This window comes from Xylanibacter sp. (genome assembly GCF_057607445.1).
The window spans coordinates 1-57,671 of sequence record NZ_DBLZAX010000005.1 but is presented as its reverse complement, the minus strand read 5'-3'; the positions used below and the strand labels follow the sequence as shown (position 1 = coordinate 57,671).

At 48.6% G+C, this 57,671-nt stretch carries 32 protein-coding genes and 1 tRNA gene (1 of these 33 running past the window's edge); 15 read left to right on the top strand and 18 right to left on the bottom strand.

Annotated features, from left to right (window positions below; translation table 11 throughout):
• Both ACZMIG_RS05635 and ACZMIG_RS05630 read left to right on the top strand, forming a co-directional pair.
• A protein-coding gene (locus ACZMIG_RS05635; protein ID WP_487889219.1) for an ATP-binding protein crosses the window boundary here: on the top strand, positions 1 to 796 show its 3' portion. It extends 770 nt beyond the left edge of the window; the window shows 796 of its 1,566 coding nt (coding positions 771-1,566); the start codon falls outside the window, past its left edge; the stop codon is at positions 794 to 796.
• Positions 797 to 1,034: 238 nt separating this feature from the next.
• Complete coding sequence (locus ACZMIG_RS05630) at positions 1,035 to 3,254, top strand: DUF5703 domain-containing protein (RefSeq protein WP_487889271.1); 2,220 nt, start codon at positions 1,035 to 1,037, stop codon at positions 3,252 to 3,254.
• A gap of 247 nt (positions 3,255 to 3,501) precedes the next feature.
• On the opposite strand, the gene ACZMIG_RS05625 is transcribed toward ACZMIG_RS05630, so the two are convergent.
• Positions 3,502 to 4,674 carry an iron-containing alcohol dehydrogenase gene (locus tag ACZMIG_RS05625; protein WP_053398867.1) on the bottom strand — a complete coding sequence of 391 codons (1,173 nt, stop codon included), beginning with the start codon at positions 4,672 to 4,674 and terminating at the stop codon, positions 3,502 to 3,504.
• 145 nt (positions 4,675 to 4,819) lie between these two features.
• Positions 4,820 to 6,052, bottom strand: a complete 1,233-nt coding sequence (locus ACZMIG_RS05620) for a Cof-type HAD-IIB family hydrolase (RefSeq protein WP_021855011.1) — start codon at positions 6,050 to 6,052, stop codon at positions 4,820 to 4,822.
• A gap of 372 nt (positions 6,053 to 6,424) precedes the next feature.
• On the opposite strand from ACZMIG_RS05620, the gene ACZMIG_RS05615 reads away from it, so the two are divergent.
• Entirely contained in the window at positions 6,425 to 9,133 is a 2,709-nt protein-coding gene (locus ACZMIG_RS05615; protein ID WP_487889218.1) for an alpha-L-rhamnosidase, read from the top strand.
• Between the two features lie 846 nt (positions 9,134 to 9,979).
• Here ACZMIG_RS05615 and ACZMIG_RS05610 read toward each other — a convergent pair.
• From ACZMIG_RS05610 to ACZMIG_RS05570, 9 genes are all read right to left on the bottom strand, one after another.
• Positions 9,980 to 12,811, bottom strand: coding sequence for a putative LPS assembly protein LptD (locus ACZMIG_RS05610; RefSeq protein ID WP_125104653.1), 2,832 nt, complete (start codon positions 12,809 to 12,811; stop codon positions 9,980 to 9,982).
• Between the two features lie 233 nt (positions 12,812 to 13,044).
• Complete coding sequence (locus ACZMIG_RS05605) at positions 13,045 to 15,321, bottom strand: cation:proton antiporter domain-containing protein (RefSeq protein ID WP_287601717.1); 2,277 nt, start codon at positions 15,319 to 15,321, stop codon at positions 13,045 to 13,047.
• Between the two features lie 287 nt (positions 15,322 to 15,608).
• Entirely contained in the window at positions 15,609 to 16,832 is a 1,224-nt protein-coding gene (gene pepT / locus ACZMIG_RS05600) for a peptidase T (RefSeq protein ID WP_053398870.1), read from the bottom strand.
• Between the two features lie 717 nt (positions 16,833 to 17,549).
• The gene (locus ACZMIG_RS05595; RefSeq protein ID WP_418874811.1) at positions 17,550 to 17,753 is read right to left on the bottom strand and encodes a cysteine peptidase family C39 domain-containing protein; all 204 of its coding nucleotides are present in this window, start codon (positions 17,751 to 17,753) and stop codon (positions 17,550 to 17,552) included.
• A 65-nt stretch (positions 17,754 to 17,818) separates the two neighbouring features.
• Positions 17,819 to 20,128, bottom strand: coding sequence for an outer membrane beta-barrel protein (locus tag ACZMIG_RS05590; protein WP_418874812.1), 2,310 nt, complete (start codon positions 20,126 to 20,128; stop codon positions 17,819 to 17,821).
• Between the two features lie 114 nt (positions 20,129 to 20,242).
• Entirely contained in the window at positions 20,243 to 20,590 is a 348-nt protein-coding gene (locus tag ACZMIG_RS05585) for a hypothetical protein (RefSeq protein ID WP_302023654.1), read from the bottom strand.
• A 707-nt stretch (positions 20,591 to 21,297) separates the two neighbouring features.
• Positions 21,298 to 21,371, bottom strand: a tRNA-Arg gene (locus tag ACZMIG_RS05580).
• Positions 21,372 to 21,743: 372 nt separating this feature from the next.
• A complete protein-coding gene (gene tnaA, locus ACZMIG_RS05575; protein ID WP_021855020.1) occupies positions 21,744 to 23,117 on the bottom strand; it encodes a tryptophanase TnaA in 1,374 nt (457 codons plus the stop codon).
• A gap of 954 nt (positions 23,118 to 24,071) precedes the next feature.
• Complete coding sequence (locus tag ACZMIG_RS05570) at positions 24,072 to 25,151, bottom strand: redoxin domain-containing protein (protein ID WP_487889217.1); 1,080 nt, start codon at positions 25,149 to 25,151, stop codon at positions 24,072 to 24,074.
• A gap of 203 nt (positions 25,152 to 25,354) precedes the next feature.
• On the opposite strand from ACZMIG_RS05570, the gene ACZMIG_RS05565 reads away from it, so the two are divergent.
• The 5 genes from ACZMIG_RS05565 (at position 25,355) to ACZMIG_RS05545 (ending at position 32,605) form a co-directional block, all read left to right on the top strand.
• Positions 25,355 to 26,047 carry a queuosine precursor transporter gene (locus tag ACZMIG_RS05565; RefSeq protein WP_302432557.1) on the top strand — a complete coding sequence of 231 codons (693 nt, stop codon included), beginning with the start codon at positions 25,355 to 25,357 and terminating at the stop codon, positions 26,045 to 26,047.
• Positions 26,044 to 26,520 (top strand): preQ(1) synthase, encoded by a 477-nt coding sequence (gene queF / locus ACZMIG_RS05560; RefSeq protein ID WP_021855023.1) that lies wholly within the window; start codon positions 26,044 to 26,046, stop codon positions 26,518 to 26,520. The genes ACZMIG_RS05565 and queF overlap by 4 nt, the downstream gene beginning before the upstream one ends.
• A 51-nt stretch (positions 26,521 to 26,571) precedes the next feature.
• A complete protein-coding gene (locus tag ACZMIG_RS05555) occupies positions 26,572 to 28,797 on the top strand; it encodes a patatin-like phospholipase family protein (RefSeq protein WP_487889216.1) in 2,226 nt (741 codons plus the stop codon).
• A gap of 1,077 nt (positions 28,798 to 29,874) precedes the next feature.
• On the top strand, positions 29,875 to 31,656 hold the full coding sequence (locus tag ACZMIG_RS05550; protein ID WP_021855025.1) for a pyruvate carboxylase subunit B: 1,782 nt from the start codon (positions 29,875 to 29,877) through the stop codon (positions 31,654 to 31,656).
• A gap of 412 nt (positions 31,657 to 32,068) precedes the next feature.
• Complete coding sequence (locus ACZMIG_RS05545; protein ID WP_302330540.1) at positions 32,069 to 32,605, top strand: HDIG domain-containing metalloprotein; 537 nt, start codon at positions 32,069 to 32,071, stop codon at positions 32,603 to 32,605.
• Between the two features lie 298 nt (positions 32,606 to 32,903).
• Here ACZMIG_RS05545 and ACZMIG_RS05540 read toward each other — a convergent pair whose 3' ends face one another.
• The 3 genes from ACZMIG_RS05540 to ACZMIG_RS05530 all read right to left on the bottom strand — a co-directional run bounded on the left by ACZMIG_RS05540 (position 32,904) and on the right by ACZMIG_RS05530 (position 36,759).
• Positions 32,904 to 33,329 carry an Hsp20/alpha crystallin family protein gene (locus tag ACZMIG_RS05540; RefSeq protein WP_021855028.1) on the bottom strand — a complete coding sequence of 142 codons (426 nt, stop codon included), beginning with the start codon at positions 33,327 to 33,329 and terminating at the stop codon, positions 32,904 to 32,906.
• A gap of 208 nt (positions 33,330 to 33,537) precedes the next feature.
• A complete protein-coding gene (locus ACZMIG_RS05535) occupies positions 33,538 to 34,479 on the bottom strand; it encodes a Ppx/GppA phosphatase family protein (protein WP_487889215.1) in 942 nt (313 codons plus the stop codon).
• A gap of 198 nt (positions 34,480 to 34,677) precedes the next feature.
• Positions 34,678 to 36,759 carry an RNA degradosome polyphosphate kinase gene (locus ACZMIG_RS05530; protein WP_482683256.1) on the bottom strand — a complete coding sequence of 694 codons (2,082 nt, stop codon included), beginning with the start codon at positions 36,757 to 36,759 and terminating at the stop codon, positions 34,678 to 34,680.
• 912 nt (positions 36,760 to 37,671) lie between these two features.
• Between ACZMIG_RS05530 and ACZMIG_RS05525 the strand changes: the two genes are divergently transcribed.
• From ACZMIG_RS05525 to ACZMIG_RS05495, 7 genes are all read left to right on the top strand, one after another.
• Complete coding sequence (locus tag ACZMIG_RS05525) at positions 37,672 to 38,700, top strand: lysylphosphatidylglycerol synthase transmembrane domain-containing protein (protein ID WP_021855031.1); 1,029 nt, start codon at positions 37,672 to 37,674, stop codon at positions 38,698 to 38,700.
• Between the two features lie 78 nt (positions 38,701 to 38,778).
• Positions 38,779 to 40,236 carry an aminoacyl-histidine dipeptidase gene (locus tag ACZMIG_RS05520; protein ID WP_303053665.1) on the top strand — a complete coding sequence of 486 codons (1,458 nt, stop codon included), beginning with the start codon at positions 38,779 to 38,781 and terminating at the stop codon, positions 40,234 to 40,236.
• A 513-nt stretch (positions 40,237 to 40,749) separates the two neighbouring features.
• Positions 40,750 to 42,285: a BACON domain-containing protein gene (locus ACZMIG_RS05515; protein WP_418874816.1), complete on the top strand. Its 1,536-nt coding sequence runs from the start codon at positions 40,750 to 40,752 to the stop codon at positions 42,283 to 42,285.
• Between the two features lie 546 nt (positions 42,286 to 42,831).
• Positions 42,832 to 43,758, top strand: a complete 927-nt coding sequence (locus ACZMIG_RS05510) for a magnesium transporter CorA family protein (protein WP_021855035.1) — start codon at positions 42,832 to 42,834, stop codon at positions 43,756 to 43,758.
• A gap of 160 nt (positions 43,759 to 43,918) precedes the next feature.
• Positions 43,919 to 45,763 carry a DUF349 domain-containing protein gene (locus ACZMIG_RS05505; RefSeq protein WP_418874839.1) on the top strand — a complete coding sequence of 615 codons (1,845 nt, stop codon included), beginning with the start codon at positions 43,919 to 43,921 and terminating at the stop codon, positions 45,761 to 45,763.
• Between the two features lie 42 nt (positions 45,764 to 45,805).
• Positions 45,806 to 46,480 carry a tetratricopeptide repeat protein gene (locus ACZMIG_RS05500; protein ID WP_418874817.1) on the top strand — a complete coding sequence of 225 codons (675 nt, stop codon included), beginning with the start codon at positions 45,806 to 45,808 and terminating at the stop codon, positions 46,478 to 46,480.
• Between the two features lie 18 nt (positions 46,481 to 46,498).
• Entirely contained in the window at positions 46,499 to 47,578 is a 1,080-nt protein-coding gene (locus ACZMIG_RS05495) for a nucleotidyltransferase domain-containing protein (protein WP_418874818.1), read from the top strand.
• 654 nt (positions 47,579 to 48,232) lie between these two features.
• Here the strand turns inward: ACZMIG_RS05495 and ACZMIG_RS05490 are convergent.
• From ACZMIG_RS05490 to ACZMIG_RS05475, 4 genes are all read right to left on the bottom strand, one after another.
• A complete protein-coding gene (locus ACZMIG_RS05490) occupies positions 48,233 to 49,837 on the bottom strand; it encodes a DUF5060 domain-containing protein (protein ID WP_487889214.1) in 1,605 nt (534 codons plus the stop codon).
• Positions 49,838 to 49,884: 47 nt separating this feature from the next.
• Positions 49,885 to 51,333 carry a family 43 glycosylhydrolase gene (locus ACZMIG_RS05485; RefSeq protein ID WP_487889270.1) on the bottom strand — a complete coding sequence of 483 codons (1,449 nt, stop codon included), beginning with the start codon at positions 51,331 to 51,333 and terminating at the stop codon, positions 49,885 to 49,887.
• A gap of 209 nt (positions 51,334 to 51,542) precedes the next feature.
• Entirely contained in the window at positions 51,543 to 53,585 is a 2,043-nt protein-coding gene (locus tag ACZMIG_RS05480; RefSeq protein ID WP_487889213.1) for a RagB/SusD family nutrient uptake outer membrane protein, read from the bottom strand.
• A 20-nt stretch (positions 53,586 to 53,605) separates the two neighbouring features.
• Positions 53,606 to 56,896, bottom strand: coding sequence for a SusC/RagA family TonB-linked outer membrane protein (locus ACZMIG_RS05475; protein WP_418874841.1), 3,291 nt, complete (start codon positions 56,894 to 56,896; stop codon positions 53,606 to 53,608).
• Between the last annotated feature and the right edge of the window lie 775 nt (positions 56,897 to 57,671).

Genomic DNA, 57,671 nt, shown 5'->3' with positions numbered 1-57,671 from the left:
CCAGTATGACGGCTATCACTTCAGCAAGCGTATGACGGGCGTCTACAATCCTTTCAGTCTGCTCAACGCTCTTGACAGTCTTAGCGTTGACGACTACTGGTTTCGCTCGGGCACTCCTACCTATCTAATCCGCCTGCTTGCACACTTCAACGAGAACATGAACGAGCTTACAGGCAAATATTACGCCATGGAGGAGTTTATCGACTATAAAGCCGACGTGGAGCGCCCGCTGCCCATGATATATCAGAGCGGCTACCTCACGATAAAGGACTACAACATGCGCCACAACACTTTCCTTCTCGACTTCCCCAACGACGAGGTAAAGAAGGGATTTCTCACGATGATAGCCTCTTCGTATCTTCAGCCGCGCGAGCGTCTCAACGGCTGGATATTCGATGTGATTGACGCCATGGAGGCCGGCGAGGCCGACAGTCTGCGCACGCTGTTCACTTCCTTCCTGTCGAGCATCCCCTACACCATGCGCCGCAAGGACAATGAGGCGGAGCGCGAACGCTACTTCCAGTACACGTTCTATCTCGTCATGCGTCTTATCAGCGTCTACACCGTTTACACAGAGAAGGTGCAGAGCCAGGGGCGTGTTGACTGCGTGGTTGAGACTCCGCAGTATGTCTATATCTTTGAGTTCAAACTCGACGGCACAGCAGACGAGGCTCTCAGTCAGATAGAAGACAAGGGCTATGCCCGCGAATATTCGTCCGATGCGCGCCGTGTGTTCAAGATTGGTGCCAGCTTCTCGTCGGAGACGGGAACTATATCCGACTGGATATGTGTCTGAAACAGAACGTTCAAAATGGCATTTCAACCGCAATAGCCTACCGAAAAAAGATAACAAACGATAATTTCCTATTTTTGATAAAAACAATATGAAAAAAACGTACTACAGAACGCTATCGAAAAAACAAGTCAAGAAAAAACATTTTGCCTTAAAAGCAAACCGGCACGGCCGTCTGTCACATTTCACTTACTATGCGATGTTGGTGCTTGCAGTTGTCTTAACAGCAGTGACAACAAGCATGCCGGCAGCTGCAGCCGGTAAAGCGTCAAGAGGAAAAGACTATGTTCCGGCAGACTACACATGGACGACACAGAGCAAAAATTCATCTGAATCAATGCCATGCGGCGGACACGACGTGGGCATGAACGTATGGGTGGAGAACGGCGACGTAATGATATACGTGGCACGTAGCGGAATGTTCGACGAGAACAATACGCTGCTGAAAGCCGGACGACTGAGACTGCGCCTTACGCCCAACCCGTTTAACGGTGCAGATGCAGGCTTCAGCCAGACTCTGAAGCTTGACGACGGCGCTGTTTACATAAAAGGAAAAGACACAGAAATACGCCTGTGGGCAGATGTCTCCACATCTGCCGTGTTTGCAGAGATAAATTCAAAGACAAAGACAGACGCCACCCTAAGCTATGAAAGCTGGCGATATAAAGACAGACCGGTTACAAAAGCCGAATGCCAGCAGTGCTCATACAAATGGAATTTGCCAAAGGACTGCACCACATATCAGGATTCTATACGTGCAAAGGGCAACACACTTGTGTTCTGGCACAAGAACCGCGAACAGACTGTGTTCGACTTTACAGTAAACAAAGAAAATCTCGACGGCATAAAAAACAATCTGTACAACCCCATCGGCGGCCTGCGCTTCGGCGGTGAACTCGTTGCCCCGGGCTTCACTTTCTGCGGCACTACCGACGGCACCTATGCTTCAACAGACTTCCGTGCATGGAACTTTAAGGCTGAAGGCATAAAGAAATCCACGATAACGCTAAACTTGTATGACGGCGACAAGGCCCCGAAAATGCCTACGGCGAAAGAGTCAAAAAGAAGAAGTGCTGCATGGTGGCATGCTTACTGGCAAAGAAGCTATATCATACCGGCCGACAGAAACGACAACACGGACAATCCGACGAGCAAATGGCAAGGAATACTGCGCAACTACGAACTGTTCCGCTATATGCTCGGATGCAACGCCTACGGAGAATGGCCCTCTAAATTCAACGGCGGACTGTTCACCTTCGACCCCGTATACGTAGACCCGAAGACGCCTTTCACACCAGACTACCGCAAATGGGGAGGCGGAACCATGACGGCTCAGAACCAGCGACTGGTTTACTGGCCGATGCTAAAGAGTGGCGATACGGACATGATGGCATCGCAGTTTGACACATATCTGCGACTGCTGCCCACGGCCGTTGCACGCACAAAACATTATTGGGGACACGGAGGGGCGTCGTTTACCGAACAGATAGAAAACTTCGGACTGCCTAATCCTGCCGAATACGGCAAGCACAAGCCCGGCGACGACTACGGTATGGAGCGAAACGCATGGCTTGAATATCAGTGGGACACATCATTGGAATTCTGCTCAATGATACTACAGGCGCACTTTTACACCGGAATGGACATCACGAAGTATGAACCGCTGATTGTGCAATGCCTGCAATTCTTTGACGAACATTATCAGTATCTTGCAAAACAGCGCGGAGTAAAGGCGCTCGACGGTGAAGGAAAGCTTATACTCTACCCTTCATCCGGATGCGAGACATACAAAATGGCATACAACCCGTCGAGCGTGGTGGCAGCATTGCGCACAGTGACAGAGCAGTTTGAAGCATACAAGGCAGCCAAAGGCATACAAGACACATCTGCTTATGCCCTTGACTCTACGTTCATAAGCCGCATACCCGACATGCCGCTGCGCACCATCGAGGGCGACACATGCATAGCCCCTGCCATTGTATGGGCCAGAATACAGAACGTTGAGACGCCGCAACTGTATCCAGTATTTCCTTGGAGAATATACGGCATGGGACGCCCCGGATTAAACACTGCACGCAACACTTATCTTAAAGATCCGCACGCACTAAAGATGCGCACACACATCGGCTGGAAACAGGACAACATCTGGGCTGCATGCCTCGGCCTTACCGACGATGCGGCACGCCTTAACCTTGAGAAATTTGCCGACGGGCCTTATCGCTTCCCAGCCTTCTGGGACCCTGGCTATGACTGGGCACCCGACTGCAACCGCGGTGGTGCTGCCATGATAGGCTTGCAGGAAATGCTGCTTCAGGAAACACCCGACGGTCAACTGCTGCTCTTCCAGGCATGGCCGCGCGAATGGAACGTGAAATTCAGACTTCATGCGACAGGCGGAAGAATAGTCAATGCGGAGATAAAGGACGGAAAGATAAAGGTTGAGACAGAGAAAACAAAATAAAAACCACTTGTCTGCCACAAGAAAAACAATAAAGGAAGAATGTATAATGATGCGTAAACTGCGGCAAGACAAACCATGAAGGCCGCAAATATGTCAGAGCACAAGCAACCTTACTGCAAAAAGAAACGGACAATACACGTTGACACGCTACGACATTATATATTCATAACCATATTGAGACAACAAACAAGGCCTTGCGCATCAGTATTGCGCAAGGCCTTGTTTCATATCATATCACCGCATCGGTTTAGCGATATGCCTTCTCATAAATAGCAAGTATTTCGTCTTCTGTCAGCATGCGCGGGTCAAGCTGGAACAAGCCTCCCATGGTTTCCTTTGCATTCTTAACCATTTCAGGAAGATCCTCTTTCTTAATGCCCCAGTCGCTCAACTTCAAGTCGTCAACCTTGCAGGCCTTCTGCATCTTGACGAGAGCATCGATAAAGTCAGACGGACGCTTACTCGGCTCCATAGTCATGGCCTCTGCCATCTTCATGTAGCGCTTCATGCTGTCATTGCGGAATGTCTCAAAATAAGACTGCGACAGACAAATCAGTCCTGCGCCGTGAGGCAGTTCAGGATAAAGGGCACTCATGGCATGCTCCATTGAATGTTCTGACGTACAGCTTGATGTAGACTCAACCATACCGGCCAGCGTACTTGCCCATGCAACCTTTGTCCTTGCCTTCAAGTTGCGTCCGTCAGCCACTGCCACAGGCAGATACTTATAGATAAGACGGATAGCCTCGAGAGCATAAAGGTCACTTATCGGAGTGGCACAGTTTGCTATGTAGCCCTCAGCTGCATGGAAGAATGCGTCAAAGCCCTGATAAGCCGTAAGTCTTGGCGGGATGCTGAGCATGAGTTCCGGGTCAACAATAGACATTGTCGGGAATGTCAGCTTGCAGCCAAAGCCAATCTTTTCGTGAGCTGTCTCATGGGTAATAACAGTCCAAGGGTCAACTTCTGTACCAGTACCGGCCGTTGTTGGGATAGCAATAATAGGCAGAGCCTTCTCAACGGGCTTGTTCTTGCCTGTACCTCCGGCAATATAGTCCCAGTAATCGCCCTCGTTGCATGCCATTATGGCGATGCTCTTTGCAGAGTCGATAGAGCTTCCGCCGCCAAGACCGATGACGAAGTCGCACTTCTCTTCACGGCACAGCGCAGCTGCCTCCATTACATGCTGCTTGATCGGGTTGGGAAGAATCTTATCAAAGACAACGCTCTCAACATTATTCTCCTTAAGATAGCCTACCACTTTATCTAAATAGCCATACTTCTTCATTGAAGTTCCGCCAGAAATAACAATCAACGCTTTCTTACCAGGCAAATTTTCTGTTGCCAGCCTTCTGAGTTCGCCGCATCCGAACAATAATTTTGTAGGAATGTGCAGATTAAATACAAGGTTCTTGTTCATGATCGTATTAATTTAAAGTTTTCAAAAGCAAATATAATAAATCTATTACAAACAAAAGAATAAATATGAATTTAATTTTAAATTAAAACCGACAAGCAGCTTTATGCTTATATAAAAACATTATACTCATGATTGCAATGTCTGCCTATTTACGCTTCATGACGCTGTTCACTACGCGCACCGACGAAACGAGCTTGCCGGTGGATGTGAACACATCGACATTCCACACATGAGACGAGCGGCCCTTATGCACAATGGTGCCCACGGCACGCACCGTATCGCCCTCATGGGCCGAAGATATATGGTTGCCGCTTACCTGCATGCCGACAACATACTCGTCGGGATTACATATTATCATAGAGCCAAACCCTGCCACTGTCTCTGCCAACGCAAGCGTGGCTCCGCCATGCAGGATGCCGAACGGCTGACGGTTGCGGTGGTCAACGGGCATAGTGGCCTCAACGCGGTCGTGAGAGGCATAGGTGTACTGTATGCCGAGGTTGCCCATAAGCGTAGACTTCGACTGGGCATTAAGCTCATCGAGCGGAATCTCGCTCGGACGCACCTCTGCCAAGAACGCCTTCTCAACAGCCACAGCCACGCCGTCTTCATTGTTAGACAGTGTGATATAGTCGGCACAACGCTTCACAGATCCTGGCGCATTGCCCATGGCTATTCCGAGACTTGCCAGCTGCAACATGGTAACATCTGCCACGCCGTCGCCGAATACTACGATGTCGTCAGTCTTTATGCCCTCCATCTCCATCACGGCAGCCAGCGTGTTGGCCTTGTTGACGCGGCAGCCTACCACCTCAAGGAAGAACGGCTCTGAGCGGAACACGTCGAGCACACCGTCGAGACGGCGCTTCCAGTGGTTCTCCAGTCCTACGAGAGCCTCCTCATCGTCGCTGACAAGCATGCACTTGCACGGAATGAAGTCGATGGCTATGGAGAAATGCTCCTCATAGACAATCTTCATGCCGTTGAGCTCGGCTTCGGCCTTGATGTGCGGATTGTCAGGCATGTTCGTAACAATACAGTCCTCATTATAAGTAAGGATGCCAAATCCGTTTTTGTCGGCCTTCTTCTCAAGATAAGGTATCAGTTCGGGATTAATGCGGCGCTCAAATATCACTTCGCCGTCAGCAGCCCTTATAACCTGTCCGCCGTTATACGCCATCACATATCCGTTGTAGGTGTCAAGCTCGAGCATCTTGGCAAGTCCGAGCAGTCCGTATGTCGGACGCCCTGACGCCAGCATTATTCGCACGCCCATCTGCTGAACCTTGCGCAGCGTTGCCAGCGTGCGCTTGCTTACCTCCTTGTTGTCGTTCAACAATGTTCCGTCAACGTCCAGAACAAGCATCTTATATTTCATAGCTCAATGTTTTAAGGGTTATGTCAAAACAAGACAAAGCTCATATCCTGCCGCCGTATGCTGCTTCAGCCGGCAGGCGGCACGGCCTTTATCTTTCTTACAAAAATACGTAAAAACATTTTCATATTCTCACTTATCAGGCTATTTTTGTAACGGCGTTTCAGTTTTTTAAGGAATGCCGCGCCTTTGCCTACACCTTTATAAATATATCTAAAAAAGGGTTGCCAAAGGTGCAGATGGCAAATTTACGTTCAAAAGTCGACAAAGCTGCAGCAAAAGAAGTTACAACCGACAACTGAAGGCGTCATCATATAAATAAGACAAATTCAACGCAGCCCTGCCGCAAAGGCAAGGGCACAAACACTGAAAGAGATGAGAAATTTTCTGTTATCTATCCTTCTGCTCGTATCGTGCAGCATGAGCGCGAAGCTCACCGTTACAAAACTTACGTGCAACTATCAGGACGGACTGGCCGTAACAGCCGGCGACATACGCGTGGGCTGGCAGATGAAGGCCGACACCAACGGCGACAGGCAGACTGCCTACCGCATAAGGATTTTTGAGAACATAACCGGCAAAAGTGTCTACGACTCGGGCAAGACGGCGTCGGCCGAAAGCCAGCTGATATCGCTGCCGCCGCTGAAAGGCAACCGCCACGGCTACTACTGGCAGGTGTGCGTGTGGGACGCCGCCGGCAAAAGGTCGGCATGGAGCCAGAAGCAATATGTGAGAGTGGTGCCCGAAGAGCTCGGGGCTAAATGGATTGGAGCCATAACCAAAGCGGACGCAAAGCTGCCCGAAGGACGATGGGCAAACTCAGTGTTCAAGAAAGACAGCTTCAAGGCAAAATGGCAAGACACCGACACGCTGTCGGCTAAAAGCATAATACTGAGAAAAGAGTTCAGCACCGGCAAGAGGAAGATTACAGATGCCGTGGTGTACATAAGCGGACTGGGACACTACGAGATGAAGATAAACGGACGTAAGGTCGGCGACAGCGAGTTTGCCCCGCTTTGGAGCGAATACAGCAAGACCGTCTACTACAACACCTACGACGTGACACAGCTGCTCGCAGAGGGGCGCAACGCCATAAGCGTGCTGCTGGGCAACGGATTCTTCAACGTGCAGCGCATGGGCCGCTACAGCAAGCTGCAGACCAGCTTCGGCCCGCCGCAGATGATTATGCGCATGGAAATAAACTTCAGCGACGGCAGCCGCCAGGTGATAAAGAGCGGCGAAGACTGGAAGTACACGCTGAGCCCGATAACGTTCAACAGCATCTACGGAGGCGAATCTTACGACGCAAGGTTCTGCCAGCCCGGCTGCGACATGCCCGGATTCGACGACAGCAGATGGCATGACGCCGTGCAGGTGGAGGGACCAGCGGGCACGCTGACGCCACAGACTGCACAGCCCGTGAAGATAATGGAGCGCTACGGTGTGAAGTCGTGGATGAAGATACATACAGATTCGCTGGCAGCAGCGTCAAAGGCCACAAAGCGAGAAATAGACCCGTCTGTGATTGTTGCCGACATGGGACAGAATCTTGCAGGATTTCCCGAGATAACAATCGAAGGCAAGCGCGGACAAAAGGTTACAATGCTCGTGGCCGAGAAGCTCACTCAGCAGGGAGCCTGCGACCAGAGGCAGACCGGACGCCAGCATTATTACGAATATACTCTGGGCAGCGACGGCACGGAGACATGGCATCCGCGCTTTTCCTACTACGGCTTCCGCTACATACAGGTGGAGGGGGCGGTGCGCGAGGGAGAGCCAAACCCGCAGGGACTGCCCGTACTGAAGAAACTCAGCAGCTGTTTCGTTTACAACTCTGCCAGAGAGGTGTCGTCGTTTGAATGTTCAAACGAACTGTTCACCAAGACTCACCGCCTCATAGAAAGGGCTGAGCGCAGCAACATGCAGTCCGTGCTGACCGACTGCCCTCACCGCGAAAAGCTGGGATGGCTAGAGCAAGACCATCTGTGCGGCCCCAGCCTTCTCTACAACTACGACATGACGCGCTTTGCACCAAAGGTGATACGCGACATAACCGACACACAGAAGTCAGACGGCATGGTGCCCACCACGGCGCCACAGTATGTGTCGTTCGGCAATCTGTTTGACGACTCGCCCGAATGGGGCAGCACGCTCATCATCATGCCGTTCATGTATTATGAGCAGTATGGCGACAGCACGCTCATCACCGCCAACTACGGAGCCATGAGCCGATATGTCGACTATCTGACGTCGCGCGCCGACAGCGGCATTGTGAGCCACGGACTTGGCGACTGGTACGACTATGGTCCATGGCGTGCAGGCTTCTCAAAGAACACTCCCGTACCACTTGTGGCAACGGCCCACTACATCTTCGACCTACAACTGATGACGCGCGCTGCACGCATGACTGGCAACACGGCCGACGCAGACAAATACTCCAAGCTGCTGGCATACGCCACGGATGCCTTCAACAGCCGCTTCTTCAAAGCCGACTCATGCACCTACGGCACGGGCAGCCAGACATCCAACGCCCTGCCGCTGTATCTCGGACTTACGGGCAACAACAAGCAGGGAGTGCTCAACAGTCTCGTGGCAGACATCAAGGCACACGGCACACGCCTGACAACGGGCGACGTGGGCAACCGCTACCTGTTTCAGACGCTTGCACAGAACGGACTCAACGACCTGCTCTACTCCATGCTGAACCATTATGAGACGCCGGGCTATGGCTTCCAGCTGCGCCATGGCGCCACGACGCTGACCGAGCAGTGGGACCCCAACCAAGGCTCGTCGCTCAACCACTTCATGATGGGACAGATAGACGAATGGCTCTTCAAGACTCTCGCAGGCATACAAAATCGCCCAGGCACCTACGGACTGCGCCACTTGCTGATAAAACCAACGCTCGTGGGCGACCTCAAATATGTCAATGCAAGCACAGAGTCGCTCTACGGCAAAATCAGCGTCAGCTGCACACGCAGTTCGCTCACAGTTGACATACCCGTAGGCTCAGACGCCACCATAGTGCTGCCCGACGGCACCGAAAAGCAGGTTGGATCGGGCAAACACACATTCAACTTCTGAATGCATATCCATACAGACGGCCCTGACGGCAACAACACCTGACGGGCATCTGAAGCCTATATGGCCAATAAGAAAATCTGAAACATAATAAAACCGGGCAAAACATTATCCACAACATGTTTTGCCCGGTTTGTTTTTTTACATGCGCAGGATTATTACGGCTTATCCTAACAGCCCTCTCACCACCCCACACCCAGCTCCACATTCCTGGCAAAATGAGGCGACACAGGCGCAAGAATAAATAATGAGTTTCAGTCATGCCCGCCTAAGTTGCCCAAAGGACACCGTACTTGCCACAAAAAGCCATTCATTTACGACAAAAAAAGCGGCCACTTTTGCATCAAAAACGGCCCACTTACGACCCGTAAACGATAGGTTAATGATTTGAAACCTAATCACGCCATTTTGCTTACAGTCCGTATAATGTAAACCGCCGTTCAGACCATCAGTTAACAACGAAGGCATATTTTACTTTCAGTTTTTTGCCCTAAAAAATTCTACTGCCATTTTCAGCCTGTATACATGGCACGGATTTGACAGAACAAAGGCAAATCATTGGCCTGCCCATGCTCTGCCAACATCTGTATCAACCGATGCCGGCAGGTTTGAAATAAAGCATCATATTTTGGATAAAATGACAGATAGAGACTAAAGCCGACAGCGGCATTACAGCTGTCTGATATATAGCCGGCAGCTATACAGAAAATAAAGAATAAAAAAAGCCAACTCGCTACATCCATCATCAGGAAATACTGACTATAAATAAGGATGTAACGAGCTGGCTTGTTTTTATAATACTGTTATGTTCAGCTCAATGTTAAAGTTTTAACGCGGTTGCGCCTCACATCAATACCACTGCACGGCGTTGCTGTAGCCGCTGCGCTTGTCGTATTTAAGTGCATCGGTAAGAGTGGCGGCATTACATCTGAACGAGAAGTTGTAAGATGTGTATGGAGCCAGCACCACAGAGCAGCTCATGTTGAAGCAGTGGAGGTCGCGGCTCAGCGATGCAGTGGTCATAGACAGGTCATGGTTTTCAAAGTCGTAACCGGAAGAGAAGCTGATGTTCCATCCGTCGCTGATGCGTATGTTTCCGCTGAAGTTCAGGGTCTGCGTAAATGCGTAAGGATAGCGCATGGTCTTGGTGTTGAACTTTCCGCTTGTGTTCTCACGCATCGTTATTCCGTAGCCGAATGTGAGCGACCATGGCATTGAGAATTTCATGTATCCGTCTGCGTCGGTCTCGGCCTTGCCTGCATTCTTCTTTCTTGCACCGTTCTGTCCGTTCACCATGTCGTCGTCAACGTTCGACTCTATTCCGGTGTCGTCGTCCTCCGTGTTGTTGTCATCCTCCGTGGCGTCTTCTTCGTCATCTCCTCCGCCGAACCATTTCTTCAGCTTTTCGGGATTAAGGGTGAACGATATGTTCTGCGACAAGCCCTGGAAGCGGCCAAAGCGGCCCTTGCTGTACTCGGTATGGTTGCTGACGTATGGCCTTCCGTTATCGTCAAGCTCGTAAGCATAGGTTGCAAACACGGCATTGAGGTTGAATGTATAGTTCTTCCACCACTTCAGCCTGAGCCTTACGGTAAGGTCGCTCCAAGGTTTCTCCTTTGCGGCCATGTTGTAGCCCATGTTGAATCCGAGTTCGTCTATAATGCTGAGTTTCTTGTATCCGGTAGAGTCTTTGTCCGACTTCACCTTCATCTCAATGTTGTTCGACAGGTCGAAGGTTACGCTTCCCGTCTTTCCCCTCGACGGCACATTGAACAAGCCGTTCTCAAATGGTGAATATTCAACGAGGCTTACATTGCCGTCGGCATCGGTCTTCTGGTAGGTTTCATAGTATCTCGAGCCGCAGTCGGGCGCATAGCTGAACGTAACCTGAGGCGTCAGCACGTGGCGTATGGCCTGTATCTTGTCGCCGAAAATCTTCTTCGACGGAACCCAGAAGCCGTACATCTTGGTTGAGGCGCCGATGCTCATGCTCCAGTTGTATACGTTGTAGAATCCGTATGTTGTGTCGGCGCGCTCTGTCTGTGCCTGCTCATCCCACGACTTCATCACCTTGTTGGAGTACATGCGGTCGGTGAAGTTGAACGAGGGGTTGATGTTGATATAGTTGAACAGCGTGAAGTTGGCGTTGATAGGAATATTGTGCTGGAAAGCGTTGCGCCAGTCTTTTATGAGGTTCGACTTGAAGAGCTTGTCTTCCTTCGTGTCGATAGAGTTGCTGAACTGTCCGGTATAGCTCATAGAGATCTTTTCATACCAGCGCTCTTTGCCGGCCATGTGCTTGCGCTTGAACGGATAAAAGCGGCTCACAGAAATGTTGAGGTCAGGCAGCGTGAGGCTCACGGTAGAGTCAATCATGTTCTGGCTGAGGTTGGCCGATCCGCTGATGGTCATGCCAAGGCTCGAGAACGACGTGCTCCAGTTGACGCTTGACGTTCGCAGACTCTGTGTGTAGCTCTGCGGATTGTACATACTGTTAAGATTGTTGCGCTCATAGCTCGTAGATGCGAAGTTGACGCTTGCCGAGAGGCTGCTGAATGGGTTTGACTTAGTATCCTGACGATGACTCCACTGCAGCTTGAAGCTGGTCTGTTCGGTATAGTCGGGCATACCCTTGTCGCCGTTCTTGGTGTTCTGGTAGCTGAAGAAGAAGCTTCCGTTATAGCGGTAGCGCTTGCGGTAGTTGCTTGCCACCGACAATCCCCACGATCCCTTTGTGTAAATTTCGCCAAGCAGCTTGAGGTCCCACTTGTCGCTCATCGCAAAATAATATCCTCCGTCACGCAGATAGAAGCCGCGCGAACTCTCGTCTCCGTAGCTCGGCATGATGAATCCGCTTGAATAGCTCTTGGTGAACGGAAAGAATCCGTAAGGAATGGCCAGCGGCAGCGGCACATCTGCCACAACGAGATAGGCCGGACCGAACACGACATCCTTGCCGGGGCGCACCTTTGCACGCGACAGGGCTATGTAGAAGTCAGGGTGAGGCTGGTCGCACGTGGTGTAGCGTCCATGCTCAAGATAGAGCACTCCGCTCGAGTCGCGCTTTGAGTGCTGGCTCGACAGGTAGCCGTCTTCCTGTTCAGTATATACATTATATATAAAGCCTTTCTTGGTCTTGAAATTGAAGGCCATGGTGTCGCTCTCATATTTGTCCTGTCCCATGGTGAACACCGGAGTGCCGGATATGGCTCCGGTTGAGTCGGCAGTACCCGTTGCGCGCACCAGACTGCTGTCGAGGCTCATCTGTATGCGGTCGCTGCTGAGGTCCATGTTCTGATATTTCACGTTTGAGTTGCCGTATAGCCTCGCAACCTTGCTCTTTGCATCATAGACCATAGAGTCTTCAGACGAGAAGGTTACGGGGGCGTCTAACGCTCCCGACTTCTTACGGTTTATGCTGTCGAGCCTGATAGAGTCGTCCACCTGTTTGTTATGGTGATATATGGCGAGTTGAAGCGAGTCCATGTTCGTGGTGTCGGGCTCGCCTGACTTATCTGTCGAATCTGCCGGAACGGAGTCAGACGACACCGTGTCGCCCACACTCAGAGAGTCGTTCTGCGCGCGCCCGTTGTCATTTTCCTTGAACAAAGGCAAGGAGGTGTCTGCCATCACAAATATGAAGGCAAACAGCAATACAAATATTACGGTTTTAGTTCTCATATAATGCAGGGTGCAAATTTACAGAAATTAAACCTAATAGCACACCAAAATCGCCTTTTTATTTAATATTTAACGTTTTACGTGCACCCGTATGCCTATTGCACCGGCATTTATACAAGTATGAAAACATAATCGGCACATATATCTGTGCCTTAGACGGTTATGCATTTTTGCATCTAAGAAGCCATTAGCCCGCCCTGCCAGCCCAATAGCTGTTTGCAACATAACCAGGGTCAGCCTGCCGTGCAGTCAGACGCATGGTCGTTGTCCCTGCAGAAGCGCTCTATGTCGTCCTGCTCGCCGACAATCCAGATAGCCTCGCCGTGACGCAGCTTGTGCGACGGGTCCATCTGCGAGAGGTTCTCCTTGCCTTCCTCAAGTCCTACGACCATACAGTTGTACACATCACGTATGCCGCTGTCACGCAGTGTCTTGCCCGCAAAGATGCCGTTGCGGTTTATCACCACTTGGTGGAGTTTCATCTCACGCTTCTCTATCTCCGGGTCTTTATCATGCAGCTCTGTGTTCAAGGCCTCGCTGAAGGCTGTAAGCTGGTCGTCGCTGCCGATAGCCTGAATGTTGTCTCCGGGAAATAATATTGTTCCTCCGTTTGGGATGTTTATCCTCTGGCTGCCACGCAATATGCTGCTGATGTGCACCCCGTATCTGTTTCTGAACTCCAGTTCGCGCAGCATCTTGCCTGCCCATAGAGAATCTTCGGGAATGGTGAAATCAGAGATATGCACGTCGCGGTCGAGCAGGCGACCTTCATACAGCGGACGCCTACGGCCCATCACCTCGGCAACAATCTCTCTTGAACGCAGGTTCTGCATAAACAAGCGCTCCATCTTTATGCTTCTCTTCTTCAGCGAGCGCGATATTATCATAAGTGCCACGGCGGCAAGCGCTATGCTTATCATCAGCGCATTGGTGAAGCGTGTAAGATAATAGCATATATAGAACACGAACGCTGAAGCCACAGCCACTCTCACAATGATTGTCAGAATGAGCGGCAGACGGTTGTAGGGATTGCTGTTCCAAAGAGCCTTAAACTCCTCACTGTGGTTTTTCTTCATCATTATAGCCCTCAGGAAAGGAGATATAAACAGCAGCGTGAGCAGTCCGCATGCCGCATTTGCCCACCAGTGAGGCAGAAGCTGACGCACGAAAGGCAGGAAGAAGGTGAACATAAGGGCTATGGATGCGCCCGAGAGTATGGAATAAATCACCGTGATGCGCACCATCTGCTTTATCAGGGTGCGCCATTTTGCCTCGGGCTGCGTGGTCTGCTTGGCAAGCGTAAGATTGTTCATGGCCATAATCCACTTTTTGGGCAGACGGCGTTCGAGCATGCCGTAAGCCGGGGTGGCCATGCGTATCATATAGGGGGTAAGGAAAGTGGTTATCACAGAAACGGCAACCACAACGGGATAAAGGAACTTGCCGATGACCCCGAGCGAAAGACCAAGCGAGGCTATGATGAACGAAAACTCGCCTATCTGAGCCATGGAGAAACCGCACTGCATGGCCGACTTGAGCGACTGGCCGCCGATAAGAAAACTCAAACTGCCAAAAATAACCTGACCGATAATAATTACAAGCACAAGAGTTACTATCGGCCATGAATATTCTACAAGAATGGCGGGATCGACAAGCATGCCGACAGACACGAAGAACACGGCTCCGAAAAGATTCTTAACAGGCTCTACAACCTTTATTATGCGCTCGGCCTCTATAGTCTCGGCAAGGATTGAGCCCATGACAAAAGCTCCGAAGGCGCTGCTGAAACCTACCTTGGTAGACAGTACGGCCATGGCGCAGCACAGACCGAGAGCCACGATGAGCAGCGTCTCATTGTTGATAAACTTACGCATTGACCTAAGCATGAGCGGAATAAGGAAGATACCCACCACAAACCACAGGATGAGAAAGAAGCCTATCTTCATCAGGCTGCCTATCATCTGTCCTCCGTCGGGATTCGACCCGTTGGCTATAGCCGAGAGCATAACCATCATGACAATGGCCAGTATGTCCTCAAGTATCAGCACACTCATAACCAGTCCGGCAAAGCGCTGCTGCCTAAGGCCAAGGTCGTCGAAGGCTTTATATATAATGGTGGTGGAACTCATGGCGAGCATACCGCCGAGAAAGATGCTGTCCATACGGCTCCAGCCGAACAGATGCCCCGTGACTATGCCCAACATCATCATGCAGAACACGATGGAACACGTGGAGATTATGGGCGAAGCGCCCATCTTAAGTATCTTCTTGAACGAGAAATCCAGACCTAACGAAAAGAGCAGGAACATCACGCCTATGTCGCCCCACGTGCTGATGTCGGCCCTGTCAGCCACCGACATTATGTAAGGCATGTGCGGACTTACCAAGAATCCTGCCACGACATACCCCAGCACAAGCGGCTGTTTAAGCTTCTTGAAAACTATGGTCACTATGCCTGCCACCACAAGAATAAGTGCCAGGTCTTTCACGAGGTGTGGAAGTTCGCCCATTCTTACTGTCTGTTTTTGTCAATATGTTTAAATGTTCAGGGCTGAAAGCAGAAGTTATCAACACTGTCTCCTGCATGATTATATACAGGCAAGACACAAAACCACATTCTGCTTTCAGTCCTGTAAAAGTATTTGTATAAGTGGCGGCTCACCTTGCATTGCAATGTGCTAAGGCGTGCCGCTTATGATGCCACTACCGCATGTCGCCGCCGGCCATACCGCATGCAGGATGAATTATGCCATGCAACGGCAAGACAAAGCGTGCGCGAATGCTGCACGATATGTTATCAGTCGTTATATTCGGCCGTAATCTCACATATCTTCACGATTACCTGCATGGCCTTTTCCATAACCTGAACAGAAATAAACTCGTAAGGTCCATGGAAGTTTACGCCGCCGGCAAAGATATTAGGACACGGCAGACCCTTGAACGACAGCTGAGCTCCGTCGGTTCCGCCGCGGATAGGCTCTACCTTAGGAGGCACACCGCTGTCCTGCATGGCCTTGAGCACGATGTCGATAACGTGCATCTTCGGATCTATCATCTCCTTCATGTTGTAATACTGGTCTTTCACGTCAGCAGTAACAGTGCCTTCGCCATACTTCTTGTTCATCTCAACAACGCATTTCTCGATGAAGGCCTTGCGCTCCTCAAACTTATCGCGGTCGTGGTCGCGGATGATATAAGACAGCTTGGCGTTCTCTATGTTCGACTCGATGCCCAGCAGATGATAGAATCCTTCATAACCCTCTGTTGTCTCCGGTGTCTCGTCAGCCGGCAGCATTGCTGCAAACTCAGCAGCCAGGCGGTTGGCGTTTATCATCTTGCCCTTGGCATATCCCGGATGAACGCTAACGCCCTTGATGTTTATCTTGGCAGAAGCAGCGTTGAAGTTTTCAAACTCGAGGTCACCCAGGTCGCCGCCGTCCATTGTGTATGCCCATTCACATCCAAACTTCTCAACGTCAAAGTGGTGAGCGCCCATGCCAATCTCCTCGTCAGGATTGAATCCCATGCGTATGTCGCCGTGAGGAATCTCCTTATGGTCGCGCAACCAGCACATGGCCTGTACTATTTCGGCTATACCAGCCTTGTCGTCAGCTCCCAGCAGAGTGTGGCCGTCGGTAACGATAAGGTCTTCGCCTACATGCTGCAGCAGTTCGGGGAATTTCTTTGTTGATGATATTATGCCCGGTGACAGTTCGATGTCCTTTCCGTCGTAGTTCTTGACAATGCGAGGCTTCACATCCTTGCCGCTGCAGTCTGGAGACGTGTCGTAGTGGCTGATGAAACCTATAGTAGGAACTTCCTTCTTGATGTTAGATTTCAGTGTGGCATAAACGTAGCCGTTGTCGTCCATCTCAACATCATCAAAGCCCTCGTCCTTGAGTTCATCTCTGAGATATTTTGCAAAATCAAGCTGTTTGGCTGTGCTCGGCACGGTCTGGCTGTCCTCGGCCGACTGTGTGTCGAAGCTTACGTAATTCAAAAATCTTTCAACTATGTCCATGATATTTTTATATTATTCAGTTGTTTTTCAAAAGTACATGCTACACCCCACCATATCATGGTGCGGGCTATCAGAATGCAAATATATGAAATTTTATTGAGATACGTCAGTGTTTTTACTGGTTAATTAGTCTTAACTGTTTAACTTTTTACGTATTGTAAGCATCCTTGTCGTTTCTGTCTGAGATTAATATTGCTGACAGACATAAAAAAATCTTCATGTAGATGCATTGTGCCATGTCTCATGCATTGTGCGTAACATAGTTTGGCGTTCATTGTGAATTTCCTCTGGTTAATGACAATTGCAGCGTAGACTGTACCTATATGATGTCGTTGCTGCCGCTGTCATTGCCCGTGTGATGCTTGGTGTCTTTGCTGTTGATAAAATATCGCGACGACATTTTGTGAAGTATTGTGCCGTGTTGAGTTTTTTGTTCAACGCCCACAGTGGCATCACAAATGCTGCCGTTCAGTTATCCCGACCCGCTTTTGATGTGAATTACATTATTTTAATGTTATTACTGTCCGGTAAACAATCCGATAACCCATTAAAATTAAGGGTTGGCATCTAGAATGATGTCAGCCATTTTGGTTATCTTTTGAAGTCGCCAAACAAAAAAAGATTTAACCATGGGTAAAAGTACACATTTCGTTGGACAGCCGTAGGAATGGCGGTGAAGAGTGGATTAGACGGCTGAAAATCACCGATTCAACAACGCTAAGTCTTTTCTCCAACGCTATATTCAAGGGTGTCGAGCGGCATCCTAAGACGAGCAGGAAGAAGGGTGGCATCAAGGTGCATTGCCATCAAGATCCAAATATGGGTCACCCTAATAGCAAGCGACACGCTTTCTGACGTGGTGAAATACAGCTTCGACAGACTGTCGAAGCTGTAATCTGCTCCATATTGGCTGCATATCATGCACAAGCATACTATGCAGCACTACTGCACGTCGTTCTGAAGGTATATCTTAAAGTCTTTCATTTTTATTTCATCAATGTTGGTACATTCCTTTGCATACTGTTTACAGAAGGTAGATTTTTATTTCTTATTTTCTTTCCTGCATTGAAGTTCCATGTAACCTGCAGATTTATCTGTGTGTTGTGTGACAAGTTCTTTTGTATTGAAGTCCAGTCGCTGCCATATATCGTTTTTTTATTGCGTGTGTATATCAGTTGGTTGCATTTTAATGCTACATTTAGATTATTATTGAAAAATGACATATATGCTCCTGCGTTCAGCCAGAATCCGCCGTTATAATCATATTCAAGTGATTTACCTTTGTTCTCGGCCTGTATTCCCAGTGTCAAATCCAGCCACCGGCATAAAGTGAAATTGTTATCGCTTCTGAAAAATATGCTTGCATTGTTTATGCTTTTTCCTGGCATACTTTCATGTGTAAGTGTAACATACAATCCGTTTTTGTTATACCAAAATTTAAATGGCTTAGTTGTATATCCAATTCTAAAAGTATGAGTTACGGATATTCCCTTATTCTCTGGCTTTGTATAATAAGTCCCGTTGCGGGTTTCGTCTTGATAGGTCATGATTCTTATCGCGTCATCACAATAAGTCAGATTATAACTGGCAAGCCAGTTTGAATTAAAAGAATAATATATTTCCATATTGTAAAAGTTCTCTTTCTTCAGACTTGTATTACCTATACTATAAAGGTTGTTGCTTTGCCATACGACGGAAGGAATCCGGTAATTATAATTGGGTAATGAATAATAGTGCTTAAACCCGAATGTCAAATAACGTCCTTTTGCTGAGTTTATAAGCCATTGTGTGAATAACGACGGATAGACACCGTCTTCCCAACTCCTTGTGCTATTCTCAGGCGACCTATAATCACTGTATATGTTCTGTGTGCCGTGATATTGTAGCGCAAAATACACATAGAATTTCTTTTTTATTAAAATATTGTAATCAATCCATGCGCCATAATCATATCCTTTATTTGTATAGTGTCCGGTAGGAATATATCCAAGAGTTGTGGTTCCATTGTCTTCGTGTCTGTCTATAAGATAGTAATATTCCAATCCGATGTTTAAGCCTGAGTTGGCTGTTGTTTTAAAATGTACTATTGGTTGCACAGAGAAGTGGTCTGAATTGCTTTTTAGCGCAGCATTATCAGCAATGCCGTTATATAAATAATCAGCATTCTCGTTTTCTTTGTTTTTTGAATATTCTGCACGTAATCTAAAATAGTTGAGGCTGTCTTTTCCAAAACCTTGCTGATATTGTATGCCGGCATTATATCCAGAAATTTTATTTTTCCCTGATGTTAAAAGATTATTATTGCCGTCCGTGCTGTTTTGGCCGGAGCGGAGCCAGCTGAAATCAGTTCCACCGTAAACATCAAGCCACGTTACTTTATTGAAAGAATACCTTAATGAAAGGTTGTCTCTCAAACTTTTGAAACGGTTATTATTTTTTGTATCAGTAACAGTCTTGTTTTGTGCTGTTTCTGTCTGTTGTTCGAACATTGATGTTGAGCGGCTATAAGGAACTCCTGATAAAAAGTTCTTTACGCTAAATTTTCCGCGGTTATACAGAATGGTGGCCATGGGGCTAGTGCTTTTTATTCCATTGTAGTCTGCTTTACCTGCAAGTGTAACTGATCCGAGAACGCCTCCTTCTTCACGTAAAAATATCTTTATAACACCTCCTGTTGCATTAATGCCGTAGGAGGCATCCGCATGTGGAATGATGTCTATGTGCGCTATCATTGACGGCTGAATGTTTTTCAGCTGTTCAAACGATATTGGCTGATTGTCAAGATAGTATAACGTGTTTTTACGTCCGCGGACACTTATTTCATCGTTTGAGACATCAAGGTCGCGTATAAACTGTAAAAATTCAGACAGAGTTTTCCCCTTGGCAAGAGGGTTTCCTTTCACACGAATACTTGTTTCTCCGTTTGGTTTTATGTCTGAATATTTTGCCATGACTATAACTTCATCGAGCATTTCTGAAACTTTAGTCATGAGGAGCACATTGGTGGATGTGTCTTTTTCCAATGATAAATCATTATTATAGGTCTCATATTCCAAATGGGATACCTTCATGTTGTAGTAGCCAATCGATATGTTTTTTATCTTAAATTTGCCTTCTTTATTGGATACTGTCTGAAATGTGGCCTTGCTGTCGTTTTTTGATGAAATAATTATTGTCGCATTGGATATAGGCCTGTTTTTATCATCTTGAACGGTTCCATCTAAAACTATTGTATTGTTTTGTGCGTACAACGTTGACGTTAGTATTAATATAAAAATTAAAGCAAATGTTCTCATAATTCATTATCTTTTTTGTTGAAAGTTATATTTAAGGCATACAATACAGGTATTGTTATCTTGCCTTAGTCAATTTAAATTATACCCGTGCAATTTGATATGTAGCCACAAAGGTTAATATACCGTTTGATTTGTACGAGTAATTGAATTCAACATAAAATCTGCCGGAATTGAGTATAAGGATTTTCTGTTCAGCGGTATGTCGGCATAAGCCGTTTCATAACCCAGCGGTGTTGTTCTCATAGTCAGAGTATCGTTGTATTTAGTGTCGTTTACAACGAATTTACCTTCTTTGTCCGTAAGTACTCTTGTTATCAGATTCGAGTCAGCTGTTTTTATCAGTGCCATGCTGGAATATTCCATAGACATACATAGATTCTTTACCACCTTGCCTTTTATCTGCTGTGTATTGGCTTTTGTATGTGCAAGAAGCATGATAATTGGTATTGTAAGTTTTTTCATATTTATAATTTTATTGTTCTTTCTGTCAATATTTTTATATACGATTTTCCATATCGTGTTTTTGAAAGATATGGATTAAATATTACCTTGTCTGTTATGTGTATGCATACGGGATGCAAGGCTAACTGCAAGTCGGCAGACACTAAGGTTGTGCTTTTATGGGCAATTTTCTAATTTGTACAATATTTAAACTGCCAAAACTATGCCATAAAACGTATTTTGCTGTATATCAGAAAGATAGACTAATACCCCATTTGCGTACATGTCTAAAACTTGGACAGTGGTGTATAAAAATTAGACAGTATGCATACCCGGAAAAGAGAAAATAAAACTTTCAGTGGTTAAAGGAGCATGTTTAAGTGAAGAACGAAAAGTGAAGAGTGAAAAATTCGATACTCTTGTGGATTATTGTTATTTCACTTTTCATTTAACCGCCTGTACAACCGATATGAACCAACAAAGCTAATGTGCCGGCTGATTTGCAATCTGCCGGAATTAAGTATAAGGATTTTCAATCCGCTTGCTTCCTATTTTAATTTTTGTATGAATTTCGGATCACAGATCCTGATACTTAATGCTGTCGGATAGCATATCCGACAGAACATTAGCCTTGTTGTTTCCTGTGCCACAGGAGGAACTAAAGTCAAATGTCTAATTATAAAAAAATAAGCGGAAACCCTTTTTCTTACAAGGATTTCCGCCGTATGTGATCCCGTTGGGATTCAAACCCAAGACCTTCAGAACCGGAATCTGACGCTCTATTCAGCTAAGCTACGGGACCATTGCTGTCGGCTTCCACACGCTGTGCATGCGCCAAAGGTGCGCATGTCTGTACAAGAAGCAAGTGCAAAGGTAATATATTTTTTCGATTTATGCGTCTGTTGCCACATAAATTATTGAAAATAAGGAATAGTTAATAACCGACTACAGACCTACAGCCGCAACGGCACATGGCCTTTGCATCTACGGCGACGGCAACATGAAGCGGCAAAAACAAGCCCACGGCACGGCAAGACGCACGCACCTGAAGGCAACGGCACAGAACAAGAGCCGACGGACATGCGCCATAATCTGGATGCGGAGCATCTGTCCGTCGGCTCATTGGTATGTCAGGCCGAAACGGCCTTTATGTTTTCTACTTTATAAGTATATATTACAGTCTCTCGAGCTGTACGGTGAAGTGACGCATGAGCGGTGCTTCCCACGCAATTCTTACACCGCGTGTAATCTCAGCCCTGCGCTCATAAACGTTCTTCAACGCAGCTGCTATAACAGCGATGTGATTGTCTGTGTAGACGCGGCGCGGAATGGCAAGGCGCAGCAGGTCGAGACCTGTGAAGCGGTTTTCGCGAGTAACCGGGTCGCGGTCGGCCAAGAGATAACCAATCTCGCATCCGCGGATACCTGCCTCGAGGTAAAGCTCTATGGTAAGTGTCTGTGCAGGGAACTCCTCCTTCGGAACATGTGTGAGCACCTTTGGAGCGTCAACGAAGATGGCGTGGCCGCCTGCCGGGCGCTGATAAGGAATGCCGTACTCGTCGAGCAGGCGTGCGAGCAGCTGCACCTGACGGATGCGTGTGTCGAGGTTGTCAAACTCAGTATTCTCATCGAGACCTATTGCCAGTGCGTTCATGTCGCGTCCGTTCATACCTCCGTATGTCAGATAGCCTTCAAACTGCACACAATAGCCCTTGGCGCCCTCATACCACTCCTGCTTGCGTGTGGCAATGAATCCGCCCATGTTTACGAGTCCGTCCTTCTTGGCGCTCATTGTCATGCCGTCTGCCAGAGCGAACATCTCGCGTGTAATCTCCTTTATGGTCTTGTCGGCATATCCTTCCTCACGTGTCTTGATGAAGTAAGCATTCTCGGCGAAGCGTGCAGAGTCGAACACAACGGGCTTGCCATACTTGTCGGCAACGGCGCGCACCTGTCTCAGGTTCTCCATTGACACGGGCTGTCCTCCTGCTGTGTTGTTGGTTATGGTTACGATGATGAACGGTATGCGGTCGCCGTGCTCCTTGAGCGCGTTCTCAAGCTTCACGGGGTCGACGTTGCCCTTGAACGGCACCTCGAGCTGAGTGTCCTTAGCCTCGTCGACGGTGCAGTCGAGCGCGATGGCCTTACGTCCCTCGATATGTCCTTTTGTAGTGTCGAAGTGAGAGTTGCCGGGCACGATGTCGCCTTCGTGTACGAGATAAGAGAACAGCACGTTCTCTGCGGCACGTCCCTGATGTGTAGGTATTACATACTCAAAGCCCGTGAGCCTCTGTATCGTCTCTTTCAGCTTGAAGAATGAGTCGGCTCCGGCGTAGCTCTCGTCGCCCATCATTATTCCGGCCCACTGGCGGTCGCTCATTGCGCCTGTGCCTGAGTCGGTGAGCAGGTCGATATACACCTGATTGGCTTTCAGTTGAAACACGTTATAGTGAGCCTCTTTAATCCACTGTTCACGTTCTTCGCGTGTGCTTTTGCGTATAGGCTCAACCATCTTGATTTTCCAAGATTCTGCGAATGGTAATTCCATAGTTTAAGGTTTTAATAATTTCAGCTCCAAATTTAATAAAAAACCAATTATGCAGCAAGCACATTTCAATAGTTTTTTCATTCATTTATAATTTTTGTAATAATATCACGCCGCATATATGCCCTCTGCCGGCCATCATCATGCGGCTGCACGGACAAGGCGGCATGCCACTAAGCCGTGTGTGGGCCACCATGCCGCCACGGAGCCAACCTAAGCACACCGAACACTGATATGCCTGTCGCCGGCAGATTGTAAATATTCTTCGCAATTTTCGTCCGTTTAACGCTCTCAGAATTGCCATGCCCGAAATAAATACGGCATTCGTCAGAAAAACAGGACAAAATCAAACCTTACATATAACATACAACAAATCAAGTAGTTATACATTTTTCAAGTCAAGATCAAAAGTATCAGAAGACTAAAAATGACCGGTTTCAGCCTGAAAGACGGCCTTTTATGTGCCGAAATACAGCCTTTCAGCATGCAAAAAGCATGCTTTTAGATGATGAAAAACATTGATTTACGACCTTCAACGATGTTCTTTTGTTAATAAAAGACAACAAAGCGAGATTTAGACAAGATTCTATTAACATACGTTACACTTTGTTTTTCTGTAACGGAAAATAATTTTGTCATTACTTTTTACCGTCATCAAGACTATTGCAGAAGTATGCACGCAGCACGGCCTTATACCTAAAGATGTGCCTGCGGAATAATACGTGAAGGCATGTCAGACACAAACGAAGTCACTGCGGCAGATATACAGATGCCTGCCGACTGGCAACAAGGCAATAAGGCATACGCAACAAAAACAAAACTGACGGGCAGCAGCATTGCCGTAAATCAGCAATAAGCCTGTCCGTCAGCTTTTTTACGGATATGGCGCACAGCACCATATACATTATATATATCTGAGATGCCTCTCAGGCAGCGCCATGCCGGCGCCATGCCTATTTAGAAGCCGTAAATCTCTTTGAGCTTCTCGCCGAGATCCTCGCCCCTCAGGTCTGTGGCAACAATCTTGCCCTCGCCGTCGAGCAGCACGTTGGCCGGTATGGCGTTTATGCCGTAAAGGGGAGCTGCGGCACACTTCCAGCCCTTCAGGTCGCTGATGTTGGGCCACTTCATGCCGATGCTCTTAATGGCAGACTTCCATGCCTCGGCGCTGTTGTCGAACGAAACGCCCACTACCTCGAAGCCCTTGGCATGATATTTATCATAATTTGCCACTACGTTTGGCATCTCCTGACGGCACGGTCCGCACCAGCTTGCCCAGAAGTCAACGAGCACATAGTTGCCCTTGCCGCACCACTCGCTCAGCTTGCGCTGCTTGCCTTCGGTGTCGTTCATCGTCAGGTCTGTGAACATCTTGCCGGGCATGCGCTTCTCGAAGGCTGCAAGCTGCTGCTTGACACGGGCCAGGGCAGGATGGTTATAGTAAGGAGCTGACGGACTTAGCAGGTCTTTCAGCTCGTTATAGTCGAGTGCGGTGTAAATCTGACTCAGATAAACGGCCGGTATAAGGTTGTCCTTGTTGGTCTTTATTATGTTCAGCATATCGTTGAGCATAGAGTCTCTCACCACGTTGAAGCGCTCCGCCAGAGTCTTAGCCTTTGCCTTGCCGGCTTCGCTGTTGTCTCTCGCCACCTTCTCGTACTCGGCATATATCTCGCTTGTTGCAGCGTCATACTTTTTCAGCGGCAGGCTGCACTCAAAGAGTTTCTTGTTGAGGTCAGAACCGGCCATGGTGTAGTTCACCAGGTTCATGTCCACAGGTGTTCCGTCGTTGAAGAATGCCATGCCCTCATTATTTGCGTCCAGCATGAATATCTCGTTAAGGTTCTGCTTTCCGCTCAGCTCAAACTTTCCGTTGCTCACCGTTGCGCTGTCTAAAGCTGCGCGCTGCCCCATCACATAAAGATAAACCTTCGATACGCTTGCGGGCACTGTTCCCGTAATCTTGTAAGCAGTCTCCTGCGCCTGCATCGAGATGGCTGCCATCACCGTCAGGGCTGTTGTCAATAGTTTTTTCATATTCCTTTTACGTTTTCTTTGTTTATTTCCAAATATCTCCGGCCTTTTACGGCCTGTATAAATTACATAAATGCAAAGTTATCAATTAATCGGTATCGGGCAAATAATTACAGGCGTAATCTTATCTTATTGAGTTTTTTTATTAATTTTGCAGCCGCAATTTATTTACAGAGTGCTTGGTAAACCTCTTAAAAAACAAGGAAATGAAAACAGATAAGCAACAAGTAAGTGTGCTGTTCATGCTTTTCAGCATACTTTTCTGCGTCTGCCTGATAACGGCAAACGTGTTAGAGACAAAGCAGATTTCAATCGGACCGGTGAACATCACCGGCGGATTGCTCGTGTTTCCGGTGTCTTACATTATCAACGACTGCGTGTGTGAGGTGTGGGGATTCCGCAAGGCAAGGCTCCTTATATGGGCAGGCTTCGCCATGAACTTCATCTTCGTGCTGTTCGGAGCGCTGGCCGACGCCATTCCTGGCGCGCCTTACTGGCACAACGACGAGGGCTTCCATGCCGTGTTCGGCCTTGCACCGCGCATTGCCGCCGCCTCGTTTGTGGCCTTCCTTGCCGGCTCGTTCATCAACGCCTACGTGATGAGCCGCATGAAGATATCGTCCAACGGCAAGCATTTCTCTCTGCGCGCCGTGGTGAGCACAGTGTTCGGCGAAAGTGCCGACTCGCTGATCTTCTTCCCGCTTGCGCTGTCGGGCGTGGTGCCTGCCGGCGAGATGCTGTCGCTCATAGTGTCGCAGGTGGTGCTTAAGACGCTCTACGAAATCATTGTGCTGCCCGTAACGATACGTGTAGTGAAGAAGACCAAGGCGCATGAGGGCACCGACGTGTATGACAACGGAATAAACTATAACGTTTGGAAAATATTTAATCTACAATGATGACTGAAGACAACAGAAAAGACGAGGGACTGAAGGCCCTCGGCGCAAAGACCGCCTACAGAATGGACTATGCACCTGAGGTGCTCGAGACGTTTGAGAACAAGCATCCGGGCAACGACTACTGGGTGCAGTTCAACTGCCCAGAGTTCACATCGCTGTGCCCCATCACGGGTCAGCCCGACTTTGCCGAGATACGCATAAGCTATATCCCCGGCGAGCGCATGGTTGAGAGCAAGAGTCTGAAGCTGTATCTGTTCAGCTTCCGCAACCACGGCGACTTCCACGAAGACTGCGTGAACATAATAATGAAGGACCTCATCAGGCTGATGAGCCCTAAATATATAGAGGTGACGGGATACTTCACTCCGCGCGGAGGCATAAGCATATATCCCTATGCCAACTACGGACAGCCCGGCACTAAATACGAGAAGATGGCCGAGCACCGCTTCATTAACCACAACATGGGACGCTGACCTTAAGCCGCGACACATGCCATAAGGCCGCCCTGCAAACCAGACAACATCATGAAAAGTAAACTCCGCCTGCTAGCTGTCATACTGACGGCATTACTTTTTGTTCCGGCTAATGCCGAAGAAGTGCAAGACTCGTGCCGCAGCCGCGTGGCTGTGGTGCTCAGCGGCGGCGGCGCAAAGGGCATGGCCCACATAGGCGTGCTGCGCGTGCTGGAGCGTGCGGGCATACCTGTAGACATTATCACGGGCACGTCGATGGGCGCCCTGATCGGCGGCTTGTATTCAATAGGCTACGACGCTGCCACACTCGACTCGCTCGTAAAGGTGCAGGACTGGAAGACACTGCTGTCTGACAAGGTGGACGTGAGCAACCAGAGCCTGGCCGAAAGAGAGAAGCAGAACACCTATCTGCTGTCGCGCCCGCTGAGCATAGCCCGCAAGGCACGCAACGCCGCAGGCGGACTGATAAGCGGCACCAACCTGTCGCAGCTCTTCACACGGCTCACCGTAGGCTATCACGACTCAATCAGCTTTGCCGACCTGCCCATACCGTTTGCCTGTGTGGCAACAAACATCGTGGACAACACCGAATACGACATGTACGGCGGGCATCTCTCGACAGCCATGCGGGCAAGCATGGCCATACCGGGCGTGTTCACCCCGGTGCGTAAAGATTCGATGGTGCTCGTAGACGGAGGCCTGCGCAACAACTATCCGGCCGACATAGCCAAGCGCATGGGGGCGGATATAATAATAGGTGTGTCGGTGCAGAGCGACAACCGCACGGCGGCAGAGCTGCAAAGCGGCCCCGCCATACTGATGCAGATCGTGGACATCAACTGCAAGAACAAGTTTGACGAAAACTGGGCTATGACCGACATTCCTATCAAGGTGAACGTAAAGGGCTACTCTTCGGCAAGCTTTACGCGGGCAGCCATCGACACACTGATAGCACGCGGCGAAGAGGCTGCCATGCAGCAATGGGAAAAGATTGTGGCACTGCAGCAGCGCCTTGCCTCAGAAGGCTACATCCACGCGGCACGTGCCTCGCGCCCAGTGCCGACAAGTTCGGAACTTACGTTCAAGATAGACTCAGTATGCTTCGACCGCATTGTGGCTTCCGACCGCAACTATATCATGTCGAAATACAGGCTCAACAAAGGCGACAGCGTTTCGGTGAAACGCATCGAGGAGGCTATCACTGCCCTCGGCGTAAACTTTCTATACACCAACCCGGGCTATACGCTCAACAAGAGCGGCAAAGGATACGTGCTAAGAATATCGGCAGACGACAAGCGCACAAGCAGGGTAAACCTCGGAGTGAGATTCGATACAGAGGAGATGGTGGCCCTGCAGGCCAACGTGTCTCACCAGATAAAGGCCCGCATACCTGTGATAATGGAGCTTACGGGCCGCCTGAGCAAGCGAATGATGGCCAGGCTCGACGCACAGATCAATCCGCTGCACTACGGAAAGATAGGCCTATCGTATGTATTCAGGCACGACGACACAAACATCTATGAGGGCGGCAAGCGCGACTACAACTTCACTTACAACCAGCACTCTGTCAACCTGCAGCTGCTAAGCTTCAACATACGCAACTTCTCGGTAGACGTAAACGTGAAGATGGACTTCTACGACTTTCACGACATGCTGTCGGGTCCGTCGTCTGAATATGAGACTCTCGACAATGTCCACTTCTACAGCTACATCTTCAGGATGAACTACAACTCGGAAGACCGCTGGTTTTTCACCACGCGCGGCGCACGCTTCAATGCCGGATACGGCTACTACACAGACAACTTCATAAGCCACGGAGATGAACCCGGACTGAGCGTGGCCGACTTCATGTGGCGCATGTCGTTCCCGCTCAACAGCCGTTTCGTGCTGCAGCCCATGGTAAGCGGACGCTTCCTTATCGGCAACGACATTCCGCTAATCATGCGCAACTCCATAGGCGGCATGCACCCCGGAATGTATCTCGAACAGCAGCAGCCCTTCGCGGGCATCGGCCACATAGAGTTTGTTGACAACATGCTGCTAACGGCACAGCTCATGGCGCAGCAGCGCATCATGGACAACAACTACATCATAGGCCGCCTGTCGTTCGGACAGCGTGGCGACAAGCTGCGCAACCTCTTTGAGAAGGGGCCGATGACGGGATGCGAGATAGCATATTACTACAACAGCATGTTCGGACCGATAGGTGCGTCGCTCGGATACTCAAGCCGCACGGAGGAGCCTTACTTCTACGTAAACCTTGGCTTCCAGTTCTGACAAAACGGGACTGCATGGGAAAACCGGTTTAACCCAAATCAGTCATTGTGATTCGGTTGCTATTCTTGCTTTATATTGAGCAGATTTCGGTCAGTTTTTTGCAGGCATTTTTATAGCTCATAATTAATAATTCATAATTAACAGACACCGCAAGACACGGAAATACACAAGACAAAAGGCATGCTTCTGCAACATGAAACATGCCTTTTTGCATGCCAAGACATGGCCTTTCGCATGATAAAAGATAGCCTTTCACATCTTAAATCGCGGCAGTTTACACACCGAAGGGCCGCATTATGCAATTAAACAGGCACGCTTTCGCACAGACAGGACAACAAAGATAAAATCACAAAGTTTTTTCTTAAAAACTCATCACTCATCACAAAGCGGCACAACCCGCTGTGTGACAGCATATTACAGTGTGACGAGTTGCCTGCGAAACTCATCACGCCCGAAGGCCGCAGGGCACAATGTGATGAGTTGATCCGTAAACTCATCACGCCTCAACGCTCTGTAAGCCAACACTTTACATGGCAATGTGACGAGTGATGAGTTTCTAAAGAAAACTTTTTTGCTTATTCTCCTCCCTGCCCTTTCCTAAATATGATTGACTTCAAAGAGCCCTTTTCCAGATTAAAGTCGACTCCGGCTATCCCCCAAAAAACGGTCATCAGAATTATGGTTAGACATCACCACCGCCCCCAATCTCCCCGACTAAAGCTACAAAACTGCAAGCCAAGCAAGGCAAATACAGGCAAAGCGGGCTGTATCAGTTTGTAAAATTAATTTCCACAGGCACGTTAAGGTTTGTTAGTTACAAATAGAAACTTGTCTATTTGCTATCCTACAAGTGAATTTTAGACACTTTATCATGTATTTTGCTATATGTATTTAGCAAATCAGCACAAAAAATATGATAAAATGTTCATAAGACTATAAAAAACAAATAAATATTCGTCTCAGACCATATTATTTTGTCATAAAAACTTTTAGATTTAGAAAAAATACCTATTTTTGCATAAATGAACATGTGTGCCGGACAAAATCAGGCCACACACAATAAAAGATCTAATAATAATGAAAAAGAAAATCCAATTCAGTCTCGTTTATCGCGACATGTGGCAGTCTTCAGGTAAGTTCCAGCCACGTAAGGACCAGTTGGAGCGCGTTGCTCCGGCAATCATCGATATGGGATGTTTCTCCCGCGTTGAAACCAACGGAGGAGCCTTCGAGCAAGTTAACCTGCTCGCCGGCGAGAATCCTAATGAGGCAGTGAGGGCATTCTGTAAACCGTTTAATGAAGTTGGCATTAAGACACACATGCTCGACAGAGGACTCAATGCCCTACGCATGTATCCCGTGCCCGACGACGTTCGCAGACTCATGTATAAGGTTAAGCACGCCCAGGGCGTTGACATCCCCCGCATATTCTGCGGTCTTAACGATGTCCGCAACATAATCCCCAGCATTAAATGGGCGCTTGAGGCCGGCATGACTCCTCAGGCTACTCTTTGTATAACAACATCACCAATCCATACAGTTGAATATTACAGCAACATCGCCGACCAGGTGATAGCTGCAGGTGCTACCGAAATCTGTCTTAAGGATATGGCCGGTATAGGTCAGCCGGCTATGCTCGGCAAGCTTACAAAGGCTATTAAGGACAAGCATCCAGACGTCATCATACAGTATCACGGCCACTCAGGACCGGGCCTCTCAATGGCTTCTATCCTCGAAGTGTGCAACAATGGTGCCGACGTTATCGATACAGCCATCGAGCCGCTGTCATGGGGTAAGGTTCATCCGGACATCATCTCTGTTCAGAGCATGCTGAAGAACGAAGGCTTCGAGGTTGCCGACATCGACATGAACGCATACATGCGCGCCCGCACCCTCACACAGGAGTTTATCGACGACTGGCTGGGCTACTTCATCAACCCGGGCAACAAGCACATGAGCTCACTGCTCCTCGGATGCGGTCTGCCGGGCGGTATGATGGGAAGTATGATGGCCGATCTCGCCGGAATACACCGTTCAATCAACTCTACACTGAAGAGCAAGGGACAGCCGGAACTCACAACAGACGAGATGCTGGTGAAACTGTTCGACGAAGTGGCATATGTATGGCCGCGCGTAGGTTACCCACCACTCGTAACTCCGTTCTCACAATATGTCAAGAACATCGCACTGCTCAACCTGCTCACCATGGCACAGGGCAAGGGCCGCTTCGTAATGATGGACGACTCTATGTGGGGAATGATTCTCGGCAAGAGCGGAAAGATACCTGGAACAATAGACCAGGAGCTCGTAGAGCTGGCTGAGAAGCAGGGACGTCAGTTTACTGATGCTGACCCGCACACACTTATACCTGACGCTCTCGAAGGCTTCAAGAAGGAGATGCAGGACAACAACTGGGACTTCGGACAGGACGACGAGGAACTGTTCGAGCTGGCTATGCACCCCGAACAGTATCGCGACTACAAGAGCGGAATGGCAAAGAAGCGTATGCTGGCCGACCTGCAGAAGGCAAAGGATGCGAAACTCGGCGCAAAACTCACACCGGAAGAAGTGTCAGCATTCAAGCACGCAAAGGCAGACGCCATCGTGTCTCCATTCAAGGGACAGGTGTTCTTCGACTTCGAAGGCAGCAGCGAGTGTGTTCCTTGCCTTGAGCCGTACATCGGACAGCACTACAAGGAAGGCGAAACATTCTGCTACATACAGACACCATGGGGCCAGTTTGAACCGGTACCGGCTGCACTCGGAGGCAAGCTGGTTGAAATAGCTGCACGCCAGGGTTCAAGAGTCAACCGCGGTGATGTGATTGCATATATTGAAAGAGACTGGATCAATTCTTAATCCGAACATATTCCCGGGCCGACGGAACAGCCCTACGCCCGGGATGCCATAGCTAATTGTTGCCATACGGCCGGCTTGCCAATATTGACGAACCGGCTTATGGCAACAATATCATAAATGAAACCACTGTATGCCGGCCGTTTTTAGCCCGAACCGGGCGTTAGAATTCAGCCGGGATTTTTGCTTTATATTGGGCTGATTTTCGTTTGTTCTATCGCTGGCATGGCTGACTATGCGAAAAAAAAGACACACGAAAAGACAACCATAGAAAACAAAAAGCCGGATGAAAGCATGAATAAACAAAACAGAGAAAACCATATGCGGCCTGACGACCGAGCCGGGTTTAAGCTTTCTTAAATATATACATACAGAAAAACGGACGTGCATCCAAACAATTAATCCTACTTAAAAAATGAACTGGAGACAAATTATCGACAAGTATTATTCTGACAATGCAGAGCTGAAAGACATCCTTCTGCGCCACAGCAGCGCCGTAGCCCGCAAGGCTCTCGGCATAGCGGAAAGGCATCCCGAACTGAATCTTGACCTCAACTTCATTGAGGAAGCTGCCATGCTGCATGACATAGGAGTGATAAAGACCGACGCACCCGACATAAAATGCTACGGCAATGAGCCCTATATACGCCACGGAGTGCTCGGAGCCGAGATGCTCAGGGCTGAAGGAATGCCGCGCCATGCACGCGTATGCGAACGGCATACAGGCGCAGGGCTGTCGCTTCAGGAGATTGTAAGCCGCAACCTTCCGCTGCCGCATACCGACCTGCTGCCCGAGACGCTCGAAGAACAGGTGATATGCTATGCCGACAAATTCTTCTCGAAGACACGGCTCGACCGCGAAAAGACCATCGAGCAGGCAGAAAAGAGCGTTGCGAAACACGGCGAAGAAGGCCTGAAAAGGTTCTGCCGATGGAAAGAAATGTTCGAATAAAGCCTGCCTTACCCTATAGTCTCAGACTTTAACATCAATAGGTAATCAGCATCAAGCCCGCCATTCACCTTACGCCGGGCGCATTGCCGCCATATCCTCAACTGATATAGCGTGGGCGTAAATAAGGTAAAAGACTATAATCAGCCCGACATAAGACAAGGACCACACCGGGCACAAACAACCATCTGATAAAAAAAACTTTGTTGATAAGCCATGGAACGCTGTTCCACGGCTTACCAACAAAGTATAATTTATATTATCAATTAAAGTTACCGTCTGCTTTCAGACTGCCGAACTGTTATCCTACAACAATCTGGCGCACAACATTCTTTTCCTCTTTGCGTATCTTAGGAAGCACAACCGTAAGCACTCCGTCGCTTACTTTGGCTGATATCTTCTCCTTGTCAACATCGTCGGGCAGTATCAGTGTCTGCTCAAACTTGCTGTAGGCAAATTCACGACGCAGATAGTGAGCCTTTTTCTCCTCCTCAGCATTGTTCTTCTTGCTCTCCATCTTTATTGACAAATCGCCGTCCTGGTTAAGATGAACATTGAAGTCTTCCTTTGTCATTCCCGGCGCAGCAACCTCAACCTCATAATCTATTTCGCTCTCTTTTACGTTTATTGCCGGAGCAGTGGCATTGGCCTTAGGCATGAAGTCTGTGTCAAAGAAATCGTTAAACACGTCGGGTAACCATGAATTCTTGCGATTAACTGGTATCATAATTATATTCTCCTATTTTTAATTGTTTTTTTATTTCTGTTCTGTGATGAGCTTCAAATCTTGTTGTCGGCTCTCACTAAGATATATTACAACTTACGTACCAGCATAAAAAAGCATGACATTTTGTCTGAACTACAAGACAAAATGTCATGCTGAATATATTTCTATACCTTCTGCCAAGCCGCATCAACGATGCTGCACAGAAGCATCAGTCTTCATCATCGCCTGCCTCATCAGCGTCGCTTTGCTCAGGCTTGATGTCGCAGGCTGAATACTTGTCGCGGTAAAATCCGTCTACAATGCTGTCGGCAAGGCTTATGTTAGGCACCTGCACTGAGTCGCAGCCAAGAGCCTCGGCCGCCGTGATGAATATCTCGGCTGCAGGAATGATAACGTCTGCACGGTCTACCTTGAGCCCATACTGCTCTATGCGCTCCTCTACACTTAGCACCTTCAGCTTAGAGTAAAGGTCTTTTATCTCATCAACCGTAACATATCTGTTTTCGCGCTTTGCATGTGTAAGCTTGAACAGCTTGTTGATGTTTCCGCCCGAACCTATTATCCTTATGTCGGGCATGTCCTTGGCAAATCTTTTCAGGTCGGCCTTCATCTTCTCGACGGTCTCCTTCGACACCATGCCACCCAACATTCTCAGCGTACCGATGTTGTACGACTGGCTGTGAGTGAGCGCACCGTCGTGAAGCAGAGAAATCTCAGTGCTGCCTCCGCCTACGTCGATATAGGCATAGTTGCCCTTTGCGCTGCCGATGTTCTCAACGATGTTGTTGCACAGCAGTCGCGCCTCTTCCCTGCCGTTGATAATCTCTATGTCTATGCCTGTTGACTTGCGGAGCTTGTTGAGCACCTTCTTGCCGTTCTCGGCGTCACGCATGGCCGATGTGGCGCATGCCCTGTAGTCGTCAATCTGGTTGAGTTTCATTATCTGCTTGAAAGCCTTGAGCATGTGCTTCATCATGAGCATACGCTCCTTTGAAATCTTGCCGAGCGTAAATACGTCTGAACCCAGGCGCAGGGGCACACGCATATACATCACGCGTGATATCTGCTGCGTGCCGTCTTCGGTTGTTCTGAAGTTCTTTATGAGCAGTCGCGCTCCGTTAGAACCTATATCAATAGCTGCTAATCTCATATCTGTTTTTAATTTTAAAACTGTTTATCAAATCATCATTTCATACAGTAAGCTATGCATCGCATAACACACTGACACACAGACCATTACAAACCGCAATACAAAAGGCCATGTTTTAGGCTGCAAAAGGCCGTCTTTTACATGACGAAAGGGCACCTTTTACAGGCCAAAATGCCACCTTTTGGAAACAGCCCGAAATCATTCGCCCTGACCGGCAGCCCTGGCTTCAGCCATATATGCGTTGTAAAGCTCCTCCTGCGAGCGGAACGGGCGGCCGTCTTCAACCTCCTGTATCACGTTTGCTCCGCTGCCGTCCACGATGCGTCCGTTGGTGGTGTCGCGCAGTCCGTAGTCAACCGTGCGCATAAGGTCTTTCTTCATGTCCTCGTCATAAACCGGAGCCATCACCTCGATGCGGTTGAGCAGGTTGCGCGGCATCCAGTCGGCACTGCCGATAAAGAACTTCGGATTGCCGGCATTGCCGAATATCAGTATGCGCGAATGCTCCAGATAGCGGTCTATTATACCCACGGCATGCATGTTGCCGCAAAGTCCCTGACGGCTTGTTACGAGCGAACAGTTGCCCCTGAGCACGATGTCTATCTTCACGCCGGCCTTCGACGCGGCATAAAGTTTCTCTACAACGTCCGGCTCGGTTATATGGTTTATCTTCATCTTTATCCATGCCTCGCGGCCCGAGCGTGCATTCTTTATCTCCTTGTCGATAAGACTTATTATCCTTGTCTTCATCGAGTTTGGCGACACCATAAGCTCTCTGAACCTGAACTGCGAGAACGGGCGGTCGATAAAGTCGAACACCTTCTTAACCTCAGCCACGATACTCTTGCGCGCCGTCATCATCAGATAGTCGGTGTACACCTTGGCGTTGCCTTCATGGAAGTTGCCCGTACCCACACAGGCAATGCTGCCTTTGGTCGACTCTATATAGAGCAGCTTAGAGTGAACCTTAAGTCCCTCCACGCCATATATCACGTTTATGCCTTCCTCCTGCATGCGCTTGCTCCAGCGTATGTTGCTCTCCTCGTCGAAACGGGCAAGAAGCTCAACCACGGCCGTAACCTTCTTGCCGTTGCGTGCGGCGCATATCAGTGCCTTAACCACCTTTGAGTCTTTGGCCAGTCGGTACAATGTGGTCTTTATCGTCTTAACCTCCGGCTTCAGCGCTGCCTCACGCAGCAGGCGGATATACCCGTCGAACGAGTGATACGGCACATGGATGAAGAGGTCCTTGCGGCGTATCTGGTCAAGGATGCTCTCCTGAGCAAGGAATTCAGGCTTCATCACGTGAGCCCACTTCGGATATTTCAGTTCGTCGTGGCCGCAGTCGGGGAATCCCATCAAGTCCTTGTGGTTCTGATAACGGCTGCTGCCCAAAGACACATCGAGCTTGCTCACGTTGAGCTTGCTCATCAGTTTCTTCTTCATCTCCTTGGGCATGCTCTTGTCGTAGATAAGCCTCACGGGCTCGCCGTGCCTGCGGCTGCTCACGCCCTTGGCAATTTTCTCAAGCACGCCGTAGTCGGAGTCGTTGTCCATCTCCATCTCTGCGTCCTTTGTAAACTTAAACGAATACGACTCAAATACGGCCGGCTTGAAGCCGATGAATATCAGCGGAAGGCAGTATCTAACCACATCGTCGAGATACATTATATTGTCGAAGCCGTCTGACGACGGCAACTTGATAAAGCGTCCGTTCTCCCTGTCGGGCACCTTTATTATGGCCAGACTGCTCTTCGGGCGCGACGAACCGCTCGTTATGTCGGTCTTTCTGACAAGAAGATAAATACGGTTGTCCTCAAGCTGCCCTATCTCGCCTATCTCCGAATACCATATAGGGTTTGTGTAGCCGTTAAGGCGCTCGTGAAAGAAGTTTGTCAGAAATCTTTTCTGCTCATCGTTCAGCTGCGTCTCGTCAAGCATTCTTATGTTATGCTTCTCCAGGCAGTCGAACACATGGTCTATAGCCGAGGTGTACTCCTGGCTGTAGGCAGAGTTGAGCTTGTTTATCTTCGCCATGGTCTTGCGTATCGTGTCGTGCTGTCTGCGCACTTCCTTATTGTCAGACTCAAGCAGACGGCTGAGCGAAGCCATGCGTACACGGAAAAACTCGTCGAGGTTGTTAGAATAAATACCCAAAAATGAGAGTCTTTCAAGCAATGGTATGTTTTCCTTCTGAGCCTCCTGAAGTATGCGATGGTTAAAATACATCCAGCTTACATCACGCTCAATATAACGTTTCTCCTTTTTGTTCTTGGCCATAACTCCTACTTCTTTGATTATTGTTTGTCCGTTTTCATGTCCCTGTTGCATGCATCATGGCCGGCACTGCGGCAAATACGGCATACGGCCGGCGCTGCAACAGCAATAACACTTATATTAATTTATTTTGCAAAAATATAACTATTATCCAACATTGCCGCTGTATTACATATTAAAATGATAATAAAATATCGTTACAAAGGCGTTTTCCTGCAACAATTTATCTGCATGTCTGCGATATGTCTGCCAAGTTTATGGCATGTACCGGGCAAAAGATATCATCACCAGACAAGACCAAACAAAACATAGAAACTTTCCGTCCATGCATTTTCCTCTTATCTTTACAAAAGGCATACATCTGCACACCCTCCACCATGAAAGCCAATATGACAGCCACTGCAATACCGTTGCCACCGGGAACTGCACAAAATCATCAAGCAAAACAAACTCATGATACGGCAAGCTGCCATGCCGCTACAATAGCCTTAGCCGAATATGGATCTGCGCGGACAAGCATAACGACAGGACCATTGCGGCATATCTCAAGAAAAGATACGGAAACAGAAGGAGCCGGATGACAGACTTCGGCGGCAGATTTGTGATGAACGACCATGTATTTCAGCTGAACACCTGCACCCAAGACTAAGCCTCCGTTTCACATAAAAAAGTGTGCTTCAGGGCAATAAACCATACACCTTACAGCAACAAGCGTACACACATACCGCACACAACGGCAAAAAAGCTCTAAAGAAATTATAATTCTTTAGTGTCAAGACGCGTATTTTGAAAAAAAAATTGTAAGTTTGCATAGACAATAATGCATGCGGCAGACCGAATGAGGCATGGGTCGACAGCAAGCCACAAGGCTTAAGCAAGGCTCTGCGCGGTCTGGAAAGAAAACATTTGGCAAGCGTGAATACAAGAAAAACAGTAAACAACATACTCAAAATAGCATTTCCGCTGCTGTTCGGCGGGGCGATACTCTATTGGATGTACCGCGACTTCGACTTCAGAAGCATCGAGAACATACTCATCAACGAGATGAGCTGGACATGGATGCTGCTGTCGTTCCCGTTCGGCATACTTGCCCAGATGTTCCGCGGATGGAGATGGCGACAGACGCTTGAGCCTGTCGGCGAATATCCCAGAAGTTCAACGTCGGTCAACTCGATATTCCTTTCTTATGCAGCAAGCCTCGTAATACCCCGCATCGGAGAGTTCACACGCTGCGGAGTGCTCAAGAGATACGACGGCGTGTCGTTTCCGAAAGCTCTCGGAACCGTTGTTACCGAAAGAGCCATCGACACGCTGCTCATGCTGTTTGTCACCATGCTGACACTGCTGATGCAGATGAGAGTGTTCACGACATTCTTCTCAAAGACCGGAACAAGCATGGATTCTATCATCAACCGGTTCTCAACCACAGGCTATATCGTAACCGCAGCATGCGCCATAGCCGCAATTTTCTTGATCCACATACTGCTAAAAAAGCTCTCAATATATAATAAGGTGAAAGCCACCATGGGCGGAATATGGCAGGGAGTGATATCGCTGAAAAGCGTAAAGAACGTTCCCTTGTTCATATTTTACACTCTTGGGATATGGGTAAGCTATTTTCTGCATTACTACCTGACGTTCTTCTGCTTCGACTTCACGTCATCGCTGGGCTTCCAGTGCGCCCTTGTAACGTTTGTGGTGGGCAGCATTGCAGTGATTGTCCCAACGCCTAACGGAGCCGGTCCGTGGCATTTTGCCGTGAAGACCATGCTCATCCTCTACGGCGTGAGCGACACTAACGCCCTCTACTTTGTGCTGATAGTACACACGGTGCAGACCATGCTGGTCATACTGCTCGGCATATACGGATGGGCAGCGCTGGCATTCACCAAGAAGAGACACGCCGCACATACGGCGGAAACACAGATTTCGGCAAACATATAACAATAAATATGGACATACCGAAGTGCCGGCATACGGTGCTGAGGGACTGACCTGATAACAATTTAATCTATAATGACTATGAGCGAAATTAAAAATCTCAAACCGGAGTGCATCTGGAGAAACTTTGATGCACTGACACAGGTTCCACGTCCGTCAGGACATCTGGAGAAAGTTCAGCAGTTCTTGCTCGACTTCGCAAAAAACACAGGCGTTGAAGCATTTAAAGACGAGGCAGGCAACATCGTTATGCGCAAGCCCGCCACACCCGGCATGGAAAACCGCAAGACGGTGATTCTGCAGGCACACATGGACATGGTTCCACAAAAAGAAAAGACAAGTACTCATAACTTTGAGACTGACCCGATACAAACTTACATCGACGGCGAATGGGTAAGGGCTAAAGGCACAACTCTCGGAGCCGACGACGGTCTGGGCGTGGCTGCCATCATGGCTGTGATGGAGGCTAAAGACCTGAAGCACGGACCTATCGAGGCACTGATAACAGCCGACGAGGAAACAGGCATGTACGGAGCAAACGGACTGCCCGGAGGCGAACTTGAGGGTGAGATTCTGCTCAACCTCGACACCGAACAGGAAGGCGAGCTCATCATAGGAAGCGCCGGCGGCGTTGACATTACAGCCACTCTCGACTATCAGGAGGCTGAAAGCGACAAGACAGACGCAGCCGTTAAAATAACAATAAAGGGTTTGAAGGGAGGACACTCTGGTCTGGAAATATGCGAAGGCCGCGGCAATGCCAACAAGATGATGGTAAGAATAGTACGCGAGGCTATAGCAGAAGACGAGGCTTGCCTGGCAAGCTGGCACGGCGGAAACATGCGCAACGCCATTCCGCGCGAAGCTGAAGTAGTGCTCACTCTGCCGAAAGAGAACGTTGAAGACCTGAAGGCTATCGTTGCCGAATATAAGGAGACATTCAACAACGAATACAAAGGCATAGAGAGCGAAATCGAGGTTGTGGCCGAGGACGTAGCACTGCCTGAAATGATCGTGCCGCAGGAAATTCAGGACAACCTGGTTGACGCCATCTACGCAGCACACAACGGCGTATGGCGCTATATCCCCACAATGCCTGAAATTGTAGAGACATCATCTAACCTTGCAATAGTTGACATCGACGGCGGCAAGGCTGCCATCAAGATTCTTGCCCGCAGTTCAAGCGAGACAATGAAAGAGGATCTGTCAACATCGCTCGAGAGCTGCTTCAACATGGCCGGAATGAAGGTTGAGTTCAGCGGCGCTTACGGCGGATGGGACCCCAACACCGACAGCGAGCTGATCAAGGTTATGCGCAACATCTACAAGAACCTGTTCAACGAGGAGCCGACAGTTCAGGTGGTTCATGCCGGACTGGAGTGCAGCATCATCCTGTCTAAATATCCGGGTCTCGACATCTGCTCGTTCGGTCCGACACTGCTGTCGCCCCACACTCCGACAGAGCGTGCCCACTGGCCGTCAACAACCAAGTTCTGGGATCTGCTCGTAAAGACTCTCGAAGAGATTCCGGCTAAATAATTTTAGCAGAAACGATAAAAATTACACAAACCTAATACATGCTGAAGGCGGAAGGCAAAGGGCAAAATGAGCCCCGAACCTTCCGCCTTTTCTGTTGCAGCACCTTGCATAAGAACGCCATAAACACGCCACACGACAAGAAGAGGAAAATCATGCCGGCACGACAAATTAATGACGATGCACACAGCCGATTTGCAAAAGGCCACAAAACGCACTGCAAAAGGGCATCTTTCAGAGGCTAAAAGACCGTCTTTCGGAAGACAAAAGGGCATCTTTTGCAAGCGCAGCCATAACCAACTGATTTTCAAGACGATACACAATGTCTAAAATTTATATGGCATACATCAACCTGCAACGACGACAACACGCCATAAACTGATGCGCTACAAGATATAAAAAGAGCCACAACACCTATTGCACATGTAAATAAAAAATCACGGAAAGCCGTGAAATGCAGGACACAAAGACTTTATATTTTCGCGACATGCAATCGTTAATAAAAAATATAAAGCAATGAAAAACTTTTATCAACTATCACTATGGTGCATCATGGCATGCACTCTTCCACTGACATTATCATGCAGCAGCGACGAAGAACTGTCGCCCGGCCCTGACCCCGACCCAATTATTCCCGACAACGGCATTGTCAGCCTGTCGGCAGAAGGCCAACAAGCCGACGTAACCATACCCACGGCACAGCCCTGGGAGGCAGAATCGTCAGCCGACTGGCTGCAGTTGTCGCAGATGGGAGGCAAAGGCGGCGAGAACGTAAAGATTATTGCTGCACGCAACATCACCCGACAAGAGCGCATAGGCTACATACGCCTGAGCAACGCGGCCGGCACACGCGCCGCGGCAGACTCTATGCAGATTGTGGTGAAACAGCCGGCAGCAGAGAGCGAGGCTACGGGAGTGGTGCTGACATCTGCCTGCTACCGCGACGGCAAAGTGTATGTAAAGATATACAACGGACGCTCGTCTGAAAGCAGCATGCAGCAGCTGGGGATAGTGAGCGGCAGCAGTTTCAGCTTCACTGATCCCGACGCCACCTATCCCGAAAAGGAACCTATCGTGTATATAAAGAAAGGTCAGGAATATGAGGCATGCCCTTATGTCATCCTGAATGCCGACGGCGAGGCCAAAGGCAAATTCTCTATTGCAGGCGAAGCCTCTGTAAACACGCTGCGCGTAAAGCAGAACATCGTCTACAAAGAACTTGGCGAACTGGGCAACAGTGGCTCTGCCACCACCCACTTCACCGATGGCACCACTATATACATGGGCGGAGGCATAGTGGAAAAGACCAACCTGGGATATGAACAGACCGTGACGACCAACGAGCTGCGCTCATACGACACGGCGACAGGCGCCGAAAAAACATACGCCGACATGCCCGTCAGCGGTCAGGGCGCATGCTGGAACGGCACACCCGTAATCATAGGTGACGGCGGAATATATTATCTCGCATCAGGAAAATGGAACTTTGCCGCCACGCATAACGGAGAAGTAAAAGCCGCCAACATAAGTGCCAACATCGTCTATGCAGTAACCGACACCCACATCTGCGCATACAGACTTGACAAAGACAGCAACGGCAACATAACAGCCACGGCAGACGGCAAAACAGCACACGGCACGACATTCGGCGAAAGCACACGCACCACATCTGACGGCAGGGGCAACACATGGCTGCTGGACGACAGCCGGCACACGGCATACATGATAGACGGCAACAAACTGACGGCGCAACGCTGTGCCCCTGCCGACTCGCTCGCCTCCGACTTCAGTTTCATCGGCGTTGCCGGCGGCTATATCTATGCCTTGAGCGACGGCTCAGTAGTACGCTACGAGACAGGCAGCAGCAACCCGCAACCGCTGAAGATGCTCGGCACATTCAGCTGGACAGGCGAAACGGAATGTGTAAACGGAGTATTGTATAACTTTGGCGGACTGACCAACTTCCGCGGCACGTACACCGCATCGAAGCAACTGAACCGCTTCTCGCCATCCGACTATGCGCCGATATCCGTCTCGATATTGCCCGAATAGACCGACACTACACATACAGTCAACACAAAATGACAGCTCAGCCCCAATTGGTCATCAGTATTCGGCAGAATCAATGTTATCTATTGAGCCTATTATCGTCTGAATTTTAGCTGAAATGACGGCCAAACAAACAAAACATCAGACGGCATGAAGCCAATATAAAAGAACAAGACAGAGAAAGCATCAGACTGCTAATAGGATTAAAACACATGCTGCAGAATGACCGATTGGGGCCTCAAGGCTCTATACGCCGACAAAAAGGCTATAGAGCCTTGGTTTAATTTACATAAGCTCAACCAACACGACAAAAACCGAACAAAGAAACGCAACAAGCCATTGTAACACAATTTAAATACAAAATTAAAATTCATTTCATTCATTTTTATTTTGAGATTAGCCCAACTTGCAGTATCTTTGCACCGCAAAACAGAAATTTTAATTTATTCATGGACGATTATTACGCGGAAAATATGAACTTGTAGGCGCGGAGGTTTGCTCATTGATGCTGACCGCCGTGCAGTCATAACCGTTTCGGAGGATTAGCAAATGAGAACATATTGGAACACAACCAAAGGCCTTAGGCAGATTGGCGAGTGGGAGCCTAACTGCTGGATACAAGTGACATGCCCGACGGAAGAAGACCAGCGTCTTCTTGAAAATGAATTTAAGATTCCCGATTATTTCCTTTCTGACATCAGCGATAATGATGAGCGTGCCCGTTATGAATACGATGACGGCTGGATGCTCATAATCCTGCGTATACCTTTTGTAAAGGAAATCAGATCGAGAACGCCCTACACCACCGTGCCGCTCGGCATAATACACAAGCGCGACGTAACCATCACGGTGTGCTTTCACGAAACAAACATGATGATAGACTTCGTGAGCTATCAGCAGAAGCGCGGCGAGGGCTTCACCGACTACGTCGACATGATTTTCCGCCTGTTCCTCTCTTCGGCCGTATGGTATCTGAAACGGCTGAAGCAGATAAACAGCCTGATTGAAAAATCAAAGCGCAACCTTGACAAGGAAGTGAACAACGAGTCGCTTATAGGCCTGTCAAGACTGCAAGATTCGCTGACCTACTTCATCACATCCATCCGCGGCAACGAGAACCTTCTGGCAAAGCTGAAGTTCAAGCTGCAGGTGGACGAACTCGACGCCGACCTGATTGAGGACGTAAACATCGAGATGAGCCAGGCGCGCGAAACCACAAACATATACTCTGACATTCTCGAATCTACCATGGACACATATTCGAGTATCATCAACAACAACATGAACACCGTGATACGTACGCTCACATCAGTGTCGATTATCCTGATGTTCCCCACGCTCATAGCCAGCCTGCTCGGAATGAACCTCATAAACGGCATGGAACAATGGAAATACGGCTTCGTGATAGCCATAATAGTATCCGTGCTCATTTCAGGCATATCATGGTGGATTTTCCGCCACAAAAGGCTCATTTAACCCAAGAAAAACGTTTTTTTCCAAATTTATTAGGTATTTACAATATTTTTAATTAAGTTTGCACACCTAAGGTTTTACCTGAAAATCAATTCATGAACGAATAAAAAGTTATATGATGGACTCTCAAGAAAAGACACTCAGCCAAGAGAACACTGAGAAAATGAATGTTGAACTAACCGATAACAACATGCAAGAAAACTGCGCTGCCAATGAAAACAACGCAGAAGTGACAACCGACACCACCGAAACAGGAGAATTTGTCTCAGAAAGTTCTGAAGCTGCCGCACTGAAAAAAGTATATAAAAGCAAAAGCGAAATAATAGAAAGGGTGAAAGAAATCGCACACAGCGACGAGCATCCTCAGAAAGGCGAAATAGATTACCTCAAAACAATCTTTTACAAACTTCACTTTGCCGAAAGAGAAGCTGACATGAAAGCATATCTTGAGGGAGGCGGCGACCCGGCAAACTACAAAGTGCTTCCTGACGAAGACGAAGAGGTGTTTAAGGCTGAGATGGGCGTAATAAAGGAAAAACGCGCCAAACTGTTCCTTGAGCAGGAAAAAGAAAAGCAGGAAAACCTGAAGAAAAAGCTCGACATCATCGAGAAGATTAAAGCTATGGTTACTTCGCCCGAAGAAGCCAACAAATCATATCAGGACTTCAAGAAGCTGCAGCAGGAGTGGAAAGAGATCAAGCTCGTGCCGGCAGAAAAGGCGAACGAGCTGTGGCGCAACTATCAGCTCTACGTTGAGCAGTATTACGACCTGCTGAAACTAAACAGCGAAGCACGCGAATACGACTTCAAGAAGAATCTTGAAATAAAGACAAAGATATGCGAGGCTGCCGAAAAGCTCGGCACTGAGGAAGACGTGATAAGCGCATTCCACCAGCTGCAGAAACTGCATCAGGAGTTCCGTGAGACCGGCCCTGTTGCAAAAGAACTGCGCGAGGAAGTGTGGGCACGATTCAAGGCAGCATCTACTATAATTAACAAGCGCCATCAGCAGCACTTCGAATCGCTGCGCGCAAAAGAGGAAGACAACCTCACGAAGAAGACCGCGCTGTGCGAGAAAATTGAAGAAATAGCCAAGGAAGAAATAAAGACCGCAGGCGAATGGGAGAAGAAGACCAAGGACATCATTGCCATACAGGCTGAATGGAAGACCATAGGCTTCGCTCCGCAGAAGATGAACGTAAAGATCTTTGAGCGTTTCCGCGCTGCCTGCGACGACTTCTTCAGCAAGAAAGCTGAATTCTTCAAGAACATGAAGCAGCAGTTTGCTGAGAATGCCGACAAGAAGAGAGCACTCATCGAGCAGGCAAAGGCTCTGCAGGACAGCACCGAATGGAAGTCGACAAGCGACAAGCTGATAGCCCTGCAGAAGGAATGGAAGACCATAGGAATGGTGCCTAAGAAACTTGGCGACAAGCTGTGGAACGAGTTCCTCACTGCATGCAACCACTTCTTTGAGGCACGCAACAGCGCCAATGCCGGCACACGCAACGAGGAGCGCACCAACCTCGAGAAGAAACGCGGCATAATAGAACAGCTGAAAGCACTGGCTGAGAATGCCGGAGACAACATACAGGACAAAGTGCGCGAGCTTATCGACGAATACAACGCTGTAGGCCACGTTCCGTTTAAGGAGAAAGACAAGCTCTACAAAGAGTATCATGACATACTGGACAAGCTTTACAAAGAGCTTAACATATCAACGGCACGCCGCCGTCTCGACAAGTTCAAGAACAACCTGAAGAACGTTGCAGAGAAGGGTGCTGACGCTCTCGACAACGAACGTGCACGCCTGATGCGCCGCTATGAGGCAATCAAGCAGGAAGTTCAGACCTACGAGAACAACCTCGGATTCCTTAACGCTTCGAGCAAGAAGGGCAACAGCCTCATCGACGAAATGAACAGAAAGGTTCAGAAGCTTAAGGACGACATGAACCTTGTACGCGAAAAGATTAAGGCCATCGACGCCGAGAACAAAGACGAAGACTGATTTCCGGCAAAACGGTCAGAACAATAAACATAGATAAGTAAATTGAAAATTAAAATTATCTGCATACTCACGCTATTGCTTGGCGTCACCGCCCTAAAGGCGCAGACGCAAAAGCAATGGCGTGATTCTTTATCTGTAATAAACAGCCAGCTTTATCTTCATCCCGACTCTACGGACCTGTTGCTGCAGAAAGCTGCCGTCAACCTTCAGCTGCTTGAATGGGAAGACGCAGCCGAGACATGCAACGCTATTCTGAAAAAGGATACGGTGAACCTTTCGGCACTTTACTTCAGAGCTTACGCCAACAATAACATGCGCAGGTATGAGCTGGCAAGAAACGACTATGAGGACTTTCTGAGAATGTCACCGCGCAACATGCAGGCACGACTCGGACTGGCATACACATACATTCAGCTGAAACGCAACGCACAAGCCATGGACGAGTTCAACAATCTTGTTGAAATGTTCCCAGACAGCAGCGTCGTCTATGCCGCAAGAGCAGAACTCGAGAAGGAGATGCGCTCATACGAAACGGCACTGTATGACTACAACGAGGCGCTTAAACGCGAGCCCGACAACCAAGACTACATCATTTCAAAGGCAGAAGTGCTCATCAGTATGGACAGGAAGCGAGAGGCAAAAGCCCTGCTCGACCAGCTCGTAAGAAGCGGAGTTGCACGCGGAACGCTGAAGGATCTGTACGCTAAATGCAAATAACCCGTTTATTGCAGCACAATGACATCAAAGTTTTTTCAGCTTCTGCGGTTTTCTATAGACGAATCACAGCCGGCTCCCGAAGGCATAACTGCCGCCGACTGGCCGATACTGTTCCGCATGGCCAAGGAACAAAACCTTCAGGGCGTAATCTTCCATGGCATTAACCGTCTGCCAAAAGAATGTCTGCCCAAAAAGGAGATGACCATGAGATGGTTTGCCCTAAGCCGCCAGATAGCCAAACTCAACACAAAGGTAAACGTCAACGCAGCTAAAGTTTCTGAAACATTCAGGCGCAAAGGACTCCGCACTTGCCTGCTTAAAGGACAGGGAAACGCCCTGCTCTACCCCGACCCGCACATGCGCACGCCGGGCGACATAGATATATGGGCAGAGGGAGGATACAAGAAGGTGATGAAGACCGTAGGCTATATGGCTCCTGGATGCAAGCGATGCTATCACCACACTGACTTTCCCGACTATGGCGGAACCACCGTTGAGCTGCACTACCGCCCTCAGTTTATGAACAATCTGATAAGCAACGCCAGACTGCAGGACTATTTCAGCAAGAACGCCGGCAAGCAGTTTGCAAACATTGTGCAGCTGCCCGACGGAGCCGGTAGCATAGCCGTGCCCACTGCAGCATTCAACCGCATATATCAGATGGCACACATCTCAAACCACTTTTTTCATGAGGGCATAGGTCTAAAGCAGCTCTTAGACTATTACTACGTGCTGCGCCAGGGATTCACGGCAGCCGAACAGGAGGCAGACACACGCACGCTGAAGCGCTGCGGACTTTATAAGATGGCCACGGCGGTGATGTATGTGATGCAGAAGGTGTTCTGTCTCGACGACAAATATCTCATAGTCAAGGCAGACGAGCGGCTCGGCAGATTTCTGCTCAACGAGATTATGCTCTCGGGCAACTTCGGCTTCTACGACAAACGCATAGACAAATACCGCGGAAGTCAACTGAAAAAGAACATACAGAGACTTGTGCGCGACGCACGCTTCATGCTCATCTTCCCCGGCGAGAGCCTATGGGAGCCCTTGTTCAGGCTCTATCATTTCTTTTGGAGAATGGCTGCCAAATATTAGACAACGCCGCCACGGATATGCACCAACAGCTGCACGGCGCGCCAACATGTAAAAAACAAATCTTCGAAGTAAATGTAACATGATGCAAAAGGCATCATTCTGCACGCCGAAAGACCACATATTGAGATGCGAAAGGCGGTCTTTTACGCTATAATATGCCGCCTTTTACAAAATACACAACTAAAAAGTTTTTTACAGAAACTCATCACTCGTCACATCACAATGTAGAAAGCTGAATATCAGGCAATTACGCTGTGACGAGTTGATTTGCCAACTCGTCACGCCCTCATGGTCTGTCCCCATACGTGATGAGTTCAGACTACAACTCATCACGCGGTATTCTTCTGAAAATCAGCCACATACACACGAATGTGAAGAGTGATGAGTTTTCGTTAAACCCAAATCTGTCATTAGACCGCACATAGCTTTATCTATTTTGTACATTCATGCTTTCTGCCCGTCTTGTTGTTACTATTGTCGTCTTTTTGTTAGCTTTTTCTTGACATAGCCTGCTATGTCTACGAAAAAGCTAACAAAAACACACTCAATATAAAACAAAAATACAGACAGAATCATAATAACAGATTTGGGTTATAACAATTTTACTGACACAAGATATATACTGTACACCAACAGCAAATCACGCAACCGGCATTATTCTGCTGCCGTTATGCGCAGCATAAGATACGGAGCATCGGGAAGACGCACGCTGCCGTGTTTCTTGTCATAGACACGGTCGCCAACGGGAGCAGTTGTTTCAAACACCTGCGGACATTCGGTTATGGTCATATTCCATGTGTCAATAATCTCAACCTTCATTCTTACGCCCTCCTTAAGACGCGGATACACACCGTTCTTAACAGGCAGTTCGAAAGTCCAGCGAGGCTTAATCCCCTTGCCGAGATATATTATATAATAGTTTTCGCCGGCCGTGGAAGTATATGGGTCCCAGCTGCTGTCGCTCAGCATCAGCGGATTAGGCATGGCGTCAAGGATGTCACGCATAAAACCTATACGCTTCCATGCCTCGCCCTGGAACGTTCCGCCAATGGCAAGGAAGTCGCGCGAATAGTCAGTAGGACTGTCCATATAGCACTCGCCATGACCAACATAAGTGCCGGCCACAGTGCCCTGCCACATGCGGTAGAGCATCTCCTGCCCGCTCAGGCTGCCCCAGCGGTTGTCCATATTGCCCTCATAGCACACCTCATCGAATATCACGGGCTTCTTATATATATTCCTTACCGTGGCAGCACGGCCGAAGCCCTCCACCGGTGCCTGGTCCTGCACGCTGGCATGGGTGTACTCCGGTTCCCAATACTTATAGTATTTTGCCGTGTGGCTGTGTATAGAGCAGAGATGCGAATAAGGGTCGTGCTTCACTATCTCGCGCGTAAGTTCGTCCCACACCTCCGGCTGCCAGTGCCTGAAGAAATCATACTCATTGGCCAGCGACCACCATACATTGCGGAAAGAGCTGACACGTGCAGCCACATAGCGAAGATAGCGAAGATTGACATCCTGCGGCATACGGTCGAAATTCCAGCGGCCGTCGTCGTAAGGATGAAACAATATCAGGTCGGCCTCAACACCTATTTCAGCAAGCATGTCGATACACTTCTCCACATTGTCAAAATAAGCAGGATTAAAGCGTGTGTAGTCCCACTCATATACGGGTCTACCAGACTTGTCCTTCTTTATGCTCTTTATCTCAAAGGGGAAAAGTTCGGGCTCGGGATAGCCGGGATCAAAGTTCTGCACAAAGAGCAGCATCCTTATTTTGTTGAACCGAGCCTCGCTGAGCGACTTCACGGTGAGCTTCTGCATATCGGCAGACACATGCATCCAGTCGTATGCCGTGGTGCCGATGGGGTAATAGCGGGTGCCGTCGGCATACTTAAAGGCATACCGGCCGTCCACCACGACAGGACCATGATTGCCGGCAGAAGGACTTACACACTCGAAACTGCCCTGCTGAGAGTCGAGAGCTTCCAGACTGCTATGCGTGACATAAGTCCACTTGCCGACAGTCTTCGGCATAAAGCGCACCTTGAACACACCGTTACCGGCATAAAATCCGCTCACGGTCATCGTTGTGTCAGGTCCGCTGAATGTTGCCGTAAGCTCCACGTCAAACGGATTGGCAGATGTCTTGGCCTTCATCGCCAGTTCAAATCTGCCCCAGCGCTCAACTGCAGCGGCCGACACAGAGCATGCCACGGCTGCAATCAACAATAAGATTAAACAAAAACGCTTCATAAAAAAGATATTATTCAGTAATTAAAATCATTAAACACACACGCCTTTCAGTCAGTCACGGTCAGCTTAAAGTCAGTAACCTCAACCTCTCCGTCGCCACCGGCATATAGTCCCGGGCGAAGTGACAGAAATCCGTAAACCGTATTATGATGCACGCCCGACACCTCAAATCCCCACGGAAACTTATGCCATGTCTTGCCGTCGGCGCTATACCATGCAGAGAGCACGTCATGGTCGCTGCGCATGCGCAGCCATAGCCGTCCGGTCCGGCATGCCTCGCTACACTTGGAGACAGCCCTGCTTACTTGTCCGCGGCGATAGCGCAGCAGGCCGTCACGGCTAAATCCGTAGCCAAAATGGAAGCGTTCGTCATAATAAGCCACCAATCCGGCCGATGCCCCATCGCCCTTCAGCGTCAGGCATGCCTCTATCTCATATTTATGGGCACTTGTGCGGGCCAATAGCGGTGAGCCTTCTGCCGGCGACTTGCCCTTAGACTTCATGACAATCTTGCCTGGCTTTATGTCAAAGCGTTCTCTTATGTCGTTCTCACGGCATGTCTGCCATACAAAGTCGCCAATGCCCCACACCTTTTTCACAGCAGGCAAAGGCAAGGATATGTCGCCGTCCTTCAGCCTCAGCCACCCGTCCTTCAGCTCCAGTTCGCGCAGCAGGGTCTGACGCCCGAGCGTCTGAAATCCGTTCTCGTAGGCATGGAATATCATGAAGAGCCTGCCGTCGGGCGTGTCTACGACAGAACCATGCCCCTTGCTCCACCACCGCTCATCTCTCGACTGCGTGCGCAGCAACGGGTTAAACGGCGCATTCTCCCATGGACCAAACACGCTCTTGCTGCGTGCCTCCACAACCATGTGGCTGGTAGGCGGTCCTGCCGTGCCGCCTTCTGCGGCAAACATATAGTAATAGTCGCCCACCTTTTTTACGTTGAGTCCCTCCATCGAAAAACTTTCTATATCCCAGTCTTCTGGTATAGGCCAGCCCTTATACACGCTGACAGGCTTTCCGCTTATCTTACATCCGTCGGCCGTCAGCGGATACATGTCGCCCGAACTCATAAGCAGCCATCTCCTGCCGTCGCCGTCAACAACATGCTCCGGGTCAATACCGCCCACATTCAGGTCAACAGGATCGCTCCATGGTCCTTCAGGACTGTCGGCCCATGTAACCATACTTGTCTTTCCATGGCTGCTCAGCGTCGGAAAGTAAATATAGAACCGCCCGTTGTGCACAACGATGTCGGGTGCCCACACATCCCCGGCAAAATGGTTGAGTGCCGTCGAACAGTAAGTCCAGTTGACCAGGTCGTACGACTTATACACCACAAGTCCGGGAGTGTACACAAATGAGGAGTGAACGAGATAATAAGCATCTCCGTATCTCACTATCGAAGGGTCAGAGTTGTCGCCCTCAAGTATCCTTACCGTGTTGCGGCTCTCGTCGGCAAAGCCGTCTGACGCGCTGCTGCCGACAGGCATAAGCACACCAGCAAGAGCAAGCAGCACACAAGCCATCATATTCTTTTTCATAATCATTCTATTGCATTTTAAATGTCCTGACAGTTCATCAGAAATAAACCTTGCAAAGCCAAGATCGTAAATACCTGGCTTAAACTGGTTGTCAGCCAAGAAAAGGGCCGGCAGACATAATCTCTCCGCCGGCCCACAAAACACATCAACTATTCATATTATTCCTGAGCAAGACCATAACCGTTGGTTATCTTACCCTTCGACTTGCTGAGCACCTCGAAAGGCATAGGCCAATAGTAACGTGGAGGAACGTTGCCGGCAGCCACTCCAGGCAGAAGGTTGCTGTTGCAATAATGATCAGCATACTTCACAATTGTTGCTCCCCAGTCGGTCTTCGTATATCCGTCGGCCTCGAGTGCCTTGGCTTCAGCGCCGTTCGGATCGATGTATTCGAAGAGTCCCTTTATAGCAAGGTTGTTGTCTGTGCCGACCACCTTGTCGGCCACGTCGGTTGTTCTGTAATCAAACTGTCCGCGCCATCCGGGATACAAAGCAGGATTAGACTTGTCGGCATCGTATGTCAGAGGCGAATCCAAATGCACCTTCTTCACCCAGATATAGTTTGATATAACGTTGCCGTTGCTGAACTCATGATATCCCTTTGTCTGAAGGTCGTTCACCATTTCAGTCATTTCGGCACGCACGGCAAGAGCCCTCTCGACAAATTTTCCTGAGCGAATAAGGTCCCAGCGACGTGTGCCTTCGCCGAGCAGCTCGAGCTTGCGCTCCTGCATGATGGCCTCTTTGAGAGCCTCACCCGAAGCAGATATGGCATGACTGTCGTCGCCGAACGCACGGCGGCGTATGTCGTTGACAATAGCCAGAGCCTCACCGTCCTTGCCAAGTTCTGCCTTAACCTCAGCCTGCATAAGCAGCAGGTCGGCCAAGCGGAGCACAGGCCAGTTGATGCCCGACATACGCTGTGATGTGGTGTACGGAGGATTCATTCTGTTTTCGTCCCACTTGTTGATGGCGATACCGCCGTCTAGCTTGTTTCCTGGAGTGAAGCGCAACATGGCCTCGTTGCCGTCGCCATTGCTGCCGGTAACAGTAACGCTTGCGTCACGGCGCTTGTCGCCTTCTTCAAACTCACCGTAATAGAATGTTGGGATAACTCGCAGAGCTGCAAACGACTTACACGGAGCTGCCTGGTTAGAACCGCCGTTAGACGGACGGCCGAAAGCATAAGGATATTCGCTCGAAGTGGTCTGGCCGCTCTGTCCGCCCTGAATGTTGCCTACCTCAAATATTGATTCAGGACTTATCTGCAGGTCGTGAGCATACTGGAAATGACGCTGGAACGGATTGTTGGCATATCCGCGGTCGTCAACAGTTACAAGAGTTGCCGTTCCACGGTTCTTTACAGCTTCATCAAGATAATACTCGGCAATTTTGTAATAGTCGAGATAATCGGTGCGGCGTGCATAAACACTCTTATACTCCTCCTTGCCCTTGGTTTCGAGCTGAACGTCACCATAGAGTCCGGGAACATCCGTGCGCACGGTCTGCCAGCCTGCAGAATAAAGGGCTGCCATACCGCAAAGAGCCTCAGCAAATCCGCGAGAGAAACGCTCTGCTGTTATGCTGCCTTCGCCCAGCTTATACATCAGCGGAGCTGCCTCCTTTAGCATGCTTATCACGTTATCGTAAATATCAAAACGGGAATTAAGCTCATAATCAGTGGCGGCTGTGTTCTCATATCCGTAAGGCACATCTCCATAATGCTTTACAAGTTCAAAATAGCAGAATGCCTTCATCGTAAGAGCTTCACCGTAGAGATGTGTCCAGTCGTTTACCTGCCCCTTCTCACGGGCATCTATAAATGCCTGCTTTGTGTCGAGAAGAGAGAGCAGTTCTGAAGTGCGGGCAATGATTGTGTACAGACCGTTAAATCCGCTGTTGCCGGCACCTATGCTCAACTGCTCCGGCTGAAGCCTTGCGTTAGAGTTGTTGAGAGATCCGCTCTCGGGATATGTCTCAGAGTCAGAACCTATCGGGTCGTTCCAGCGATAAGCTCCCATAATACAATTCTGGCGATATTCGGCATAGCACCACGACAAGACCTTAAATGTTTCCGTTGTAGAAGATGTCACAAATCCGCCGTCAGCATTCTCTGGCGATGAAGTGTCAAGATAATCACTGCACTGCACAAACGAAAGGCTCAGCGCCAAAGCTGATATATATATAGCTATTTTTTTCATGATTATTGTTTTTTATTTTATCAGAATGTAAGATTTAAACCAACTACAAACGAGCGTGCACGAGGATATGTTCCCCAGTCAAGTCCCGTAGTAGGATATTTTGCGTTATTATGAGCTGTGTCTGCGCTCACCTCCGGGTCAAGGCCTGAATAGCCGGTGAGGGTGAACAGATTATATACTGTTCCATAGAAGCGGAGCTTGCTGATGCCAACCTTGCGCAACAGATTCTGCGGAAGAGAATAGCCTAAGGTCAGAGTGTTGAGGCGCAGGTAAGAACCGTCTTCGATAGCAAGCGTTGATGTAGTTCCGTTTTCGCTGTAGCACAGAGGCAACGTTGAGTTTGCGTTCGCAGCATTAAGCTGCTCGGGAGTTGTAAGATGTACCAGCTGTCCGTCTACGATATCATATATTTTATAGCATCCGTTTACGAACGAGAGCTTGTTCTCATAAGCACCGCCTTCTTTTGCACAGTACATTGAAGCCACTTTGTTTACGTTGTATATGTCGTTTCCGTAACTCCAGTTGAAGTACATTCCAAAGTCGAAATTCTTATATGTGGCGTTGATGTTGAAACCACCAGTATGAACAGGATTCATGTCGCCGATTACAACTACGTCGGCCTCATCAATAACGCCGCTGTTGTCTATGTCGCGGTATTTAGGCAGACCTGGATAAGCGTTCTGTCCTGCCGGACGGTCGATGCCGTGTACAGGGTTGATAAACGAGCCGAGGTCGGCAACGCCCTCTTTAAGAACATACTGACCGTTGACATAGTTGAAGTCTTCGGGTGTGTAGAAGCCTTCATAGATGTAGCCTCTGACAAGACCAACCGGACTGCCTTCCTGCAGGATATAATCGTTGCCAGGGAATGTGCTGCTTCCGCACCACTGCGAACTGTAAAGTCCTGTTACGTTCTCAGCAAGTTTATCGACATTGCCCTTGTTGAAGTTGATGTTCATACCGGCAGTGATGTTCCAGTCTTTATCTTTATAGACAACTCCTGAGAGAGACAATTCTATACCCTTGTTGCTGGTCTGACCGATGTTGTCGTATGTAGCCGTAAATCCTGTTATTCCCGGCAGTGATGTCAGCATAAGGAGGTCTTTTGTCGTATTCCAATACAGATCGAGAGAACCCCACAGACGGCTGTTGAAGAAACCGAAGTCGATACCGATGTTGCGTGTTATCGTTGTTTCCCACTTCAGGTCTTTGTTGGCCATCTCAGTAGACGACAGGTCATAAGAAGAGAAATATTTCTTTCCAAGATTATACTGCCATCTCAGGTCGGTTTCTGAAGTCCATGTCTGCAGCCACAAATCAGAGTTGATGCCGTCGTTACCAACACTACCGTAAGAGAAGCGCAGCTTAAGATTGTCGAGCCACTCGCGTGTGCCTCTCATGAAGGGCTCTTCTGACAGACGCCAGCCGATAGCTGCTGCCGGGAAGTAGCCCCAACGGTGATCGGGAGAGAACTTAGAAGAGCCGTCGGCACGGAATGTCAGCGTGAACAGATAACGGTCCAAAAGCGTATAGTTTGCACGGCCAAAGAAAGACAGGATGCGCTCAGGCACTTCTACACTTGAGAAGAACTTGCTTGTTCCGGCAGCCTTGTCATATTGGTTTATCATGGCAAAAGCATTGTCCTTGCTGAAGTTTGACGGGAAGTGACTTGCGTCGATTTCTATTTCATCGCCTCCTGAATCAGTAACCTCATGACCGAGCAGGATGTTAAGTTTATGTTCCTGCGGCAAGAACTTGAAATCGTAGCTCATAGTGTTTGTCCAACGGAGTCCCCAGCTGCTGCCTTTTCTCCATTCCACATTACCGGCATAAAGTTTCTCGCCGGTAGCATCGTTCAGGTAGTTGTTGAATATTGCACCACCCCATATTTTGTCTTCTTCCCATTTTTTATTATAAGATAGGTCTGTGTGATAAGTAAGACCTTCTATGATACGCCAGTTAAGGGACAATGTTCCGCGAAGACGCTGCTTTATATACAGAGGCTCATAGTCGCCGATGCGTGCAACAGGGCTGTAAGTATCCCACTGTGAGTTTCGGCCATACATCTCCATGTTGCCCTCGCGCAAGGCGTTCAGGTCACCAAGGATATTGCCTGTGGCGATAGGACGGAAGCGGTAAGATGATGACAGAAGCGAGCCAGAACCGTCAGTGGTCTTCTCGTCTCCCATGGTACGCTTATCCGAGTATCTTGCATCGAGATTGATGTCTACGTTCTTACCAAGTTTCTGATTTACCTTGAATGAGAAACTTGCACGGCGTGCGAAAGAGTTTATCTTCATTCCTTCCTCATCCATATAACTCGCAGAGAACAGCACCTTGGTCTTGTCTGTTCCTCCTGTCAGCGTAAGGTCATGGTTATGAGAGAACGAGCTGTTATATACGTCTTTCTGTATGTCATAATGAGAGATGTTGCGATAGCTCTCTATTCCTCCGGCATTGTTTCCTGCATATTCGCCTATGCCATAAAGTTTCTCGAACGGAACTCTGTAGGCATCACCGCTTGCGGCAGCATTTGCCCATACGAACGACAGATAGTCGTAAGGATTAAGCGTTTCAAGATATTTTGTAGGAGTATTAAACTTTACATATCCGTTGTAAGACACAGACACCTTGCCCTCCTTTGCGCCTTTTGTAGTCACAAGGATTACGCCGTTAGCTCCGCGCGCACCATAGATGGCGGTAGAAGAGGCATCCTTCAACACGTCAATGCTCTCAACCTGATCTGACGGAATGTCGTCGAGCGACTTTACTGTAATACCGTCTACAAGAATAAGCGGATCGTTGCTTTGAGATATTGAACCGCCACCACGCACACGAATAGACACCGAAGCATCAGGACGTCCGTCCTGTGAAGTAATATTTACGCCCGGCAGTTTGCCCTGCATGGCCTGTGCAATGTTAGAAACTGGCATAGAAGCGATGGCGTCGCCTGTTACTGAAGCTACAGAACCTGTGAGGTCTCTGCGCTTGATGGTCTGATAACCTATCACCACCACTTCATCGAGTGCCTCGTTCTCGGTCTGCATCTTCACGGTGTAGGCATTGCGCGAATCAACCTTCAACGTGTAGTCTTCATAACCTATATAAGAGAAAACGAGAGTGGCATTCTCCGGCACGTCAAGTGTAAAGCGGCCTTCAAGATCAGTAGCATAGCCAGACGACGTACCTTGCACACGAACCGTCACTCCGATCATCGGCATGCCCGTCTCATCAATCACTGTTCCGCTAATTTTTTTCTTGTTAACCGAGTTTTTGGTCTGCTCAATGACAGAATTACCGGCATTTGCCATAGGCGGAGATACAACGGCTCCACTAAGCATAAGAACAGACAACCCTGAGACCAGCAGCATGCGGTTACTGCTACGCCACCATTCATGCCTTTTGAAAAAAGCATCTTTTTGAATTGTTTTTTTCATTGCAGTTATTGTTTCTTAAGGTTAATAATTTATTTATAATAAAGATTATTCAAGCAGTTTATCCGTTAAAACGGATTTTTCATATAGATTTAAAGCTTGTTGCAAAAATAGCAAAGCCTTGCATAGGGCTACATAAAAATATGTCTAAAAAACTTAAATTTATGACATGCTTATAAAAGTTAATTAATAAAATTCAAAACAAATAATTACACATTATTATAAATAGAGGCTATTTTATATCATTTATACATACCAACCGTAAAATATCAATAAACACAAGACAAATAGAACACCTCGCTACAGCTTGACATTTACACTAATTAACCCCATTAAGCATGGAAGTCAAAGCGAGCATGCCATGTCAATGTTGCTGAGAAACAAAAAAGTGAAGAACTGACACCGGAAACATAAAATAGATATTTTCAGCAAGCAGCAATAAATTTTGCTTAGACATTCATATCTCCTGCGAGTCTGAACAGAAACTTAGACTGTAAATATTTAATGGTAATTTCAGAGCAACGGATTTTTTACTGCCGGCAACCAATATAACGGCTCACCCGATAAATAGTGGGGAAAGAAAAAAAATCTTATCTTTGCATCATGGAAAATTCAATGTTAGAGTCTTTGGTAAGCTTCATGCTGCCATCCA

Excerpts from the sequence above, each read along its gene's own strand:
- ACZMIG_RS05630 (WP_487889271.1), top strand. The coding sequence starts at position 1,035 with ATGCCGGCAGCTGCAGCCGGTAAAGCGTCAAGAGGAAAAGACTATGTT.
- ACZMIG_RS05625 (WP_053398867.1), bottom strand. The coding sequence starts at position 4,674 with ATGAACAAGAACCTTGTATTTAATCTGCACATTCCTACAAAATTATTG.
- ACZMIG_RS05620 (WP_021855011.1), bottom strand. The coding sequence starts at position 6,052 with ATGAAATATAAGATGCTTGTTCTGGACGTTGACGGAACATTGTTGAAC.
- ACZMIG_RS05615 (WP_487889218.1), top strand. The coding sequence starts at position 6,425 with ATGAGAAATTTTCTGTTATCTATCCTTCTGCTCGTATCGTGCAGCATG.
- ACZMIG_RS05610 (WP_125104653.1), bottom strand. The coding sequence starts at position 12,811 with ATGAGAACTAAAACCGTAATATTTGTATTGCTGTTTGCCTTCATATTT.
- ACZMIG_RS05605 (WP_287601717.1), bottom strand. The coding sequence starts at position 15,321 with ATGGGCGAACTTCCACACCTCGTGAAAGACCTGGCACTTATTCTTGTG.
- pepT (WP_053398870.1), bottom strand. The coding sequence starts at position 16,832 with ATGGACATAGTTGAAAGATTTTTGAATTACGTAAGCTTCGACACACAG.
- ACZMIG_RS05595 (WP_418874811.1), bottom strand. The coding sequence starts at position 17,753 with ATGATATGCAGCCAATATGGAGCAGATTACAGCTTCGACAGTCTGTCG.
- ACZMIG_RS05590 (WP_418874812.1), bottom strand. The coding sequence starts at position 20,128 with ATGAGAACATTTGCTTTAATTTTTATATTAATACTAACGTCAACGTTG.
- ACZMIG_RS05585 (WP_302023654.1), bottom strand. The coding sequence starts at position 20,590 with ATGAAAAAACTTACAATACCAATTATCATGCTTCTTGCACATACAAAA.
- tnaA (WP_021855020.1), bottom strand. The coding sequence starts at position 23,117 with ATGGAATTACCATTCGCAGAATCTTGGAAAATCAAGATGGTTGAGCCT.
- ACZMIG_RS05570 (WP_487889217.1), bottom strand. The coding sequence starts at position 25,151 with ATGAAAAAACTATTGACAACAGCCCTGACGGTGATGGCAGCCATCTCG.
- ACZMIG_RS05565 (WP_302432557.1), top strand. The coding sequence starts at position 25,355 with ATGAAAACAGATAAGCAACAAGTAAGTGTGCTGTTCATGCTTTTCAGC.
- queF (WP_021855023.1), top strand. The coding sequence starts at position 26,044 with ATGATGACTGAAGACAACAGAAAAGACGAGGGACTGAAGGCCCTCGGC.
- ACZMIG_RS05555 (WP_487889216.1), top strand. The coding sequence starts at position 26,572 with ATGAAAAGTAAACTCCGCCTGCTAGCTGTCATACTGACGGCATTACTT.
- ACZMIG_RS05550 (WP_021855025.1), top strand. The coding sequence starts at position 29,875 with ATGAAAAAGAAAATCCAATTCAGTCTCGTTTATCGCGACATGTGGCAG.
- ACZMIG_RS05545 (WP_302330540.1), top strand. The coding sequence starts at position 32,069 with ATGAACTGGAGACAAATTATCGACAAGTATTATTCTGACAATGCAGAG.
- ACZMIG_RS05540 (WP_021855028.1), bottom strand. The coding sequence starts at position 33,329 with ATGATACCAGTTAATCGCAAGAATTCATGGTTACCCGACGTGTTTAAC.
- ACZMIG_RS05535 (WP_487889215.1), bottom strand. The coding sequence starts at position 34,479 with ATGAGATTAGCAGCTATTGATATAGGTTCTAACGGAGCGCGACTGCTC.
- ACZMIG_RS05530 (WP_482683256.1), bottom strand. The coding sequence starts at position 36,759 with ATGGCCAAGAACAAAAAGGAGAAACGTTATATTGAGCGTGATGTAAGC.
- ACZMIG_RS05520 (WP_303053665.1), top strand. The coding sequence starts at position 38,779 with ATGAGCGAAATTAAAAATCTCAAACCGGAGTGCATCTGGAGAAACTTT.
- ACZMIG_RS05515 (WP_418874816.1), top strand. The coding sequence starts at position 40,750 with ATGAAAAACTTTTATCAACTATCACTATGGTGCATCATGGCATGCACT.
- ACZMIG_RS05510 (WP_021855035.1), top strand. The coding sequence starts at position 42,832 with ATGAGAACATATTGGAACACAACCAAAGGCCTTAGGCAGATTGGCGAG.
- ACZMIG_RS05505 (WP_418874839.1), top strand. The coding sequence starts at position 43,919 with ATGAATGTTGAACTAACCGATAACAACATGCAAGAAAACTGCGCTGCC.
- ACZMIG_RS05495 (WP_418874818.1), top strand. The coding sequence starts at position 46,499 with ATGACATCAAAGTTTTTTCAGCTTCTGCGGTTTTCTATAGACGAATCA.
- ACZMIG_RS05490 (WP_487889214.1), bottom strand. The coding sequence starts at position 49,837 with ATGAAGCGTTTTTGTTTAATCTTATTGTTGATTGCAGCCGTGGCATGC.
- ACZMIG_RS05485 (WP_487889270.1), bottom strand. The coding sequence starts at position 51,333 with ATGCCTGTCGGCAGCAGCGCGTCAGACGGCTTTGCCGACGAGAGCCGC.
- ACZMIG_RS05480 (WP_487889213.1), bottom strand. The coding sequence starts at position 53,585 with ATGAAAAAAATAGCTATATATATATCAGCTTTGGCGCTGAGCCTTTCG.
- ACZMIG_RS05475 (WP_418874841.1), bottom strand. The coding sequence starts at position 56,896 with ATGGCAAATGCCGGTAATTCTGTCATTGAGCAGACCAAAAACTCGGTT.